This window comes from Micromonospora sp. NPDC048999, from assembly GCF_040649295.1.
Lineage (GTDB): Bacteria > Actinomycetota > Actinomycetes > Mycobacteriales > Micromonosporaceae > Micromonospora.
The window spans coordinates 1-54,136 of record NZ_JBEZFI010000041.1; the positions used below are offsets into that span (position 1 = coordinate 1).

Consider the following 54,136-nt stretch of genomic DNA (forward strand, 5'->3'; position numbering starts at 1 on the left):
GGATGTAACGACGGCCGGTGGCGGGTCATTCCGCCGGGGCCGGGGGACCGGCCGGCGGGCCGGTGGGCCTGCTCGACGGGTCCGGGGGATGTAACGACGGCCGGTGGCGGATCATTCCGCCGGGCCGAGCGGCCCATACTGGCGGGCCGGGTGACCGGCGCGGGGATGCGGCGCGGTCAGCCATGTACAACGCCCCCGACCCCGACCCGATTCCGGCTGGCTGGGACCGCTAATCGGACAGACGGGGCGACTCCAGACACCCGACGTGCAAGCCACCCTCCCAATCCGGATATTTGACCCACCGATCGGGCCGGGGTGTCGCCGCACCGGCCCGCGCATTCTCACAACTTCGCAATCGCGGCTGACCCGAAAGCCGCCTGGCGTGCCGATTTACTCCCCGCGCCCGTCGAGAGGTCGAGGCATGAATTTCGGAGTTAGTGCAATACGGGGCATGGACCACGGGGGAGGCGATCATGACGATGGCGCCGCAGCCCGGCACGCCGAGGCGGCGTAGCCGGTGACGGCCGCGGCCGGGGACGGCCGGACACACGCGGCGCCGGCCGACGAGTACGCGCCGCTGCGGAGCAGGTCGTACCTCGGGTTGCTGGCGCTGGCCGCGCTGCTCGGGGTGCCGATCGCGGCGGTGGCGTACTGGTTCCTCCAACTCATCGCCCTCATTCAGAAGTGGGTCTACACAGATCTGCCGCGCGGGCTCGGCCTGGGCCGGGAACCGCTGTGGTGGCCGCTGGTGCCGTTGCTGCTCGCCGGGCTCGTGGTGGGGCTGACCGTCCGGCACCTGCCCGGCCGAGGCGGGGAGTCGCCGGCGGAGGGCTTCCACGCGGGCGGGGTGACCCGGCCAGACGCGCTCCCCGGGGTGGCGCTCGCCGCGCTGACCGGCATCGGGCTCGGGGTGGTGATCGGGCCGGAAGCCCCGCTGATCGCGCTGGGCGGCGGGCTCGCATACCTGGTGGTGTGGCTGCGGCGGCGGGACGTGCCGGAGCGGACCGGCGCGGCGGTGGCCGCCACCGGCAGTTTCGCCGCGGTGAGCACCCTGCTGGGCTCGCCGCTGGCCGGCGCGTTCCTGCTGCTGGAGGCGTCCGGGCTGGGCGGGGCGACGGCGGCCGCGGTGCTGGTGCCCGGCCTGCTCGCCGCCGGCACCGGCAGCCTGATCTTCCTCGGCCTCGACTCGCTCACCGGGCATGGGACGTTCTCGTTGGCGATCCCGCACCTGCCGCCGGCACACCGGCCCACCGTCGCCCAGTTTCTGTGGGCGCTGGCGATCGGACTGGTGGCCGGCGTGCTGTGCTGGGCGCTGCGGCGGCTGGCACTGCTGTTACGGGCACAGGTGGAGCGGCAGGTGGTCGTGTTGACCACGCTGGCCGGGGCGGTGATCGCCGCACTCGCTATCGGGTACGCCGCGGTGACCGGCAAGAGCAGTTCGGACCTGCTCTTCTCCGGCCAGTTTTCCCTGCCCCAACTGCTCACCGACAGCGCCGCGTACTCCGTGCCGGCGCTGGTGCTGCTGGTCATCGGCAAGGGAATCGCCTACTGCCTGGCGTTGAGCGCGTTTCGGGGCGGCCCCACCTTCCCGGCGATGTTCATCGGGGCGGCTGGCGGGATCGCGCTGTCACATCTGCCGGGCCTGCCGCTGGTGTCCGCCGCCGGCATGGGGATCGGCGCGATGATTGCCGGGATGCTGAAGCTGCCGCTGTCGGCGGTGCTGCTGACCACGCTGTTCCTCGGTGCCGAGGGGTTGACCGTGCTGCCGCTGGTGATCGTGTCGGCGGTCGTGGCGTACGTGTTGTCGGTCCGACTGACCCCGCCCGCATCGGCTGCCCGCGGCAGCCATGCTCCGCCGCAGGAGGCGAAGCCCGCGACCTGACGAGCGGATCGCAGGCGTGCCACCATGTCGGCCATGGAGATGTGGCACAACCCGTCCTGCTCGAAGTGCGCCACCGCCCGGGCGACGCTCGACGAGGCGCGGGTGCCCTATCGGCTGCGGGCGTACCTGGCCGAGCCGCCGAGCGCGGTCGAGCTGACCGACGTGCTGCGCCGGCTGGGCGCCCGGGCGTGGGACATCTGCCGCACCGGCGAGCCGGTCGCGGCGGCCCTGGGCATCGCGGACTGGTCCCGCGACGACGACGCCGAGCCACGCTGGATCGCCGCGATGGTCGAGCACCCGGAGCTCGTCCAGCGCCCGATCCTGCTGCTGGACGACGGCGGCGCGCTGGTCGCTCGTACCCCCGATGCGCTGGGTGAGGCGGTGCGTCGCGCGGAGCGGTGAGCCGCGCGCGGGTCAGGACTGGCTGTCGGTGTCGGCGGCGCTCCCGGTCGCGCGGCCATGCCGCTCGCGCAGGCGCTCCCGGACCTCCTCCGGGGTGTACGTCCGCCGGCGTCGTTCCGCTCGGGCCACGACCACCCCGGTCGCCGCGACGCCGACGAGGCCGGCCAGGCCGAGCACTTTCCACCACCGCAACCGTCGCCGCATCGACCTAGGGTAGTCCACTGTGAGCTCGATCAACCTGGATGAGGCCGTGGAGCTGACCCGCACCGGAGACGTGTGGGTGTTCCGGGGGCGCAGCGTGCCCGACCGGGCTATCCAGCTCACCACCAACAGCCCGGTCAACCATGTCGGCATGGCGGTGGTGCTCGACGACCTGCCGCCGCTGATGTGGCATGCGGAGCTGGGCCGTTCGCTGCCGGACCGGTGGACCGGCAGCCACCAGCGCGGCGTGCAGCTGCACGACCTGCGGGACGCGGTCAGCGTCTGGGCCAACCGGTACGGCCAGCGGGCCTGGCTGCGTCAGCTCGAACCGCCGGCCGACGCCGCGATGGAGGAGGCGGTGCTGCGGGCCGTGGCGCGCCTCGACGGCACTCCGTTTCCGTCCACCGCCCAGCTCGCCTGGCGTTGGGCGCGGGGCCGGGTGCCCACCCGGCACCGTCGTCGGCCGTCCACACCCGAGGGCGGGGCCGTGCCGCTGGAGACCGCGTACTGCGCGGAGGTGGTGGCCGTGACCTACGAGGCGATGGGTCTGCTGCCGGCCGGACGCCGGCCCAACTGGTACGACCCGGGACGGTTCTGGAGCGGCGACGACCTTGCGCTCGCCGGGGGCGCCCAGTTGGGGACGGAGATCGAGGTACGCATCCCGCCACGCTGACCTGCGGCGGCGTGCCGGCCATCGCCGGGTGCTTTCCGGCGTGGCTCCCCGATCGCTACGCTCTGCGGCTGAGTCGACAGGGGGAGGGGTCATGTCCGGCACGCGTCGCGCACGTCCGTCACTGGGCGCCGCCGTCACCTCCTCACCCTGGATTGTCGTCTCGATCGGCGCGATCGTCATGGTGGTGCTGCTGGTCGTCGCGCTCGGTTCGGCGCGGGGTCGGCGGACGTACGCCGACGACGCACCGCCGGAGCCGGCGCTGCCGCTGCCGGGGCTGCCGGTTGTCACGACCTCGGCTCCGCCCAGCTCGGCCGCCGGGCCGGTGTCGCCCGGGCTGTCGCCCACGGCGACCGTGCCACCGAGCCGGCCGGCGCCGAGCCCGTCGGCCAGCGCCACCAGCGCGGCCAGCGCCAGCCGGCCGCCGAGCCCGGCGCCCGAGTCGCCGCCGGCACCGCTGATCGCGCCGCCCCCGTCGGCGCCGGTCACCGGGCGGTACGGGGTGGTGAACACCTTCCACGGTGGCTTCATCGGCGAGGTGCTGCTGGTCAACACGGGCGACACGCCCAGCGGTTGGACCGTGACGGTGAGCTTCGCGCGGGGGCGCCTCGTCTCGTCCTGGGTGGAGGGCGCGCAGCAGGGCACGGCGAGCTTCGTCGACGGGGTCTTCACGTACCGCAGCGGGTTCGACCTGGTGCCGAGGGCGTCGGTGCGGCTGCGGTTCCACTTCGAGAAGACCGACACCACCCGGCCGACCCGCTGCACGGTCGACGCTGCGGACTGCTCTGGCCTCTGACGGCTGCTCCGACCGGCGTCGCGGCGGCGTGGCTTCCCCACGTCAATTTGCGCAAGCCGGCTGCTTTGTTGCGACTCGGCTTGCAAACTATTGCAGAACGTTTCGGCAAGCACTAGCGTGCGGGCGAATCAGCGACCAGAGAGAGGCCGTCGATGAAACGCCCGCCGATATCTGCCAAGTCCCTGCTCGCCCTGATCTCCTCCGCCGTGCTCACCCTCGTCCTGGTCGCCGCACCCCAGTCGGGCGCCCAGGCCGACGACCGCACCGTGACCGGCGACGTCCTCGCGGCCACCGGCGCACCCCAGTGGAGCAAGGAGCCGTCCGCCGACGAGCTGCTCAAGGCGGGCAGCAACAACGCCCGGGCGGAACAGTTCTACTTCCTCCTGCCGGACCGCTTCGCCAACGGCGACAAGCGCAACGACACCGGCGGCCTGACCGGTGACCGGCTCACCACCGGCCTCGACCCGACGGACAAAGGCTTCTACCACGGCGGTGACCTCAAGGGCGTCATCGACAAGCTGGACTACATCCAGGGCCTCGGCACCACCGCCATCTGGCTGGCCCCGGTCTTCAAGAACCGGCCCGTGCAGGGCACCGGCGCGGATGTCTCCGCCGGCTACCACGGCTACTGGATCACCGACTTCACGCAGGTCGACCCGCACTTCGGCACCAACGAGGAGCTGAAGCGCCTGGTCACCCTCGCCCACCAGCGGGGCATCAAGGTCTATCTCGACATCATCGTCAACCACACCGCGGACGTCATCCGGTACGCCGAGAACCGGTACGGCTACGTCGACAAGAAGACCGCGCCGTATCGGGACGCGCAGGGCCGGCCCTTCGAGGACCGCAACTACGCCGACGGCACGCGGGCGTTCCCGCAGGTCAACGAGAAGTCGTTCCCGTACACCCCGACCTTCGCCAGTGCCGCCGACGCGAAGGTCAAGGTGCCCGCGTGGCTGAACGACCCCACCATGTACCACAATCGGGGCGACTCCACCTTCGCTGGTGAGAACAGCGAGTACGGCGACTTCTTCGGCCTCGACGACCTGTGGACCGAGCGCCCCGAGGTGGTCCGCGGCATGACCGACATCTACGCGCAGTGGATCGGCAGGGCCGGCGTCGACGGCTTCCGCCTCGACACGGTCAAGCACAGCAACCTCGAGTTCTGGCCGCAGTTCGTCAATGGCATCAACGCCGCCGCGGAGAAGGCCAAGAAGCCGGACTTCTTCATGTTCGGCGAGGTGTACAGCGCCGACCAGGAGATCGAGTCGACGTACGTGCGGCGCGGCGGCCTGCCCGCCACCCTGGACTTCTCCTTCCAGGAGGCCGCGCGCGGCTACGCCGCCGCCGGCGGGTCGGCCAGGGCGCTCGCCGACGTGTACGCCCGGGACGACCTCTACGCGGCCCGCGACACCGACGCCAACCGGCTGACCACCTTCCTCGGCAACCACGACATGGGCCGGATCGGCTCGTTCGTCGCCGCCGCCGGCGGTGACGACGCCACCCAACTGCGCCGCGACCAGCTCGCCCACCAGCTGATGTTCCTCACCCGCGGGCAGCCCGTCGTCTACTCCGGCGACGAGCAGGGCTTCACCGGCCCCGGCGGGGACAAGGACGCCCGACAGGACATGTTCGCCAGCCGGACGCCGGACTACCTGGCCGACCGCCTGATCGGCACGACCCGCACCCACGCCAGCGACCAGTACGACACCACCCACCCGCTGTACCGGACGATCGCCGAGCTGGGCCGGCTGCGGCAGGCCCACCCAGCGCTGCGGGACGGCATCCAGGTCACCCGGTACGCGGCTGACGGCCCGGGCGTCTTCGCCTTCTCCCGGGTCCTGCCCAAGGACCGGACCGAGTACGTGGTCGCGGTGAACAACGCCGGCACCGCGCAGACTGTCACCGTGGACACCTGGTCGGCCGGTGCCACGTTCACCGGCGTCTACGGCGGCGGCTCGGCGGCCTCGACGGCCGGCGCCGACGGCAGGCTGAGCCTCACCGTGCCGGCGATGTCGGCCGTGGTGCTTCGGGCCAACCGCGCGATCCCGCAGACCGGCGCGGCGCCGCGGATCACCGTCACGGAGCCGGGCGACGCCCCGGTCGCCACCAGGGCCGCCGTGACCGCGCAGGTCACCGGCGATCCCCTCGCGACCGTCACCTTCGCCGCTCGGGTGCCCGGCGGCAAGTGGACCCTGCTGGGCAGCGCGCACGAGGCGCCGTACACCGTCCACCACGACCTGGCCGGCCTGCCCGGCGGGACCAGGGTCGAGTACAAGGCCGTAGTCCGCGACGGCAAGGGCCGCGTCGCCAGCACCCGGGCCACCGGTGTGGTCGGCACCCCGGCTCAGAGCGCGTCGCGGGACTGGGTGGTGGTGCACTACCAGCGCCCGGCCGGCGGGTACGCCGACTGGGGCCTCTACACCTGGGGCGACATCGACCCGGCGTACCAGACCGAGTGGCCCAAGGGGCAGCCGTTCGCCGGTGAGGACTCCTTCGGCCGGTTCGCCTGGGTCAAGCTGAACCCGGGCGCCAAGTCGATCGGGTTCCTGGTGGTCGACCGGAACGGCACCAAGGACGTCGAGAGCGACCGCACGGTCGACGTGACGCAGACGGGCGAGGTCTGGGTCAAGCAGGGCGACCCGACGCTCTACCCGAGCCGGCAGGCCGCCACCGGCGAGCCCGATCCACCCGCCGACGCGAACACCGCGGTCATCCACTGGCGGCGGGCCGACAACACCTACGACGGCTGGGGCCTGCACCTGTGGGACGGCGCCGCCAACCCGACCGACTGGGGCAACCCGCTCAAGCCGGAGCGGGTCGACGCCTTCGGCGCGGTGTTACGGGTGCCTCTCGCGGCCGGGGCCACCGGATTGAGCTACATCGTGCACCGGGGCGACGAGAAGGACCATCCGGAGGACCAGCGGCTGGAATTCTCCGCCGCCGGGCGTGAGGTGTGGCTGCTGGCCGGGGTCACGGGTCGACTGCTGCCGGCGACCTCCTCCGGCACCGCCAAGGACCTCGACATCACCAAGCAGAAGGCGCAGTGGATCGACCGGGCCACCGTCACCTGGCGGACCGGGCCGACCGACGGCAAGCGGTACGACCTGGTCACCGCCCCGACCGGCGGGCTGGGCATCGTCGACGGGGAGCTGTCCGGGACGTACGCCACGCTGCCGTTGCGGGCGGAGCGCAACGGGCTCACCGAGGCCCAGCGCGCGGCCTGGCCGCACCTGTGGGAGTACCAGACCTTCACCCTCGACCGGGGTGACCTGGCCAAGGTGCCGGCGGCGCTGCGCGGGCAACTCGTGGTGACCGAGCGCGACGCGGAAGGGCACCTGCTCGGCGCGACCGGGGTGCAGATCCCGGGCGTGCTAGACGACGTCTACCGGGCCGCCACCAAGGCCGTGCTCGGCCCGACGTTCACCGGCAAGGTGCCGGCCCTGGCCGTCTGGGCGCCGACCGCCCGCACCGTGTCGCTCCAGCTCTTCGACTCGCCGACGGCCCAGCCGACCACGGTGTCGATGAGCCGCGACGACACCACCGGCGTCTGGTCGGTGCGCGGCACCAAGGCCTGGACCGGGAAGTACTACCGGTACCGGGTCGAGGCGTGGCAGCCGGCGGCGCAGCGGATGGTCACCGCGTCGGTGACCGACCCGTACGCGGTGGCCCTCGCGCCGGACTCGACACACAGCCAGATCGTCGACCTGGACGACCCGGCCCTCGCGCCGGCCGGCTGGGCCAAGCTGCGCAAGCCGGCGGCGGTGCCGTCGTCGCAGGCGCAGATCCAGGAGCTGTCGGTACGCGACTTCTCCATCGCCGACACCACCGTGCCGGCGCAGCGGCGGGGCACCTACCTAGCCTTCACCGACCCGAACACCGCCGGCATGAAACACCTCAAGGCGCTCGGCGACGCGGGGGTCAACTACCTGCACCTGCTGCCGGTGTTCGACTTCGCCACCATCCCCGAGCGGCGGGCCGACCAGCGGCAGCCCGCCTGCGACCTGGCCGCGCTGCCGGCGGACTCCGACGAGCAGCAGAAGTGCGTCGCGGCCGTGGCCGACACCGACGGCTACAACTGGGGGTACGACCCGCTGCACTACACCGTGCCGGAGGGCGGCTACGCCGTCGACCCGGCCGGGGCGACGCGGACCACCGAGTTCCGGCAGATGGTCGCCGGGGTCAACCAGGCGGGCCTGCGCGTGGTGATGGACGTCGTCTACAACCACACCTCTGCCGCGGGCACCGACCCGAAGTCGGTGCTCGACCAGGTGGTGCCGGGCTACTACCAGCGGCTGCTGGAGGACGGCACGGTCGCCAACTCGACCTGCTGCGCCAACACCGCCCCGGAGCACGCCATGATGGGCAAGCTCGTGGTCGACTCCCTGGTCACCTGGGCCCGGCAGTACAAGGTGGACGGCTTCCGGTTCGACCTGATGGGCCACCACCCGAAGGCGAACATCCTGGCCGTACGCGCCGCGCTGGACAGGTTGACCCTGGCGCGCGACGGCGTGGACGGTAAGAAGATCCTGCTCTACGGCGAGGGCTGGGACTTCGGCGAGGTCGCGGGCGACGCCCGGTTCGTGCAGGCCACTCAGACCAACATGGCGGGCACCGGGATCGGCACGTTCAACGACCGGCTCCGCGACGCGGTGCGCGGTGGCGGCCCGTTCGACGACAACCCGCGGGTCCAGGGCTTCGCGTCCGGCCTGTGGAGCGACCCGAACGGTGACGCGGTCAACGGGTCGGCGGCGCAGCAGAAGGCCCGGCTGCTGCACCAGCAGGACCTGATCAAGGTGGGGCTCGCCGGCAACCTGCGCGGCTACCGGTTCACCGACTCGTCCGGCCGGCAGGTCAACGGCGCCCAGGTCGACTACAACGGCTCGCCGGCCGGCTACACCGCCGCGCCGGGCGAGGCGGTCACGTACGTCGACGCGCACGACAACGAGATCCTGTACGACGCGCTGGCGTACAAGCTGCCGCAGGGAACCTCGGCGCAGGACCGGGCCCGGATGCAGGTGCTCGCCCTGAGCACGGTGGTGATGGGGCAGGGGACGGGTTTCGTGACGGCCGGCTCGGAGCGGCTGCGGTCCAAGTCACTGGACCGCAACTCGTACAACTCGGGGGACTGGTTCAACCAGATCCGTTGGAACTGCGCCCAGGGCAACGGCTTCGGCGTCGGTCTCCCCCCGGCGGCGGACAACCAGAGCAAGTGGCCGTACGCGAGGCCGCTGCTGGCCGACCCGAGGCTGGTGCCGGACTGCGCGGCGATCAACCTGGCCGACGCCCGGTACGCGGAGCTGCTGACGATCCGGCGGTCCTCGCCGGTCTTCGGGCTGACCACCGCGGACCAGGTGCAGCAGCGGGTCGCCTTCCCGCTCTCGGGTGAGCGGGAGACCCCGGGCGTGCTCACCATGACCCTGGACGCCCGTGGCCTCGGCGGATCGTGGAAGTCGGTCACGGTGGTCTTCAACGCCACGCCGGAGGCGGCGAAGCAGACGGTGACCGGCCTGCGCGGGTCGAACGTGGCGCTGCACCCGGTGCTGCGGAACTCCGCCGACCCGATGCTGCGTACGGCGTCGTTCGACAGTGCGACCGGCACGTTCACGGTGCCGGCGCGCAGCGTGGCGGTCTACGTGCAGAGCTGATCCGAGGACGAGCCGGCCCCCTGCCACTCTTGTGGCAGGGGGCCGGACTCTGTGCCGATCCGTTGCGTTGGCCGTAGGTCAGTTGAAGCACTGCTTGACGGTGCCGGCGCAGTTGGTGGGGTCGTTGTCGCTGATGGTGGTGGCTTCGTCGAAGCGGACTGTGCCGTGGTTGTTGAGGACGCCGCCGGCGACGCGGCGGGTCTTGGAGGCGTCGGTGGCGGTGTTCTTGCTGATGCGGGTGTTGGTCAGGTCGACTCGGCCTTCGTTGTTGAAGATGCCGCCGCCGTTGAGGGCGGTGTTGCCCTTGATGTCGGTGCAGCGGATGGTGAGGGTGGCGTTGTTGTCGTCCTTGCCTTCCTTGCCTTCGAAGTCCTCGAGGAAGCCGTCCTTGATCTTGGCGTTGGGTTCGCCGTTGAAGATGCCGCCGCCGAAGCGTCCGGCGCTGTTGTCGAGGATGGAGCTTTCGTTGATGGTGGCGGTGGCTCGTGGCTCGTTGTTCCGGTCCTTGCCGTCGCCGTACTTGCCGTCCTTGCCGTCCTTCTTCTTCTCGCCGCCGGTGTTGTAGATGCCGCCGCCGTCGCGGTCGGCGTGGTTCTTGACGACGTCGACCTTGTCGAGGTCGAGGTTGGTGTTGCGGGCGTAGATGCCGCCGCCGTTCTTGCAGGCGGTGTTCTGCTTGACGGTGGACAGGACGATCTTGACGAATCCGCCGGAGCTGAACACGCCGCCGCCGTTCTCGCCGGCTCGGTTGTTCTCGATGGAGGTCTTGAAGATCTCCACGCTGCCGGCGCGGTCGCGGCCTTCGAGCCAGACGGTCGAGTCGTCCTTGCCGTCCTTGCCGTCGTCGTGCTTGCCGTCCTTGCCGTCGCCGTACATGCCGTCGCCGTACTTGCCGTCCTTGCCTTCCTTGATTTCCTTGCCCTCGCCGTTGGCGATGCCGCCGCCGTTCTCGCCGGCGGTGTTGTTGGTGATGCAGGAGTTCTTGATGGTGAGGATGCCGACGTTGAAGATGCCGCCGCCGTTGCGTCGGGCGTGGTTGTTCTCGACGTTGCTGTCTTCGAGTTCGACGCGGCCGAAGTTGGCGATGGCGCCGCCGTTGCCCTCGGCGTTGTTGCCGATCAGGTTCACCGTGTCCAGGTGGGCGCTGCCGCCGCGGTCGACCAGCAGGGCGCCGCCGTCGGCGTCGCCTTCGTTCTTGTTCTGCTGCGGGAACGAGGACTCCTGGCCGTCCGGTGAGCTGAGGCCGTCCGGTGAGCTGAGGCCGTCCATCTGCTTCGGCGCTTCGCCGTACTTGAACTCGGCGGCGTTGCCGTCCTTGAGGGTGAGGTCCTTCAGGATCAGGTCACCGCCGTCGGCGACCCGGAACAGCCGGAAGTCGGCCTCGGAACGCCGCTTGATCGTGGCGTCGTTGCCCTTGATCACGATCTCCTGCCGGATCGTCGGCAGGGCCGTGCCGTTCTTCCGGTCGGCGAAGGACAGCTCGTAGGTGCAGTGCGGAGCCAGCCTCAATGTGCCGCCGCGGTCCCGGTTGGCCAGGTCGATGGCCTCGACCAGCTTCTCGTTCCTACACGGCACCTCGAACACCCGACCGAACTCTTTTTCCGATTCTTCCTTCTTACGGCCGATCTCTTCCCTCTTGTGGCCGCGCTCCTCCCGTTCCTTACCGTCCCGGCCGCGCTCGTCCGCCCGGTTCTGCTCACCGTGGTCGCCGTCCTTCGTGAGCTGCTGGGCGGTCGACCACTTCACGTCGGCGAGCCGGTGGGGGCCCAAGGCCCCGGTGGTCGCGTAGGCCACGCCCGCGAGGCTGACCGCTCCCGTCAGGCCCACGACGCCGGTGGCCAGCCACACCCGGCGACGCCGGATCGGGGAGGTCGTCTCACGGCTGGCGTCATCGTTATTGCGAAGGTAGTTGGACATCGGAGCTCTCTGCCCTCTCCTTGTACCCGACAAGGCCGCTTCGCCACGGCAAGGCGGCCTTCGCTACAAATCGGTTGTAGCTGCTGAAGACCACCGTACGAGAATCTTCTTCGCTTGACGGGCGTATGCGAAAAAACCCCGCATTAGGGGCGGGCGGCGCGGTCGGCGGCACGCCGGACCGCGATGCATGAGCGGTGTCATGAGGGTGAAGAGCGCCGTGCAGGGCGAAAAGCGGGGCGACCATCCCGGCGGGCCCGTGGCGACCCGCGACCGAACCGGTAGCGACGTGAGGTACGGGGAGTCCCTTTCCGCCGTCGTGCGGCGGAAAGGGACTCCCGCGGTTATGTGGTGGTTCAGTTGAAGCACCGCTTGACGGTGCCGGCGCAGTTGGTGGGGTCGTTGTCGCTGATGGTGGTGGCTTCGTCGAAGCGGACTGTGCCGTGGTTGTTGAGGACGCCGCCGGCGACGCGGCGGGTCTTGGAGGCGTCGGTGGCGGTGTTCTTGCTGATGCGGGTGTTGGTCAGGTCGACTCGGCCTTCGTTGTTGAAGATGCCGCCGCCGTTGAGGGCGGTGTTGCCCTTGATGTCGGTGCAGCGGATGGTGAGGGTGGCGTTGTTGTCGTCCTTGCCTTCCTTGCCTTCGAAGTCCTCGAGGAAGCCGTCCTTGATCTTGGCGTTGGGTTCGCCGTTGAAGATGCCGCCGCCGAAGCGTCCGGCGCTGTTGTCGAGGATGGAGCTTTCGTTGATGGTGGCGGTGGCTCGTGGCTCGTTGTTCCGGTCCTTGCCGTCGCCGTACTTGCCGTCCTTGCCGTCCTTCTTCTTCTCGCCGCCGGTGTTGTAGATGCCGCCGCCGTCGCGGTCGGCGTGGTTCTTGACGACGTCGACCTTGTCGAGGTCGAGGTTGGTGTTGCGGGCGTAGATGCCGCCGCCGTTCTTGCAGGCGGTGTTCTGCTTGACGGTGGACAGGACGATCTTGACGAATCCGCCGGAGCTGAACACGCCGCCGCCGTTCTCGCCGGCTCGGTTGTTCTCGATGGAGGTCTTGAAGATCTCCACGCTGCCGGCGCGGTCGCGGCCTTCGAGCCAGACGGTCGAGTCGTCCTTGCCGTCCTTGCCGTCGTCGTGCTTGCCGTCCTTGCCGTCGCCGTACATGCCGTCGCCGTACTTGCCGTCCTTGCCTTCCTTGATTTCCTTGCCCTCGCCGTTGGCGATGCCGCCGCCGTTCTCGCCGGCGGTGTTGTTGGTGATGCAGGAGTTCTTGATGGTGAGGATGCCGACGTTGAAGATGCCGCCGCCGTTGCGTCGGGCGTGGTTGTTCTCGACGTTGCTGTCTTCGAGTTCGACGCGGCCGAAGTTGGCGATGGCGCCGCCGTTGCCCTCGGCGTTGTTGCCGATCAGGTTCACCGTGTCCAGGTGGGCGCTGCCGCCGCGGTCGACCAGCAGGGCGCCGCCGTCGGCGTCGCCTTCGTTCTTGTTCTGCTGCGGGAACGAGGACTCCTGGCCGTCCGGTGAGCTGAGGCCGTCCGGTGAGCTGAGGCCGTCCATCTGCTTCGGCGCTTCGCCGTACTTGAACTCGGCGGCGTTGCCGTCCTTGAGGGTGAGGTCCTTCAGGATCAGGTCACCGCCGTCGGCGACCCGGAACAGCCGGAAGTCGGCCTCGGAACGCCGCTTGATCGTGGCGTCGTTGCCCTTGATCACGATCTCCTGCCGGATCGTCGGCAGGGCCGTGCCGTTCTTCCGGTCGGCGAAGGACAGCTCGTAGGTGCAGTGCGGAGCCAGCCTCAATGTGCCGCCGCGGTCCCGGTTGGCCAGGTCGATGGCCTCGACCAGCTTCTCGTTCCTACACGGCACCTCGAACACCCGACCGAACTCTTTTTCCGATTCTTCCTTCTTACGGCCGATCTCTTCCCTCTTGTGGCCGCGCTCCTCCCGTTCCTTACCGTCCCGGCCGCGCTCGTCCGCCCGGTTCTGCTCACCGTCGCGCTCGCCATTCTCGCCGTCCTTGCGGGCGTCGCTGGCGTTCTGCGGCGCAGCCGCGTGGTTCTCCGCGACGCGCTGCGCGTCGTCGGACTTGTCGTTTCGAGCGGCGAGGCCACCCAGCGCCGCCAAGCCGACGACGCCGGTCAGACCGGCCACGCCGGTGGCGACCCAGAGCGCCCGCCGCCTGTTCGTCGGCGGGGTCATCGGGGCCCCGCCGTCGGAAGTGGTTACGTCGTTGGACATCAGAGCCTTCCGCCCTTTCGGTTTACCAGAGGGGTCGCACCGCCCCAGGCGGGGCGACCAGCTACAAATCGGTTGTAGCCTCTGAACAACACCGTATGAGAAGGATCCTCACGAGGCGGACGTATCTGAAAAAACCCCACATTCGCCTCAAGGCAGGCGGCGGACGACCTTTGGCACGTGCCGGTGACGACGGGTGTCGAGCAGCGCAAACAGCGGCGGGCCCCACCACCGGCGTCACAACGACGAAAACGTCGCAGACACCGGCGGTGGGGCCCGCCCCTCGGGTCGTCCGGCCGGGGATCAGCCCGGCAGACGCGGACCGGCCTCGCGCTGCTCGGCCAGCCAGGTCTCCACCTCGTCCGAGCGGCGCGGCAGCCCGGCCGAAAGGTTCACCGACCCGTCGGCGGTGACCAGGATGTCGTCCTCGATCCGGACGCCGACGCCGCGCAGCTCCTCCGGGACCAGTTCGTCCTCCGGCTGGAAGTACAGCCCCGGCTCGACGGTGAGCACGTAGCCCTCGCCGAGCGGACCGTCCCGGTACGTCTCCTTGCGGGCGTTGGCGCAGTCGTGGACGTCGATGCCGAGCATGTGGCTGGTGCCGTGCAGCGTCCAGCGACGGTAGATGGTGGAGGAGGGGTCCATGGCCTCGTCCACGCTGACCGGCAGCAGGTCGAGGTCCTTGAGCGCCTCGGCGAGGACCCGCATGGCGGTCAGATGCACGTCCCGGAACGCCACGCCCGGCTTGATCACGTCGATACCGGCCTGCTGGGCGGCGTAGACGGCGTCGTACACCTGCCGCTGCAGCGGGGTGAACCGGCCGTTGACCGGCAGCACCCGGGTGACGTCCGCGGTGTAGAGGTTGCGGTTCTCCACGCCCATGTCCATCAACAGCAGCTCACCCGGGCGGGTGGCGCCGTGGTTGTGCACCCAGTGCAGGATCGTGGCGTGCTCGCCGGCACCGACGATCGAGCCGTACCCGACGTCGTTGCCGTCGTGCCGGGCGCGCAGCGCGAAGATCCCCTCCAGCAGGCGCTCCGAGACACCCCGGTCGGCCGGGAGCATCCGGGCCACGTCCTCGAAGCCGCGGACGGTGGCGTCGCACGCCTCCTGGAGCTGCGCGATCTCCCACTCGTCCTTGACCAGCTTCAGCTCCGAGATGGCGATCGCCAGCTCCCGGTCCCGGCCCGGCTGCCCGTCGACCCGGGCGCCGTTGTACGGCCGCACCGCCGCGTCGACCCGGGCGTCGAAACCGCGCAGCACCCGGGTACGCCCCGGGGCCAGGTCGGCCAGGGCCGCGTCCAGCTCGGTCAGGTCGGCGGTGGGCAGGCCCAGCTCGGTCGACCGTTCGTTCAGTGTGGGCCGCCGGCCCACCCAGAGCTCGCCGTTGCGGCTGCGGAAGAACTCGTCGGTCGCCCGCGACGACCGGGGCCGCATGAACAGGGTGGCGTCGCCGTTCGGGCGCAGCACCAGCACGCTGTCCGGCTCGAGGTCGCCGGTCAGGTACGCGAAGTCGCTGCCGGCCCGGAACGGGTGGTCGGTGTCGTTGGCGCGTACCTTCTCGTTGCCGGTCGGGATGACCAGCGTCTCCCCGGGGAACGCCGCGGTGAGCGCGGCCCGCCGCTTGGCGTGGTTGGGCACCTCGGGGCGGGGGCCGACCGGCAGTTCGGTGTCCCGCCAGCCCTGCCGCATGAACGTCAGGAACGCCTCCGGAAAGTCCGGGTCGTGCGATTCGGTGCCGTCCGCCGGCGTCCCCTGCTGCGTCCGCTCCTCGGCCATGATCCGCCCTCCCTGAGCCTCGTCGCTGGTGCAGACCGTACCGCGCGCACGCGAGCGGAGAGAGCCTGCGGTGCCGGGACGGCCGCTCCGGCCGCGTGGAAAGATGGCCATCATGTGCGGACTCCTGGCCTTTTTCAGCGCGCGCGGTGACGCCGCCGCCCACCGCGACCACATCGCCAACGCACTGGAGTGCCTGCACCACCGGGGCCCGGACGAGACCGGGGTCGAGGTGGTCGGCGACGCCACCGGGCAGTACGCGGACGGGGTGTTCGCCCACAAGCGGCTGGCGATCATCGACGTGGCGCTCAGCCACGAGCCGCTGCCCTACGCGAGCGGCCGCTACCTGCTCACCTTCAACGGCGAGATCTACAACTACATCGAGCTGCGGGACGAGCTGATCCGGGACTTCGGCGCCCAGTTCGCCACGAACGGTGACGGCGAGGTGATCGTCGCCGGATATCACTACTGGGGTGAGCAGGTGCTCACCAAGCTGCGCGGCATGTTCGCCTTCGTGATCTGGGACCGGCAGGAGCGGCGCGCCTTCGGTGCCCGGGACTACTTCGGCATCAAGCCGCTGCACTATCTCCAGACGCAGGACGGGCTCTACCTCGCCTCGGAGAAGAAGGCGCTGCTGCCGTTCGCGCAGTCGGCCTACCAGGGCGACGCCGGGATCGACACCGCCAACCTGAGTCACTACCTGACCCTGCAGTACGTTCCGGAGCCGGGCACCCTGCACAAGGGGATCAGCCGGATCGGGTCGGGGGAGTACCTGACCTGGACTCCGGGCGGCCGGATCGAGGTGCGCCGGTGGTACCGGCCGGTGTTCCGGCCGGCGCCGGTGGCCGACGAGCAGAAGCTCTACCACGAGATCCGGGAGACGCTGCGGGAGAGCGTCCGGATGCACATGCGCTCGGACGTGCCGGTCGGCTCCTTCCTGTCCAGCGGCATCGACTCCACCGCGGTGGTCGCCCTGGCCCGGGAGTTCAACCCGAACATCCTCACCTTCACCGTCGGCTACGACGTGCCCGGCTACTCCGAGATCGACGTCGCCCAGGACTCGGCCCGGCACCTCGACGTGACCACCATCCCGACGAAGATCGGGCCGGAGGACATGATGGAGGCGCTGCCGAGGATCGTCTGGCACCTGGACGACCCGGTCGCCGACCCGGCCCTCGTCCCGCTCTACTTCGTCGCGAAGAAGGCCGCCGAGCACGTCACCGTGGTGCTCTCCGGCGAGGGCGCGGACGAGTTCTTCGGCGGCTACACGATCTACCGGGAGCCGCTCTCGCTCAGCTCGGTGAATGGCCTGCCGGGCGGCGTGCAGAAGGGCCTGCGGGCGGTCTCCAAGGCCATCCCGCAGGGCGTCAAGGGCAAGAGCTTCCTGGAGCGCGGCACCACCCCGATCGAGCAGCGCTACTACGGCAACGCGCGGATGTTCACCGAGGAGGAGAAGCAGCACCTGCTGCGCCGCTACGACCCCTCGGTCCGCTATACCGACGTCACCGCGCCGATCTACGCCGAGTGCCCGGAGCTGGACGACGTCACCAAGATGCAGTACGTCGACCTGTACACCTGGCTGCGCGGCGACATCCTGGTCAAGGCCGACCGGATCTCGATGGCGCACTCGCTGGAGGTGCGGGTGCCGTTCCTGGACCGTGAGGTCTTCAACGTGGCGGCCGGGATCCCGGTCGACCTGAAGCTGCCGCCCCGCTCCGAGGCCACCAAGTACGCCATGCGCCAGGCGTTGCAGGGCGTCGTGCCACCGGCCATCGTCAACCGCAAGAAGCTCGGCTTCCCCACCCCGACCCGGGTCTGGCTGCGCGGCGAGATGTACGAGTGGGCCCGGCACGTGCTGGCCACCTCCGGCGCCGGTGACCTGATCGACCTGTCGTACGCGATGCGGCTGCTGGACGAGCACAAGCGGGAGGAGGCGGACCACTCCCGCAAGGTGTGGACCGTGCTGATCTTCTGCATCTGGCACGCCATCTTCGTGGCGAAGACCCTCGACCCGGGCATCCAGCGCAACCAGTCCGCCCTGCTCACCAAGCCGGTGGTCGGCAGCATGGTCCGCTGAGCCGTAAGAAGGGGCCCCCTGCGTTGTACAGGGGGCCCCTCTTAACACCTGTCGTGGATCACTGGCCGGTGCAGGTGACCGTCGGCAGGGTGTTGGTGCCGGGGACGTTGGCCAGGAAGCCGAACGTGGTGGTGCCGTTCGGCGCGATGGTGCCGTTGTAGGACTCGTTGGTGACGGTCACCGACGACCCGCTCGTGCTCAGCTTGCCGTTCCAGACCTGGGTGATGGTCTGACCGCTGGGCCAGGTCCACTTCGCCGTCCAGCTGCCCCACGTCCGGGAACTGTGGTTCATGATCAGCACCTCGCCCTGGAAGCCTCCCTGCCAGGCGTTGGTCACCGAGAAGACCGCCATGCAGTCGCCGCTGCTCGGGGGCGTGGTCGGCGAGGTGGTCGGCGGCTTGGTCGTGGGCGCAGCCGTGGTCGGGGGCGCGCTCGTGGGCGGAGCCGTGGTCGGCGGCGCCGTCGTCGGCGGCGCGGTCGTCGGCGGCGTGGTGCCGCCGGAACCGAGCCCGGTCACCTCACCGTTGCCGCCGTCGAAGGTCACGTCCGAGCAGCCGAAGAAGTTCTCCTGGCTGTCCGAGCGGACCCAGCGGGAGTAGATGATGTGCCGACCGCTCTTGTTCGACGGCAGGGTGCCGTTGAAGTAGTAGTGCCCGTCGTTGGTGCCCGGCCCGCCGATCGACGGCGGGTTGGTCACGGTCAGGAACGGCTGGTCCTCCAGGTCGCTCCAGGCCAGCGCCCGGGTCGGGCTCCAGGTGTTCTTGGTGACGTAGAAGTAGAACGTGCCCGGGTGGTGGGCCCAGTTGCTGTAGTCGAACTCCATCGTCCGCCCGGCCGTCAGGTGGGTGATCGGCCAGTCGTTGCGGGCCAGGTCGTAGCCGAGGTAGCCCGGGTTGCCGCCGCTGCACAGCTGGCCGTCGGGGATGAAGCCGGCGGTCCGGCCATTGGCGTCGGAGCGCAGCACGCTGAACCAGTTGTAGAGCGAGTTCGCTCCGCTCTGCGCGACCGCCGCCGCGCAGGCGGGATTGATGGGCTTGATCTCACCGGTCTGGGTGAGACCATCTTTCCAGCACAGGTAGGTCCGGGCGCCCGGCTTCATCGCCGCGCCGTGCGCGGCGGCCGGGCCGGAGGTGGTGACCAGGGCGGCAGCCCCGACAAGGAGCAGGGTGGCGGCCGCGGTGAGCAGCGCGGCCGTACGAGATCGGTGCACGAGGTTCTCCTGACTCGCGGGGCACGACGCGCATCGGTCTGCCCCGCTGCGACGAGCGGATGCGACGATCGCGGTGCGACGCCCGGCGGTCGGAGTGCGGCCGGGGCCGGCCTGGGCGCGCACCATCGGCGGTCCGTGCCCACGGACCGGTGTGCCCTCGCGTCGGCTCGACCCGGCAGCCGGTGGCGCGGCAGCCCCCGCGCCACTTTCGGCAAACACCATCCCACCATGTCGCGCCGAGCGCACGCAATAGCCGCATGTCAATGAAATTGGCCTCGTGGCATGGTGCCGGCGCCGTCCCCGCACGCCGCGCCCCCGCGATGCGTCAGGATCGGGGGTAACGGACGGAAGGAGCCAGGATGGGGTACGCGGTGGTGCTCGGCGAGGCGCTGGTCGACCTGCTCGACGCCGAGTACGACGGGCAGCCCGTCTACCGGCAGGCGATCGGCGGGGGGCCACTCAACGTGGCCGTGGCGGTGGCCCGGCTCGGCGGCGACGTCGAGTTCGTCGGGTCGCTCGGCGACGACGCGCTCGCGGAGCGGATCCGGGCCCTGCTGGCGGAGGCGGGCGTCGGGCTGGCCGGGGCGGTCACCGTGCCGGCCCCGACCGCGTTGGCGGTGGCCACCTTCACCGGCCCGGAACCGGACTTCCGCTTCTACGGCGAGCCCCGGTCGTACGGCCTGCTCACCGCCGACGACCTGAGCGTCCCCCTGATCGAGGGCGCGCAGGTGCTCTACTGCGGCTCGGTCGTGCTGCTGCACCCACCGGTGCTGGCCGCAGCCCGGCGGGCCTGGTCGATCGCCGGGGCGCTGCGGGTGTTCGACCCGAACGTCCGTACCCGGCTGCTGGACGGGTCCGGCGCCCTGGCCGCGCTGCGCGAGGTGGTCGCGGAGTTCGCCGCGAGCGCTCACCTGGTGAAGCTGAGCGCCGCCGACGCGGCCGTGCTCTATCCCCGCGAGCCGGTGGAGGGGGTCGCCGCGTACCTGCGGGAGTTGGGTGCCGGGACCGTGGTGGTCACCCTCGGCGCGGACGGCGCCCTGGTGGCCGCCGCCGACGACGTGGTACGCGTGCCGGCTCCGAAGGTCGGCGCGGTGGACGCCACCGGCGCGGGGGACTCGGTGATGGGCGCGCTCATCGCCGAGCTGCTCGCCGCCGGCGAGCCGGTGGATCCGGTCGGCTGGCGGGACCGGGTCGCCTTCGCCCTGCGTGTCGCCGCCCTGGTCTGCGAGTCTCCCGGCGGTGCCACCTCGATGCCCACCCGTGCCGCCGTCGCCGCCCGCTTCCCCTCCTGACGGCGCTCGGACGCGTCAGGCGGTCCCGTCGAGTTCGGCGTAGCCGCGGCGGGCGGCGATCAGGCCGGGGCGGGCGCCGAAGGGTGACTCGGCGGCCACCCGCTCCGGCGGCGCGCTGCCGGTGTGGCCGGCCCGGATCAGCCAGGCCTGTTGGGCCAGCTGGGCGTGCTGCGCCCGGACGAACTCCGCGTCGACCGGCGTGCCGTGCCCCGGCACCACCACCGTCGTGGGCGTGACGAGGCGCAGCAGTTCGGCCACCGCGTCCGGCCACTGGATCGGGTACGACTCCTCGAACGCCGGTGGCCCGCTCTGCTCCACCAGGTCGCCGGCGACCAACACGTCCGCGTCCGGCACGTGCACCACGAGGTCGGCGTCGGTGTGCCCGTGCCCGGGATGGCGCAGCACCACCCGTCGGCCGCCGATGTCGAGGACGGCCTCGGTGCGTACCGGGTGCGTCGGGGCCAGCAGCTCGGTCCCGGCCAGCTCGGCGGCCAGCGCCGGCTGCTCGGCGCGTATCTCCTCGTACGCCGCCCGGCGCAGCTCGTCGGGATGATCGCGGAGCACGGTGACGGCCAGTTGGTGGGCGTATACCGGGCGGGGCGGGTCGGCGGCCAGGGTGGCGTTGCCGAAGCAGTGGTCGAAATGGTGGTGGGTGTTGACGATGGTCCACGGGTGCGGGGTGACCACCCGGGCGGCCTCGGCCAGCTCCCGGGCCTGCCCGGCGGTGGAGAGGGTGTCCACCAGCAGGGCCGCGCCGTCGCCCACCACCAGGGTCACGTTGACGTGCAGCAGCGGCTCGCGCAGCACGTGGACGCGGTCGGCGATCTCGACGAACCGGGCGGTCATGAGACCCGCGACGCCAGCTCGACGAAACGCTGCCGGTCGACCAGCACGCGCTCGACCCGCCCATCGGCGACGACCTCGTCGCCGTCGGTGACGGTCACCTCGAACAGCAGCCGCCGGCCGTCGACCTTGGCGAGCCGCGCCCCGGCGATGACCGTCCGCCCGATCGGCGTGGCGGCCCGATGGTCCAACTCGACCCGGACGCCGACGGTCGTCGATCCGGGTGGCATCCGGATCGCGGTGGCCGCCACGGTCGCCGCCTCGGCCAGGGCGAGCACCCGGGGAGTGCCGAGCACCGGAACGTCACCGGAGCCCACCGCCTGCGCGGTGTCGGCGTCGGTGACGGTCAGCTCGACCCGGGCGGTCAGGCCCGCCGCGAAGGGCGGTTCCGGCTGCTCCTGCATGTCCCGAGCCTAGACGAGCCGGGGCCGGACCGCCCGCAGTGGCGGGCCGCGGGCACCCCGGCGGGTGGTCGGCGTCAGTCGATGCGTTCGCTGGACGGTGGGCACTGGCGAAGGCCGCTTCGCCCGCAGTTAACCTTGACCCGATGCCCGTCGTGACTGACCCCCAGCCCCCTGCCCAAACCGGTGCCCCTTCCGCGCCCGACGGCGGACGCCGTCGGGTGGTGGCGATGACGATCTGGGGGGTCGCCTTCGTGGCCGCCTGGCTCGTCATCGGCCTGCCGACCGACCCGGCGTACGCCTTCGTCTGGATCTGGGCGGCCACCATCGCCTGGCACTCCGCCCGGCCGTGGCGCAGCCACCTGCGGTTCGCCCGGGACTGGATCCCGGTGGTGGTGCTGCTGGCCGTCTACACCATCTCCCGGGGGTTCGCCGCCAACGGCGCGACGCCGCACGCCATGGAGATGATCGTCGTCGACCGGTTCCTGCTCGGCTGGGCCACCGGTGGCGAGGTGCCCACGGTCTGGCTGCAGGAGCACCTCTACCGGCCCGAGGTGCACTGGTGGGACGTGCTGGTCAGCTGGGTCTACTTCTCGCACTTCGTGGCGACGTTCGCCGCCGCGGCGGTGCTCTGGATGCGGGACCGCTCGCGCTGGGCGGCGTACATGCGCCGCTGGGGCTTCCTCTGCGCGGCCGGGCTGGCCACCTACTTCGCCTACCCGGCCGCCCCGCCGTGGTGGGCCGGGCAGAACGGCCTGCTCACCGAGGTCGCCCGGATCTCCACCCGGGGCTGGAAGGAGATGGGCATGCACGGCGCGGGCAACGTGCTCAACGCCGGGCAGATCGCCTCCAACCCGGTCGCCGCGATGCCCTCGCTGCACACCGCGTTCGCCCTCTTCGTCGTGCTCTACTTCCTGCCTTCCGTCCGCAAGCGCTGGTGGCCGCTGCTGCTGTCGTACCCGCTGGCGATGACCTTCACCCTGGTCTACAGCGGCGAGCACTACGTGATCGACGTGCTGGTCGGCTGGGTGTACGTCGGGCTGACCTTCCTGGTCGTCAACCTGGCCGAGCGCGGGTGGGCGGCCTGGCGGGCCCGGCGTACGCCGGAGGCCGCCACCGGGGAGCGCCAGTCGCCCGTTCCGGCGCAGGCCGGCCCGAGCCCGCAGGAGACCGTTCCGGCCGCGACCGACGCGGTGCCGGCCGAGCACTGACCGCGGGTCAGCCCCGCCGCCGGCGGCGGGCCTCGTGCGCCCGCGCGGTCAGCTCCGCCGCCAGCCGCCACGCCTCGGCCAGGTCGCGGTCGGGCGCGGCCGCGCCCGACCCGCCGGCGGTGTCGGCGTGCACCGTGGCCAGCCGCAGGCACCGCTGCACCGGGCCCTGGGTCACCCGCACGCTCTGGATCCGGGCGTACGGCACCAGCGTCATCCGGCGGGTCAGCAGCCCGGACCGGGCGACGAAGACCTGCTCGTCCAGGCCGGCGCCGACCGCGGTGCGGGTCAGCGGACGCAGCCAGCGCGCCCGCGGCGGCGGCGCTGTCGTGGGCAGCGCCCCCAGCCGTACGCCGGCCAGCACCTCCGCGACGACCAGTTCGGCGGCGTGCGCGTCGCCGACCGGCAGCAGCCGATCCGGCCGGTTCCGGTCGTCCGGCTCGCCGGCCGAGTAGCCGGCCACCTCCAGCCGCAGGCGCAGCCAGCCCTTCATCCGCCACAGCAGCGGCCAGGTGACGCCGACGGTCTGCACCCGGTGCAGCGGCACGGTCTGCGCCCTGGTCTCCAGCAGGCCGCGACGGACCCGCAGTGTGTCGTCGTCCCGGTCGAGCCGGAAGCTCCAGTCGTCCAGCACCCGACGAACCGGCTGCAGCAGCACGCCGGCCATCGCGGTCAGCGTGCTGGCGACCGCGATGAACGACCAGGACCGCTCGGTGAGGAACTGCATCACCACGAAGGCCACGCCGAGCGGAAGCAGGAACGCCTGCGGGGTGAGCAGCTGGCTGACCAGCAGGTTGTCGTTGCGTACGGTGTGCAGCCGGTGCCCTGCCGGCGCGGGCGCGGGCGGCTCGCCGACGGCGGGCGGGGCGGTGGTCTCACGCGCGCGGCCGGCCACCGCGAGCAGCCGCTGGCGCAGCGCGGTGGCCTCCGCCACGCTCAGGTACGCCAGCGGTGCCTCGGTCTTGCCCCCGCCGACCACCTCCAGCCGCAGCTCGGCCAGCCCGGTGAGCTGTGCCAGCAGCGGCCGGACCACCTCCACGGCCTGCAGCCGCTCCAGCGGAATCGCCCGGGTACGCCGCCAGATCAGCCCCTCGTGCACCCGCAGTTCGCGGCCCACCAGGTGGTAGCCGGTGTTCCACCAGCTGATCACGGACAGCACGGTGGCGCCGAGGGCGAAGAACGCGACCAGCAGGGCGAACCAGCCGAACCCGACCCGGGACAGCGTCGACCAGGAGAGGCCGGCGATCACCACGACCAGCGACTTGGCGCCGTGCAGCACAGGACTGAGTGGGTGCAGCCGCTGCCGTGGCTCCTCCCCGGCGGGCACGGGCGGGACCGGGTTCGTCGGCCAGCCGGGACCGGCCAGGCCCGGGCCGGGCGGCAGCTGGCCGTCCGCCGGCCAGCCGGGAGCGGTGTTGCCCGACACCGGCGGCCACGCGGCCGGGGGCCGGTCGTCGGCGCCCGGGTACGGCGGTGGGGCGCCGGGCCCCGGGTCGGCCGGGCCCTGCATCAAAGCCCCTCCGCCCGGTCCTCGCCCAGCGCGGTCAACCGGTCGCGCAGCCGGGACGCCTCGGCCGGGCGCAGGCCGGGCACCCGGGCGTCGCTCGCCGCCGCGGCCGTGTGCAACTGAACGGTGGCCAGGTCGAACGCGCGCTCCAGCGGCCCGGCGGTGACGTCGACGAACTGCATCCGCGCGTACGGCACGATGGACAGCCGCCGCACCAGCAGGCCGTGCCGAACCAGCAGGTCGTTCTCCCGTTCGGCGTAGCCCCAGGCGCGCACCGCCCGGACGATCGTGACGGTGCGCCAGGCCGCCAGCAGCAGCACCACGCCGAGGGCGGTGCCGAGCAGCCAGTGACCGGTGACGGCCCAGGCCACGGCGAGCACCACCAGCACCACGGCGAGGAGGATGCCGAGCCGGATCAGCTCGACCCAGATCAGGTCCCGGGAGATCGGTTGCCACCGGACGGTGTCCGGCCAGGGCTCAAGGGCGCTGGTCGGGCTCGGCGCCCGGCCGGCGAGGTCGTCACCGTACACCGGCGTGGTCCCTGCGCTCGCTCACCCCTCAGAGGGTAGGCGATTCCGGCACCGACACCACCTCGCGGAGGAAGCCACGCGCGTCGAGGAAGGCGCCGAGTGATTCCCGGTGCTCGGCGCAGGCCAGCCAGGTCTTGCGCCGGTCGGCGGCGTGCAGGCGGGGATTGTTCCAGCGCAACGCCCAGACGGCGGGGGCACGGCACCCCCGCGCGGAGCAGATCCGGGGCTCGTCGGCGGGGGCGGGAGTGGTCACCGGGGCGAGTGTAGGGGTCGCGGCCCGGGAGGTTGAGCGCCGGGCGACCACGGGGGGAGCCGCCCGGCGACGGGGTGAATCGTACACACGCCGGACCGGTGGTTGTCCACCCGTGTTCAGCGTTTTCCGCGCGGCGGGACGGCGTGGCGAAAATCGTCCCTCTCCCACCCTCGGCTCTCAGCTGAACATGACAGTCTTGATACGCACCACGCCGCGACGACGACCAAGCTGTGGAGGACCGGTGGCCCAGCCGACCACGCCCGACGCCCCGATTCCGACCGAGGCCGTGCCGGGCGCGCCGCCGCCGCCGAGCACCACCCCGGCCCAGGACGCCACCCTGCTGGAGCGGGCGCTGTTCGAGATCAAACGGGTGATCGTCGGTCAGGACCGGATGGTCGAGCGGATGTTCGTCGCCCTGCTCGCCCGGGGGCACTGCCTGCTGGAGGGGGTGCCCGGCGTGGCCAAGACCCTTGCCGTGGAGACCCTGGCGAAGGTGGTCGGCGGTTCGTTCGCCCGGGTGCAGTTCACCCCGGACCTGGTGCCGGCCGACATCATGGGCACCCGGATCTATCGGCAGTCCAGCGAGAAGTTCGACGTCGAGCTGGGTCCGGTCTTCGTGAATTTCCTGCTCGCCGACGAGATCAACCGGGCGCCGGCGAAGGTGCAGTCGGCGCTGCTGGAGGTGATGAGCGAGCACCAGGTGTCCATCGGCGGGGAGACCCACCGGGTGCCGGATCCGTTCCTGGTGATGGCCACGCAGAACCCGATCGAGCAGGAGGGGGTCTACCCGCTGCCGGAGGCGCAGCGGGACCGCTTCCTCATGAAGATCGTGGTGGGTTACCCGACCGACGTCGAGGAGCGGGAGATCGTCTACCGGATGGGTGTCGCGCCGCCCGAGCCGGCCCGGGTCTTCGACACCCCGGACCTGGTCGCCCTGCAGCGCAAGGCCGACCAGGTGTTCGTGCACAACGCGCTGGTCGACTACGCGGTCCGGCTGGTGCTGGCCACCCGCGCGCCCGCCGAGCACGGCATGCCGGACGTGGCGCAGCTCATCCAGTACGGCGCCAGCCCGCGCGCGTCGCTCGGCCTGGTCCGGGCCACCCGGGCGCTGGCGCTGCTGCGGGGCCGGGACTACGCGCTGCCGCAGGACGTGCAGGACATCGCCCCGGACATCCTGCGTCACCGGCTGGTGCTCAGCTACGACGCGCTTGCCGACGACGTGCCGGCCGACCACGTCGTGCACCGGGTGATGTCGACCATCCCGTTGCCGTCGGTCGCGCCCCGGCAGCAGGCCACCCCGTCACCGGCCGTCCCGCACGGGACCGGCTGGCCCGGTCAGCTGCCGTGACCCCACCCACTCGGCTGCCGGCCACCGGCGACCGGTCCGGGGCCGTCCTCGCCCGGTTGCAGCTGATGGTCACCCGCAAGCTCGACGGGCTGCTCCAAGGCGACTACGCCGGGCTGCTGCCCGGCCCGGGCAGCGAGGCGGGGGAGTCCCGGGAGTACCGCCCCGGCGACGACGTACGCCGGATGGACTGGCCGGTCACCGCGCGAACCATGATGCCGCACGTCCGGCGTACGGTGGCCGACCGGGAGTTGGAGACCTGGCTGGCGGTGGACCTGTCGGCGAGCCTGGACTTCGGCACCGGGCGGTGGCTCAAGCGGGACGTGGTGGTCGCCGCCGCGGCCGCCCTGGCGCACCTGACCGTCCGGGGCGGCAACCGGATCGGTGCGGTGGTCGGCACGGGCGGTCCCGGGCCCACGCGGACCGGCCGGTGGCGGGGCGAGGCGCCGGCCCCCAGGCCGGGGACGCTGCTGCGGCTGCCCGCCCGGGCCGGCCGCAAGGAGGCGCAGGGGCTGCTCCGGGCGATCGCCGGGACCGAGATCCGCCCCGGCCGCAGCGATCTCGGGGAACTGGTCGACATGCTCAACCGGCCGCCGCGTCGGCGTGGCGTGGCGGTGGTGATCTCCGACTTCCTCGCGCCGCCGCGGCAGTGGGGCCGGCCGGTCCGTAAGCTGCGGGTCCGGCACGACGTGCTGGCGATCGAGGTGGTTGACCCGCGCGAGCTGGAGCTGCCCGACGTGGGGGTGTTGCCGGTGGTGGACCCGGAGACGGGGGAGCTGCACGAGGTGCAGACCGCCGACCCGGGCCTGCGCCGCCGGTACGCCGAGGCGGCCACCGCCCAGCGCGCGGCCATCGCCGCCGAGCTGCGTGCCGCCGGCGCGGCCCACCTGCGGCTGCGCACCGACCGAGACTGGCTGCTGGACATGGTGCGGTTCGTCGCCGCCCAGCGGCACGCCCGGACCCGAGGGACGACCCGATGATCCGTTTTCTGCAACCGTGGTGGCTGCTGGCCGTGCTGCCGGTGCTCGCCCTGGCCGCCGCGTACGTCTGGCGGCAGCTGCACCGGCGGGCGTACGCGATGCGGTTCACCAACGTCGACCTGCTGCGTACCGTCGCGCCCAAGGGCCTGGGCTGGCGGCGGCACGCGGCGGCCACCGCCTTCCTGCTCTGCCTGCTGGTCCTGGCCACCGCGCTGGCCCGGCCGGCGGTGGACACCCGGGAGCCCCTCGAACGGGCCACCGTGATGCTCGCCATCGACGTGTCGCTGTCGATGCAGGCCGATGACGTCGCGCCGACCCGCCTCGAGGCGGCGCAGGAGGCGGCCAAGCAGTTCGTCGGGGAGCTGCCGGCGAGTTACAACGTCGGGCTGGTGTCCTTCGCCAAGTCGGCGAACGTGCTGGTTCCGCCCTCCAAGGATCGAGCGGCGGTGACCACCGCCATCGACGGACTCGTCCTGGCCGAGGCGACCGCCACCGGGGAGGCGGTCTTCACCTGCCTGGAGGCGATCCGCTCGGTGCCCGCGGACGGCGCGGCCGGCATCCCGCCGGCCCGGATCGTGCTGCTCTCCGACGGCTACCGCACGGCCGGTCGGTCGGTGGAGGAGGCGGCCGCCGCGGCGCAGGCGGCCAACGTGCCGGTCTCCACCATCGCGTTCGGCACCGACTCGGGCACGGTGGACATCGGCGGTCAGCTCCAGCGGGTGCCGGTGGACCGGACGGCGCTGTCGGAGCTGGCGGAGACCACCCGGGGCTACTTCTACGAGGCCGCCTCGGTGAGCGAGCTCAAGCGGGTCTACCAGGACATGGGCAGCTCGATCGGGTACCGGACCGAGCCGCGCGAGATCACCCAGTGGTACGCGGGGATCGCGCTGCTGTTCGCCCTCTGCGCCGGCGCGCTGAGCCTGCTCTGGTCGTCCCGCCTGCTCTGAGGCGGCCCGGCGCGGGGCCGGTTGCGCTGAGACGTCGAGTGCCGGCCATGCGGCCGTGCGCCCGTACCGGTGGGGTCAGTGACCGCCGGTCAGGACGAAGAGGACGGCCACCCAGACGGCGGCGAGGGTGAAGCCCAGCGGGGCGACGTAACGGCTCATGGGACTGCTCCGTGGCGACGGCGTTCCGGGATCGACGACCGGACCGCAGGGGGTGGATCAGGGCGTACGCACACGAGAGTCGTGACCGGGGTGCTCCTCCGCGGCAGCCGGATGGGCCGCACAGCACGATCGCCCCGGCCAATTGGCGGGGAGATGGGTGATGCGGAGGCGCGGGAAACTGGGTCAGCTCAGCGACTAAGCCGTGGCTCAGCGGGGCTGACGGCGGGCCCGGCCACGACTAGGAGGATCGCTATCTCGCACAGCGATCACCTCCTGCGGTCGGCGGAGCTCCGAAAGCGGGCGTGCTTCGGCCCGCAAGACAAGAACATCATACACACGCGTACCACCGCCCCGCACCCAGCCGACCGGCTGCCGCTGCCCCACCCAGGGGTCACCGGGCCTTGGTCCGACGGGCGGCGCCACCAGCGCGGCCCGCGGTGGGCGCCGGCGGTGCCGGCAGGGGTGGGACGGGCCGGGTCACTCGGCAGCGGGGCGTGCCGCGTCGAGGAGAAGCTTCGCCAGACGGCGGGCCGCCCGCGCGGGATGCGCATCGGGGCGGGTCAGCGCGTGGACGAGCACCCCGTCGATCAGCACGAGTAGTTGGTCGGCGGCGCCGGCGGGGTCGGGGTGGCCGTACCGGACCAGCTCGTCGACGAGCAGCCGGTGCAGCCCCTCCTTGTACGCCCGGACTTCGGCGTGCGCCGGGTGCGTCGGGTCGGGCAGCGCCAGCTCCGCTGAGGTGTAGCGGCAGCCCCGGAAGGTCGGGCGGGTGGTGACCGCCTCCAGTTCGTCGAAGACGGCCAGGATCCGGTCCCGAGGGTTGTCACCAGCGCGTCGCATCGCCTCCCGGTAGCGCTCCGGCACCCCGGACGTGCGCAGTGCCTCGGCAACCAGCCCGTCCTTGCCGCCGAAGTGCTGATAGAGGGAACGGCGGGCAACGTCGGCCTCCTTGAGGATGGCGTCCACGCCGACGTGCACCCCTTCCCGATAGGTGAGGTCGCGGGCGGCGGTGAGGAGGCGTTCCCGGGGGCCGGGTCGATCGGTCACGGCATCGATTCTGGCACGAGGCTTGACGGTAGAACAACCAGTCGATCTAATGTCCGGCATGAGTAGACCGACCGTTCTATCTACGCCGGCGGTGGCCGTCTCGTGGGCAACCTTGCCCACCGTGCTGACCGGCGTCTTCATGACGATTCTCGATTTCTTCATCGTCAACGTGGCCATCCCGGCCACACAGCGCGACCTGCACGCCACCGCTGCCCAGGTGGAGTGGGTGATCGCCGGCTACGGCCTGGCGTACGGCTCCGGCCTGATCCTCGGCGGGCGGCTCGGCGACCTGGCCGGCCGGCGGCGGGTCTTCACCATCGGGTTGGCCCTGTTCACCCTCGCCTCGGTCGCCTGCGGCCTCGCCCCGGACGCCGGCGCGCTGATCGCCGCCAGGGTCGTCCAGGGCGCCTCGGCGGCGCTGCTCGCCCCGCAGGTACTGGCCATCCTGCGCACCGCCTACCAGGGCGCCGCCCAGCTGCGGGCGATCAACGCCTACGCCCTGACGATGGGGCTGGCCGCGGTGTTCGGACAGCTCATCGGAGGGCTGCTCATCCACGCCGACCTGTTCGGTCTGGGCTGGCGGACCTGCTTTCTGATCAATGCCCCGATCGGGGTGGCGGCGTTGCTGCTGGCCCGGCGGGTGGTGCCGGAGAGCCGGGGGCCCGCGGGAGTGCGCCTCGACCTCGGCGGGGCCGTACTGGTGACCGCCGCGCTGGTGGGCATCCTGCTGCCGCTCATCGAGGGGCGCGAGCAGGGGTGGCCGTGGTGGACCTGGCTCTTCTTCGCCCTCGCCGGGCTACTCCTCGTGGCGTACGCGCGCCGTCGGCACGAGCAGCCGCTGATCGACCCGGCGCTGTTCCGGGAGCGAGCCTTCTCCGCCGGCCTGTTCACCCAGCTCGCCTTCACCATGGGTATGGCCGCGTACTTCCTGATTTTTGCCCTCTACGCGCAGCAGGGCCGCGGTTTGGACGCGCTCGGCGCCGGCCTCTTCTTCGTGCCGCTCGGTGTCGGCTACCTGGCCGCCTCGCTGGCCGCGCCCCGCCTCGTGGCCCGGTACGGCCGCCAGGTGATCGCGGCCGGTGGGCTGACCCGGGCCGTGGCGCTGGCCGTGCTGCTCGTCGCCGTGGCCGGGCAGCGGCCGATCGGCTGGCTGGTACCCGCGCTGCTGGTCGACGGGATCGGGATGGGCCTGGCGCTGGCGCCCATCATGGGCACCGTGCTGGCTCGGGTCGCGCCCCGACACGCCGGCGCGGCGGCGGGGGTGCTGACCACGGCGCAGCAGGTCGGGGCGGCCGTCGGGGTGGGAATCGTCGGGATCATCTACTACGGCAGCTTGCGAAACGGGACCACGTCCGCCTTCCAGCACGGCCTCGGGTACCTGATCGTCGTCACAGCGGCGGTCGCCGTGCTGGCGCAACTCCTGCCCCGAACCACCCCGGCCGGCGGGCGCGACCGGACCACGACGGTTACCCGATAGGCCGCCCTGCGGCGCCACCAGCGCGGCCAGGACCAGGGCGAACAGCGGCAGCCAGCAGATCCGGGCGGCCACCCAGCCGGGGCCGGCCGGGGCGGTGTGCAGCCCCGGCAGGGCCCGGCCGAGGTGCGCGGCGAGCGCCGTCACCGCGACCAGTACCGGCTGGTGCCACAGATAGATCCTCATCGCCTCCCGGTTGACCGCGGCCACCACCCGCGCCGGGCGGGGTCGGTCGAGCAGCCGGGCCAGCGCCGGCCGGGCCAACAACGCGAGGCCGACCTGCCCGACCCCCAGCGCGACGGCGAACAGCGACGGCGGGTTCAGGTTGGACACGCCCGCGCCGGGCACTCCCACGGCGCTGGTCGGGTAGCCGAGCGCGACCAGCCCGAGGAGCGTCACGCCGCCGGCCGCGGCGAGCCCGGCGGGGCGTGGGCCGGTCAGCCGTCCGTCGGCGTGCGCGACCCCGAGCAGCCAGGGCACCACCCAGGCGGCCAGCAGGGCGACCGGTAGCCGCCCAGGCGCCGCCGGCAGCAGCCGGGCGGCCAGGTCCGCCGCGGCCACCACGGTCACCGCCGGGGCGGCGCAGCGCAGCGGACCCCACCGGCGTACGGCCGCCCGCAGCGGCCCGGTCAGCGCGGAGAGCGCCACCAGCGGCAACAGGAACCACAGCGGACTGGCCGCCAGTGTGACCGCCACCGAGAGGGTGCCGTCCGGGGCGCCCAGGACGATCGCGGCCAGCAGCACCCCGGAGCCGACGCCGAGCAGCGCCAACGCCGGGCCGAGCAGCCGGCCCAGCCGGCGCGCCAGCCAGCGCCCGGCACCGTGCGGGTACCCGGCCAGCGACCTGGTGGCCGCGTACCCGGCGGTGAAGAAGAACAGTCCGAGGGTCTGCAGCAGCCAGGTGGCCGGGGCCAGGGCCGGCAGCGCGGTCAGCGGGCTGGCCGTGCGCAGGGCCCCGTCGGCGGTCAGCACCAGGGCGGTGACCAGCCAGTGCCCGAGCACCACCCCGCCGATCGCGTACGCCCGCAGCGCGTCGATCACCCGGTCCCGGGTCGCGGGCGGCGCTTCTGTTCGCGACTGCGGGGCTCGCAGGCCCGGCTCGCTCCTCGCGCTCACGGGGCCACCGCCCGATCGGCGGTGCCGGCGAGCACGACCGACGCCACCGCGCTCGTCGTGGCACTCCCGGGTGCCAGGTAGCCGTCGTGGCCGGTCACCCCCGTGGTGGGCAGCGGCCGGGCGCCGAAGGCCGGGTCGCCGGGGCGGACGCCGTGCCCCAGGCCGGGCAGCCGTACCTCCGGCACCCGGCGGATCCAGTCGGTCGGCGCCTCCGCCGCCCAGATCCGTACCCGGCCCAGGTCGCCGGCCCGGTCCACGCCGACGCCCACCCCGCCGAGCGTGACCACGTCGGTCACCCCGGCCGGCGACCGGCGGGCGGTGAGCCCGACGACCAGCGCCCCGTAGCTGTGCCCGACCAGCGTCACCGTGGCCTCCGGGCGACGGTCGGCGAGCACCCGCAGCTGGGCCAGGAGCGCGGCGGCTCCCCGGCGGGCCGGGGCCGGGCCGGCTGCGGCCGGCACCCCGTCGGGCGGGCGGTAGCCGAGCCAGACCAGCACCGCGACCCGGGCGTCGGGGTCGGTCGCGCGCAGCGCCTCGTACAATTCGGCCCCCTGCCGGGCCGGCGCCCGCCGCGCCACCCCGCCCAGCCCCCGGTCGAAGTCGCGCAGCGTGCTGCCCACCCCGGGGACCAGCACCGCGATCCGGTCGGCGGCGGCTAGGTCGCCGAGCACCTCCACGGCGAGGCCGTCGCGCGGATCGAAGACCAGGAACCGTCGGCCGGCCGAGGCCCAGCCGTCGTACGGCGGTCCGGCCGTTCTCAGCCGGGCCGCGACCAGCGGGTACGCCTCGACGTACGCGGCCGGTGCCATCGGGACGGGGCAGTCTGGCAGCAGCAGGCCGAGGCCGAGCAGCACGGTCAGCGTCGCCCGGGCGGGTCGGTTCCAGTGCATCGTCGTCTCCCTCCGGAAGTTCTCCGGCGGGAGCGTGCGACGCGGACAGGTCGAAGATCGTCACCCCGCGGGGTGGTTCCCGGCGTGCTACCCGGGAACTATTCGCCGGCGGCGACCAGACCGGTCTCGTACGCGACGACCACGGCCTGGGCGCGGTCGCGGAGCTGGAGCTTGGCCAGGATCCGCCCGACGTGGGTCTTGACCGTCTGCTCGGCGACCACCAGGTCGGTGGCGATCTCCGCGTTGGAGCGTCCCCGGGCGATCAGACGCAGCACGTCGGTCTCCCGAGGGGTCAGGCCGGCCAGGTCGGCCGGGCGGGGCCGGCGGTGCCCGGGCCGGGCGGCGAACTCGGCGATCAGCCGGCGGGTCACGGCCGGCGCGAGCAGCGCGTCCCCGGCCGCCACCACGCGGACGGCGTGCACCAGGTCGGCGGCGGGGGCGTCCTTGAGCAGGAAGCCGCTCGCCCCGGCGCGCAGCGCCTCGTAGACGTAGTCGTCGAGGTCGAAGGTGGTCAGGATGAGCACCCGGGGCCGGTCCACGCGGCGGTCGCCGAGCAGCTGACGGGTGGCGGCCAGCCCGTCCAGCACCGGCATCCGCACGTCCATCAGCACCACGTCCGGGTCCAGCCGGCGGGCCGCCTCGACCGCCGCCGCACCATCGGCCGCGTCGCCCACCACGAGCAGGTCCGGCTGGGCGGCCAGCAGCGCGCCGAAGCCCTGCCGGACCATCGCCTGGTCGTCGGCGATCAACACCCGGATCATGCCGGCCTTTCCTCCCCGTCGTACGGCAGCAGCGCGTCGACGGCGTACCCGCCGCCGTCGAGCGGCCCGGCGGCGAACGTACCGCCCAGCGCGAGGGCCCGTTCGCGCATCCCGGTCAGCCCGTGTCCGGCGCCCCGCTCCACGTTGGTCGGGGCGGCCGGACCGGCGGTGTTCTCGACCCGGACGGTCAGGGCGTGCGGCCCGGGGTGCACGCTGACCCGTACCGCCGCACCGGGCGCGTGTCGGGCGGCGTTCGCCAGCCCTTCCTGCACGATCCGGTACGCGGCCAGCCCGACCGGCGCGGGCGTTCCGGCGGCCGGCGTGGGGGCGTCCAGGGTGACGGCGAGGCCGGCGCGGTGGGCGGCCTCCACCATCGGCGCGATGTCGGCCAGGCCGGGCTGCGGCGCGGTCTGCGGACCGGCCGACTCGCTGCGCAGCACGCCGAGCAGGCGGCGCATGTCGGTCAACGCCTCCCGGGCCGAGCCGGCGATGGCGGCGAACTCGGCGCGCGCGCCGTCGGGCACGTCGGCCAGGCGGTACGGCGCGGTCTCCGCCTGCACGGCGATCATCGACATGTGGTGGGCGACCACGTCGTGCAGTTCCCGGGCGATGCGGGCGCGTTCCTCCAACACCGCCCGGCGTTCCTGCTCCCGCTCGCTGAGCTCGGTCTGCTCGGCCAACGCGCGGCGGGAGACCCGGTTGCCCCGCACCAGGTCGCCGAGCGTCAGCAGGGCCAGGACCAGGAGCGCGACGCCGGCCCGGTTGTTCGGGTGGACCAGCGTGAGCACCGGCACCATCGTGATCAGCCCCACCCAGACCAGCATCCGCCGGTTCACCCGGGCGGCCACCACCGCGAGCACGAGCAGCGACCCGAGCACCAGCACCGGGCTCCACGGCCAGGGCGCGCGGGGCGGGGCGTTGAACGTGCAGGTGGCCAGCGCGACGATGGTGAGTCGCCAGGCGAGCAGGGGGCGTCGGGGCAGGACGATCAGCGGGGCGATGGTCAGCGCCGTGAGCAGCACCGGCACGATCCCGGGCAGGTGCCGGTTGGTCTCCCAGGCGAGGGTGGCGGCGAAGAGGCCGGCCAGCGCGAAGAGGCCAGCGGGGCGCAGGAACCGGGCCAGCCGGGGCCAGCGCTCCAGCGGCGGCCGGACGGGTGGGACGTCCGGGCCGGCGATGACCCGTCGCAGCGCCGGCCACCAGGTTCCGACCCACGATTGCTCCACCAGCGGCAGCGTACGGGCCGGTGGCGTCGACGTCGTCCCACCACGGGGTGAGGCCCGGCGTCGTACCCCGGTGTGACCTGCTCGCGTTAGCGCTTACCTGCCGGTAACCCCTAGGCTCCGACCGGCGAGATCAGCTGAGCAGAGGGGGAACCGTGGCCCGCACCGTGCTGGTGACCGGCGGAAACCGGGGGATCGGCCTGGCCATCGCGCAGGCGTTCGCCAAGCAGGGCGACCGGGTGGCGGTCACCCATCGCAGCGGCGACGCCCCGGAGGGGCTGTTCGGCGTGAAGTGCGACGTGACCGACGCCGAGTCGCTCGACGCCGCGTTCACCGCGATCGAGGCCGAGCTGGGCCCGGTCGAGGTGCTGGTCGCCAACGCCGGCATCACCGACGACACGCTGCTGATGCGGATGTCCGAGGAGCAGTTCACCCGGGTGCTCGACACCAACCTGACCGGCACGTTCCGCTGCGCCAAGCGGGCCTCGACGAAGATGCTCCGCGCCCGGTGGGGGCGGATGATCTTCATCTCCTCGGTGGTCGGCCTCTACGGGGGTGTCGGCCAGGTGAACTACGCGGCCAGCAAGGCGGGCCTGGTGGGCGTGGCCCGCTCGATCACCCGCGAGCTGGGCAGCCGCAACATCACCGCCAACGTGGTCGCGCCCGGCTTCATCGACACCGACATGACCGCGGCGCTGCCCGAGGAGCGCCGCACCGAATACCGCAAGGCGATCCCGGCCGGCCGCTTCGCGCAGCCGGACGAGGTCGCCGGCGTGGTCACCTGGCTCGCCTCCGACGCGGCCGGGTACATCTCCGGCGCCGTCATCCCGGTGGACGGCGGCCTGGGCATGGGTCACTGAGAAACACGGAGGAATTGCGCAATGTCCGGACTTCTGGCCGGTAAGCGGCTGCTGGTCACCGGCGTCATCACCGACGCCTCGATCGCCTTCTCCGTGGCGAAGCTCGCCCAGGAGAACGGCGCCCAGGTCGTGCTCACCGGCTACGGCCGGCTCTCCCTGGTCGAGCGGATCGCCAAGCGGCTCCCCGAGCCGGCCCCGGTGATCGAGCTGGACGTGACGAACCCGGAACACCTCGCCGGGCTGGCCGACAAGGTGCGCGAGCACGTCGACGGCCTGGACGGGGTGGTGCACTCGATCGGCTTCGCCCCGCAGAGCTGCCTCGGCGGCGGCTTCCTCGACGCGCCGTGGGAGGACGTGGCCACCGCGGTCCACGTCTCGACCTACTCGTACAAGTCCCTGGCCATGGCGGCGCTGCCGCTGATGTCGGCGGGCGGCGCGGTGGTCGGCCTCACCTTCGACGCCACCAAGGCCTGGCCGGTGTACGACTGGATGGGCGTGGCCAAGGCCGGGCTGGAGTCCGCCTCCCGCTACCTGGCGCTGCACCTGGGCAAGCGGGGCATCCGCAGCAACCTCGTCGCCGCCGGGCCGCTGCGCACCATCGCCGCCAAGTCCATCCCCGGCTTCGAGCAGTTCGAGGACGCCTGGGCCGACCGGGCCCCGCTCGGCTGGAACCTCACCGACCAGGAGCCCGCCGCCCGAGCCTGCCTGGCGCTGCTGTCGGACTGGTTCCCCGCCACCACCGGCGAGATCGTCCACGTCGACGGCGGCTACCACGCCATCGGCGCCTGAGGTGTAAACAGGGGCCCCCTTTAGCGAAGGGGCCCCTGTTAACGCCCCGGCCCGGGGCCGTTGCCGGGCCGTCACGGCCGTCGGGGAAGAATGGGGCCATGGCGTACGACGCGTTGGTGCTGGTCTCCTTCGGCGGCCCGGAGCGGCCCGAGGACGTGCGGCCCTTCCTGCAGAACGTGACCCGGGGACGGGGCGTGCCGCCGGAACGGCTCGAAGAGGTGGTCCAGCACTACCTGCACTTCGGCGGGGTGTCCCCGATCAACCAGCAGTGCCGGGAGCTGCTCGCGGCGATCCGCGCGGACTTCGCCACCAACGGCGTCGACCTGCCGGTCTACTGGGGCAACCGGAACTGGGACCCGATGCTCGCCGACACCGTGGCGCGGATGCGCGACGACGGCGTCAAGCGGGCGCTCGCCTTCGTCACCAGCGCGTACGGCGGCTACTCCTCCTGTCGGCAATACCAGGAGGACATCGCCGCGGCACGGGCCGCGGTCGGCCCGGACGCCCCGGTGATCGAGAAGCTGCGCCAGTTCTGGGACCACCCGGGCTTCGTCCAGCCGCACGCCGACGCGGTGCGCACGGCGCTGGCCCAGCTCGACCCGGCCCGGCGGGACAGCACCCGGCTGGTGTTCACCGCCCACTCCATCCCGACCTCGATGGCCGCCACCGCCGGCCCGCACGGCGGCCGATACACCGCGCAGCTGGCGGAGACCGCCCGGCTGGTGCACGCCGCCGCCGCGCCGGACCTGCCGTACGACCTGGTCTGGCAGAGCCGCTCCGGGCCGCCGCAGGTGCCGTGGCTGGAGCCGGACATCAACGACCACCTGGCCACCCTCGCCGGGCAGGGCGTCACCGGTGTGGTGGTCAGCCCGATCGGGTTCGTCTCCGACCACCTCGAGGTGGTCTGGGACCTGGACACCGAGGCCCTGGAGACGGCCAAGCAGCTCGGCCTGGACTACGTCCGCGCCGGCACCCCCGGCACCGACCCGCGTTTTGTGGCGATGGTGCGCGAACTGGTCCTCGAACGCACCACCCCGGATACCGAGCGCCGCCGCCTCGGCGAGCTGCCGATGTGGGACACCTGCCCGACGGCGTGCTGCGTGCCCCCGGCCCGTCGTCCGTCAGCCTGACCGACCTCCCGACACCCCTGGGGGACCACAACATGCATGACCGCAAGCCGGTGCAGAGCTGGCTCACCGACATGGACGGCGTGCTGGTGCACGAGGGCCAGCCGGTGCCGGGCGCGCCCGAGTTCGTCAAGCGGCTGCGCGCCTCCGGCAAGCCCTTCCTGGTGCTGACCAACAACTCGATCTACACGCCGCGCGACCTGCAGGCCCGGCTCAACCGGATGGGCCTGGACGTGCCGGAGGAGGCCATCTGGTCCTCCGCCCTGGCCACCGCCCAGTTCCTGGCCGACCAGCGGCCGGGCGGCACCGCGTACGCGATCGGTGAGGCCGGCCTGACCACGGCCCTGCACGCGGTGGGGTACGTGCTCAGCGACTTCGCCCCGGACTACGTGGTGCTGGGGGAGACCCGCACCTACAGCTTCGAGGCGATCACCAAGGCGATCCGGTTGATCAACGACGGCGCTCGGTTCATCTGCACCAACCCCGACGCGACCGGCCCGTCGGTGGAGGGCGCGCTGCCGGCGGCCGGCTCGGTCGCCGCGATGATCTCCAAGGCGACCGGGGTGGAGCCGTACTTCGTTGGCAAACCCAACCCGATGATGATGCGCTCGGCGTTGAACACCATCGAGGCGCACTCGGAGAGCACCGCGATGATCGGCGACCGGATGGACACGGACATCCTGTGCGGCCTGGAGGCGGGGCTGGAGACGATCCTGGTGTTGACCGGCATCAGCACCCGGGCGGAGGCGGAACGCTACCCGTACCGGCCGTCCCGGATCGTCAACTCGGTCGCCGACCTGATCGACGAGATCTGAACGGCGCCGACGCCTGCGGGGCGCAGGCGTCGGCCACACGGCGATGCGATGCCCATTTCTGGCGGGTGGAGGACAGGGGGCTTCGACCTCACCGAGATCGACCAGCTCTGACCTCGCTGCGGCCGGCGCGCCCGGTGGCCCACCTGTTGCGAGAGCCGGCCTAGGCCGACAGTGGGGCGTTGCAGGCGGCCACCAGGGCCTGCCGACAGGCGGTGGTGAGTGGGCGCAGCGCCGCGTCCCGCTGCTGCGCCTCGTAGGTGTTCACCGCCCCGCCCGGGGCGCTCTCGCCGGCCAGGGCGAGCACCCGGTCGAGCACGGCCGCGCGGGCGAACAGCCGGCGGGCTCGCGGGTCGAAGCCCGGGGGCAGGTCGGTGGTGCCGTCGGGGCGGCGCAGCGCGGCGAGGGCCCCGGCCAGCTCGGGCCGCCACTGGGCCACATCGAGCCGGGTGAGCGCGGCGGTCGTTTCGGCGAGCGCGACGGCCAGCTCGGCTTCCGCCTCCGCCGCGCCGGGCACCGCGAGGGACGCCTTCGGTGCGTCGACCGGCAGCGGGTACACCCGCCAGAGCACGGTCTCCCAGGTCATGCCCGAGCCGGAGGTGTGGCTGCGTACCTCGGGGACGAGGCCGAGCCCGCTGGCCACCACCGCCTCGCCGGCGAGCAGCGCCGCGCCGGCGAAGTCGCCGGGGCCGGGCAGGCCGCGCGGGTCGCCCGGGGCTGGCAGCACGAGGCGGATCTCGTCCGGGGAGAGCTTCGCCAGGCTGGGCAGCGCCTCCCGCAGGGACACGTCGGTCCAGGCGCCGGGGGCGTCGGCGACCAGGTGCTCCTCGTCGCCGGCGATCTCGTCGGCGACTTCGTCGAAGGGCACCAGGCCGGCCCGCCAGGCGCGTACCCAGGCAACGAACCGGCTCGACCGGCGCGGAGCAAGCGTCGCCGCGCCCGCTGCGGGGGAGGACATGCCGAAAAGGGTACGTGCTCCCCACCGCCCCTGTCTCGACTGCCGCACCGGCGGCGCGACCTGCCCCCAACTACCCCCTTCGCCCGTTTCGTGGGGCGTGCTCCGGCCCGGCGAGTGGCCCGCCGGGCGGCGAGTCGCCGAGCGGCGTGCCGGACCGCTGACTACCGTGATCGACATGGCGGGGCGATACGACATGGACGTGCTGGCGGGGGACTGGCGGCGGCGGAAGGTCACCCCGGAGGTGGACGCCGAGCCGGACCTGGTCGTCGAGGACGCCGACTCCGGGTTCTGCGGTGCGGTCGTCGGCTTCGAGTCCGGCGCCGTGGTGCTGGAGGACCGGCACGGCCGGCGGCGCAACTTCCCGCTGCTGCCGGCCGCGTTCCTGCTCGACGGCCGGCCGGTCACCCTGCGCAAGCCGGTACGCGCCCCGGTGCCGGCCGCCCGACGGCGTACCGCCTCCGGCTCGATCGCGCTCGACAACGTCCGGGCCCAGGTCGCCAAGGCCAGCCGGATCTGGGTCGAGGGCATCCACGACGCGGCGCTCGTGGAGCGGATCTGGGGCGACGACCTGCGGATCGAGGGCGTGGTGGTGGAACCCCTGGACGGCATCGACGCCCTGGCCGCCGAGGTACGCGCGTTCGCCCCGGGCCCGGGCCGGCGGCTCGGCGTGCTCGTCGACCACCTGGTGCCGGGGTCGAAGGAGAGCCGGATCGTGGCGGCCGTGACCTCGCCGCACGTGCTGGTCACCGGCCACCCGTACGTCGACGTGTGGCAGGCGGTGAAGCCGAAGGCGCTGGGCATCCCGGCCTGGCCGGTGGTGCCGCCCGGGCGGCCCTGGAAGGAGGGGGTCTGCGCGGCCCTCGGGGTGGCCGAGCCGGCGGACATGTGGCGGCACATCCTGTCCCGGGTGAACAGCTTCGCCGACGTGGAGACGCCGCTGATCAACGCGATGGAGCGGTTGATCGACTTCGTCACCGAACCCGGCTGAGCTGTCAGGTTGAGGTGGGCGGCAGCGGTCCGTACGGGCGCGGCCCGTATGAGCGCCGCAGCCATTCGCGTCGGGCGCGGTCGAGCTCTACCGTCAACCGGCTGCGGGTGTAGGTCTCGGTTTCGCCCGCGCTGCGGATGTTGATGCTTTTGAGCGGGTACAGCCGGCTGAGCCAGAGCAGTCGTACCGCCTCTTCGATGATCGACGGCGGGACGGTGTCGGGATCGCTCTCGAACTTGATCGCGACGGTCACGTCGCTGACCTTTGGGGCGGACTTGTACACCGTGACATCACGGATGGACAGGTCGTGTCCCCTCAGGGCCGCCCCCACTTCATCGAGGGCCGCTTGCTGCCGCTTTTCGCCGCCTTCGGAGCCGCCGTCGACCATATCTTCGTAGATGAAGAGCAGGTAGATCAGCAGCAGAGTTCCAACGACCAGCAGCGCGGCGTGCCACGTCGTACCGAGGCAGCATGCCAGCAGCGCGGCTACGGTGAGGATCTTCCAGGCCGGTTTGGGGAACAGGCGCTGCCGCCAGTTGGTCGGTGCGGGCAGCAACGCGGAGCTGAACACGAACCTGTCGAAGACGCGGTCCAGGGGGCCGCGGCGGGCTGGTCGGGGCGGGTCGGTCAGGTCGGCGAAGAGCGGCGCGGTCTCGGCGATGCTGGCCGCCGCGTAGGCGGTTCGCAGGCGGGATTCGTATTCGGGCAGGTCGAGGCGGCCTTCGTCGAGGGCGCGTTTGAGTCGGCGGGCGACGTCGTCGCGTTCTGCCTGGGACAGTCGTCGGGCGGTGCCGTGCAGGTCTGCGGTGAGGTGGGCCAGGTCGGCGGCCGTGCCCGCCTCCTGTGCCCGGACGATGCGGCTGGCGTGTTCGGTGCCGTCGAGCCGGCCGTCGCGCTGGGCGGCGGCCAGCTCGGCTGCGGCGTCGTGGCGTTGCTGGTCGCTGGCGCGGGCGTCGAGGTCGGCCAGCAGGACGTTGAGGTCACGCAGGCGGCGGGCCTGGTTGATGTCGGCTTCCAGCCCGGGATGCTCAATCTGTGTCACTCGGCCGTCGACGACTGCTTCGGTCAGCCGGGCCTGGGCCGTCTCGCGGTCGGCGGTGCCGGCCAGGAGATCGTTGTCGTCCGCGCCCGGCCAGCCGGGCAGGCCCCGCAGCAGGGACCGCAGTTGCGCGTAGGTGCCGACACCAGGCAGGGCAGCCGACCGTCGTTCGAATTCGGCGGTCGTCAGCCGGCCCTGCGCTGATCCTTCCGCCAGCCAGTGGACCGCCCGTTCGCGGTCGTCGCCGCGTACCCGGGCCGGGTCGAACCACCAGTGTTCGCCGCGCCGGTCGGGCAGGTCGGCGGTGAGCGCCACCAGCTCGCCGCGGGTCTTCGCGGCCTGCACCGCGTCCACGCGCCGGGCGTGCTCGACATTGTCCAGCCGCCCCTCGTCCCGGGCGATGTCCAGAATCCGCACCACGGCCGCACGGTCGTCGTTCGTCGCACGCAGGCCATGCTGCCCGCCGTCGGACCACCCCAGGTTCACAGCAGAGGATCCTAGGCCCAAAGATCAACAGGTACGGGAGCCCGGCGGCCGAGCCGTCAGGTTACGGAGGGCGGCAGTGGCCCGTACGGGCGCGGCCCGTACCGGTGCCGCAGTCGTTGGCGCGTGGCACGATCGAGCCGTACCGTCCATGAGCCGCGTTCGTAGGGCTTGGTGTCGCACACGCTGTGGATTTCGATGCGTTTGAGCGGGTAGAGCCGGCTGAGCCAGAACAGTCGTACCGCCTCGTCGATGATCGGCGGTGGGACGGTGTCGCGGTCGTTTTCGAACCTGATCGCGACGGTCACCGTACGGTCGCCGTCCTCGATCTTGACCTGACGAATGGACGGGTCGTGTCGCCTCAGGGCCGACCGTAGATCAGCGATGACCACCTGCTCCCGGCCTCCGGCGATCTTGGAACAACCGCTGTCGAACATCACAGTGGAAAGGACGAACAGCCAGAACAGCGCAGGAATGCCAAACATGAACACCACAAGATTGCCCGCCACACCGCTGCAGACCCAGGCCAGCAGCGTGCCAACGACGAAAATCTTCCACGCCGGCTTGGAAAACAGGCGCTGCCGCCACCCGCGTGGTGCGGACAGCAACGCGGAGTTGAACACGATTTTGTCGAAGGCGCGGTCGAGCGGGCCGCGCCAGGCCGGTCGGGGTGGGTCGGCCAGGTCGGCGAGAAGCGGCGCCGTCTCGGCGACGGTGGCCGCCGCGTACGCGGTTTGCAGGCGGGACTCGTACTCGGTCAGGTCCAGGCGGCCCTCGTCGAGGGCGCGCTTGAGCCGGCCGGCGATGTCGTCCCGTTCCGCCTGGGACGGCCGCCGGGCGGTGCCGTGCAGGTCCCCGGTGAGCTGGGCCAGGTCGGCGGCGGTGACCGCCTCCTGCGTCTGGACGATGCGGCTGGCGTGTTCGGTGCGGTCGAGTCGGCCGTCGTGGTGAGCGACCGCCAACTCCGCCGCGGTGCCGTGGCGTTCCTGGTCGCTGATCCTCCTGGCCAGGTCGGCCAGCAGGGCTTCCAGGTCACGGACCCGGCGGGCCTGGCTGATGTCGGCTTCCAGGCCCGGACGTTCGGTCGGTTTGACCCGGCCGTCGACGACCGCTTCGGTCAGCCGGGCCAGGGCCGCGTCGCGGTCGGCGGTGCCGGCCAGGAGGTCCCTGCCGTCCGCGCCCGGCCAGCCGGGCAGCCCGCGTAGCAGGGACCGCAGTTCGGCGTACGTGCCGACAGTGGACAGGGCGGCGGACCGTTGTTCGACTTCGGTGGCCGTCAGCCGGCCCTGCGCCGCGCCCTCGGCCAGCCAGTGAACGGCCCGTTCGCGGTCGTCGCCGCGTACCCGTGCTGGGTCGAACCACCAGTGTTCGCCGCGCCGGTCGGGCAGGTCGGCGGTGAGTGCCACCAGCTCGCCGCGGGTCTTCGCGGCCTGCACCGCGTCGACGCGTCGGGCGTGCTCGACGCTGTCCAGCCGTCCCTCGTCCCGGGCGATGTCCAGAATCCGCACCACGGCCGCACGGTCACCGTTCGTCGCACGCAGGTCATCCTGCCCGCCGTCGGACCACCCAAGATTCACAGCAGGATCCTAGGTCCAAAGATCAACAACGCTGCGCGCCGCCCGGGTTCGCTCGTCGTACTCCTCAAGGGTGAGTTGGCCCTCGTTCAAGGCCTGCTGCAGGTCGGCGAGCCGCCGTTCGTGCTGCTCGGGGGTCAGCCGCCCCTCGGCCAGCGCGTCGGCGAGCCAACGGATCGCCAGATCCCGATCAGTGGCCCGGATCCGGAGGTTGCCGAGCCAGTCCCGGACGCCGAGCTCGCGGGGCAGGTCGGCCACGAGGGTGTCGAGTTCGTCGACGTACCGCGCGGCCGCTGCGGCCCGGGAGCGGCGGTCGAACTCCGCCGCGTCGAGCCGGCCCTCCCGCGACGCCAGCTGGAGCACGTCTGCCGCTTGGTGGCGGTCCGCGTTCGTCGCGCGAAGCTTCGCGGTCCGACCGGTCTGATGTTGATCACTGCGCGGCACGCCGAGATCGTAAGGGTTCAACGCACGAGCGCACGCCTCACGGGATCTCGTCGGGGTCGCGGGTGAAGATGAAGGTGGCCAGGTCCAGGGCGACCGGGCGACCGGCCTCGTCCCGCAGCACGGTGAGGATCTCGCCGTCCTGGGGGCCGGAGCGACCGCGCCAGCGGTCCGGGCCCTCCGGGGTGAACCGGAGGACGGGCCGCCCGACCGGGCCGGCCAGCAGGTCACCGGCCGGGTCCGGGCGCAGCTCGTACTCCAGGCCCATCCACCACCAGCGGCCGGTCAGCTCGGCGACGTCCGCCGTGGGCTCGGCGGCCGGCCGCCACGGGGTGGGCGGGGTCGGCTCGGCGTCCAGCGCCAGGGTGAGCACCTGCCGCGCCAGCTCGACGAGATGGTGACCCCCGCGCAGCCCGTAGGAGTTGGCGAAGTCCACTACGGCGGTACGGCTGGGCCGGTGCACCGCCAGGCCGGCGACGTACCCGGGCATCGAGCCGCCGTGGCCGACGTACACCCGGTCGCCGATCCGGTAGAGCTCCAGGCCGAGGCCGTGCCCGCCGGTCCACGAGTCCAGGTCGCTGATCACCACCGGCGCGCACATCTCGGTCAGCGTGGCCGGGGCGAGCACGTCCGGGGCCGGGTCGGCCAGGAACGCCGCCCAGCGGCCCAGGTCCGCGACGGTCGACCAGAGCTGGCCGGCGGGTGCCATCGCGCCGGTGTCGGTACGCGGCTCCTCACGCAGCGTGTCGTGCCAGGGGTGCACCACGTAACCCCGGGCGTACGGCTCGGTCGGGTGGTAGGTGGTGCGGCGCATGTTCAGGGGTTCGAGGAGGCGTTCCCGGAGCAGCTCGGCCCAAGGGGTCCCGGTGATCCGCTCCAGCACCCCGCCGAGCAGCCCGTACGCCAGGTTGGAGTAGTGGTAGACGCGGTGCGGCGGGTGGGCGATCTTCTCCGGCGTCAGCCCGGCGAGCAGGGTGGTCAGGTCGGTGCCCTCGCTCCGCTCCCACCACTGGCCGTCCGGCTCGCGCTGCAGGCCGCCGGCGTGCCCGAGCAGCTGGCGCAGGGTGAGCGCGCCGACGGGGGTGCCGGGCAGGTGCTTGTCCAGTGGGTCGTCCAGGGTCAGCCGGCCCGCGTCGCGCTGCTGCATCACCAGCACGGCGGTCATGGTCTTGCTGATCGAACCGATCCGATATTGCAGGTCGGCGTCGGGGGTGGGGTGGTCGCCGGCGAGCGCGAGGTGGGCGAGGCTGCCGTCGCGGATCACCCCGAGGGCGATCGAGGGGCCGCGTCCCTCGGCCTGGGCCCGGGCGACCAGCGCGTCGACCCGTCGGGCGGTCTCCGGAAGCAGCTCCATGAACATCCTCCTCGGCGAGGTCGGCGGCCGTCGCCGAGCTTACCGATCATGGCGGGTTCGTGGGATGTGCGTAGACGTGTCACGATCGTGGGGTGGACGCAGTGCTGTGGATCGTGTTGGGTGTGTTGCTGGCGGTCGCTGAGATCTTCACGACGACGCTTTTCCTGATCATGTTCGCGGCCGGGGCGTTCGCCGCCGCCGGGGCCTCGGCGCTCGGTGCGCCGATCGAGGTTCAGGCGCTGGCGTTCGCCGTGGTCTCGGTGCTCTGTGTGGCGGTGATCCGGCCGATCATCCGGCGGCACGGGCGGGCGGCGCGCGAAGGCGACGAACGGTTGTTCGGGGTCGAGGCGCTCGCGGGGACGTCGGCCCTGGTGATGGAGCCGGTCGACGTCGAGGAAGGCCTGATCAAGATCGACGGCGAGCTGTGGACCGCTCGGGCGTACGACGCGACGCGGTGCTACGCCGTGGGCGAGCGGGTGCAGGTGATGAAGGTCCAGGGCGCCACCGCCCTGGTTTGGCAGGAAGAGATTTCCACCCCGGGCGGACTGCCCGAGACGAAAAGGTGAGCGGTATGGAGTTTGCAGCGGTCCTGTTGATCGCCGTGGCGGTGATCGCCGTGGTGACACTGGCCAAGGCGGTGCGGATTGTGCCGCAGCAGCGGCAGGACGTGATGGAACGGCTGGGCCGGTACAAGCGGACCCTCAACCCGGGGTTGAACCTGCTCGTGCCGTACGTCGACTCGGTTCGCACCAAGGTCGACCTGCGGGAGCAGGTGGTCAGCTTCCCGCCGCAGCCGGTGATCACCTCGGACAACCTGGTCGTCTCGATCGACACGGTTCTCTACTACAAGGTGGTCGACTCGGTCCGCGCCACCTACGAGATCGCCAACTTCATCCAGGCGATCGAGCAGCTCACCGTGACCACGCTGCGTAACGTGATCGGCTCGCTGGACCTGGAGCGGGCGCTGACCAGCCGCGAGGAGATCAACCGGCACCTGTCCGGCGTGTTGGACGAGACCACCGGCCGGTGGGGCATCAAGGTCACCCGGGTCGAGATCAAGGCGATCGAGCCGCCGCCGAGCATTCGCGACTCGATGGAGAAGCAGATGCGCGCCGAGCGGGACCGCCGTGCCGCGATCCTGAACGCCGAGGGTCTCAAGCAGTCGCAGATCCTCACCGCCGAGGGTGAGAAGCAGGCCGCCGTGCTGCGCGCCGACGGTGACCGGCAGGCCCGGATCCTGCAGGCGGAGGGCCAGGCGAAGGCGATCCGTACCGTCTTCGACGCGATCCACCAGGCCAACCCGAGCCAGAAGGTGCTCGCCTACCAATACCTCCAGGCGCTGCCGCAGATCGCCAACGGCTCCGCGAACAAGGTCTGGATCGTCCCGGCCGAGCTGACCAAGGCCCTGGAGGGGATGGGCGGCGCGCTGGGCGGGCTGGCCAACATGGTCGGCGACGTGCCGTCGCCTTTGGCCAGCCAGAGCGCCGGCGACGTGGAGCGGGAGGCCGCCGAGGCGGCGCAGGCCGCCGCCACCGCCGCCCAGGCGGTCGACAACGAGGTACGCGTCGCCGAGGGGCAGACGAGCGGCGGCACCGTCCCGCAGCAGAGCCTGCCGGCGCCCGAGCCGGTCTCGCCGGAGAGCCTGGTCAACGACCCCTCGGACCAGCGCGAGCGGGGCTGAGCGGGGCCGCCCGACCCCGGGCGGCAAAAGCGAGAAAGTCTCATGCGGCGCCCCGGTGCCTGCCACCATCGGTCTCAAGGACGGGTGGTGACCAGGACCGGGGCGCCGAGCGCGTCCCGCACCGCCCGTAGGCGGAGCGAGGTGACGCATGAAGGAACCGGCGAAGAGCCTGTTCTCCAAGGAACTGTTCTCCCGGGAACCGGTCCCCGGCGCGCACGATCCCGCCGGACCGCTCGGCAGCCGGCGTACCGGGGGCGGGTTCGGGGTGCTGCCGTTCGTCTCCGATCCGGGATCACCCGCGCCGGCCACCAACGCGAGTTGGGCCTGGTCCGTACGCCGGTTCGCCCGCGCGGCGGTCTGGCTGCTACCCGCGTACGCGATTCTCTACGGCCTGGTGGCGATGGCCAGCAAGGGCGGGGTGGGCAACACTCCGTACCCGGCCGACGGCAGCCCGCTCTACCTGGTGGGCTGGGTGGCCGCGGTCTGGCTCGGGCTGCTCGCGCTGCTGGCCCTCACCGGCCTGCTCGCCGCCACCCGCTGCCGGCGGGTCGCCGCGACCGGGCTGCTGGCCGGCATCGCCGGCGTCGTGCTGATGCTGCCCTTCGCCGGGCTGGACGCGCAGGCGCCTGTCTTCGGCACCACCGCGCGCAGCATCGTCCTGGTCGGCACCACCTTCTACAGCATCGGGTGGCTATGCACCGGCTGGTCGGTGGCCCGGTCCGGGATGTTCTCCTACGGCGACGGGATCATGCTGATGATCGCCGCCCCGCTGCTCGGCCTCGGTGGTGCGCTGGTCGGCTCGTTGCAGACCTTCGGTGCGATCTTCGCGCTGGTCTCCGGGCTCGGCATCGGTTACCGCTCCGGTCGCCTGGTCCCCGCCGCCATCGCCCGCGACGCCCTAGCCGCCAGCGCCGAAGCCACCCCCACCCCACGCCCCACCCCACCCACCCCACCCACCCGCACCCCACCCCCCGGCCCCGCGGCCCCCTGAGCTCCTGTTGATCAAGGAGTTTGCGTGGGGCTCGGCCCCGAATCCGACGCAAACTCCTTGATCAACGGGAAGGACGGTGGCTGGGAGGGTGCCGTGAAGTGGCTGACAGTTGGCTTGGGGGGTGGTCGGTTGGTGACATTCGCGGCAATCTGGTGTCCATGCCGTCTCACCGGTCGCCACTGTCGCGGCTCCTCACCGTGCTGCTCGCCGGCGTTCTCGCCGGGCTCGTCCTCGCGGTCGTCGCGCTGCCCGGCAACCTGGTCGGCGGGTTCGTCGCCAAGGCGGCCCTCGGGGCGTACGCGCAGCTGCCCGACGCGCTGCGCACCCCCGCCCAGCCCCAGCGCTCCTACCTCTACGCCAACGACGGCAAAACCCTGATCACGACGTTCTACGACGTCAACCGCACCGACGTGCCCCTCGCCGAGATCGCCCCGGTGATGCGGCAGGCGATCGTGGCCGCCGAGGATCGTCGCTTCTACTCCCACGGCGGCGCCGACCTGCGCGGCCTCGTGCGCGCCCTGGTCGCCAACGTGACCGGCGGCGGCACCGAGCAGGGCGGGTCCACGCTGACCATGCAGTACGTCCGCAACGTGCTCAAGAACGACCCCAACAGCACCCCGGAGGAGCGGCAGGCCGCCACCGAGCAGACCGTCGGGCGCAAGCTCCAGGAGATCCGGTACGCGAACGCGCTGGAGAAGACTCTCAGCAAGGACGAGATCCTCAACCGCTACCTCAACATCGCGTACTTCGGTTCCGGGGCGTACGGCGTCGCCGCGGCCAGCCAGCGCTACTTCGGCAAGGCGCCCGGCGACCTGACCCTGGCCGAGGCGGCCCTGCTCGCCGGCCTGGTCCAGTCACCCGACGCGTACAGCCCGATCGACGGGGACAAGGACCAGGCCCTCGCCCGCCGGGCGTACGTGCTCGACTCGATGGCCGAGACCGGCGCGATCACCGCGCAGCAGGCCGCCGAGGCCAAGGCGGAGCCGCTCACCCTGCACCCGACCGCCCAGCCCAACGGCTGCACCGCGGTCGCCCAGGGGCACAACGACTGGGGCTACTTCTGCGACTACCTGCGCCAATGGTGGCTGGCCCAGCCGGCCTTCGGCGACACGCCGCAGGAGCGCGAGCAGGCGCTGCGCCGCGGCGGCTACACCGTCATCACCTCCCTGGACCCGAAGATCCAGCAGACCGCGCAGCAGCAGGCCACCGCCGTCTACGGGTACGACGACAAGCGTGCCCTGCCGATCGCCGCGGTCGAGCCGGGCACCGGCCGGGTGCTCGCCATGGCGGTCAACCGGCACTACAGCCTGGCCGACAACCCGGCCGGGCAGGCCAACCGCCCGAACACCGTCAACCCGCTGATCTCCGGCGGTGCCAGCGTCGCCGGCTACCAGGCCGGCTCCACGTTCAAAATGTTCACCATGCTCGCCGCGCTGGAGGCCGGCAAGCCGCTCGCCACCGGCTTCGACGCGCCGTCCCGGCTGCCCACCCGCTACGCCTCCGACGCCGACGGCAACTGCGGCGGCAAGTGGTGCCCGGCCAACGCCAACCCGCAGTGGATGGACGGCTACCGGATGATGTGGGACGGCTTCGGCCGCTCCGTCAACACGTACTTCGTCTGGCTGGCCGAGCAGGTCGGCGAGGACAAGGTGGTGGAGATGGCGCAGCGGCTCGGCATCACCTTCCGGGCCGGGTCGGACGCCGCGTTCGCCGAGAACAACGCAGACAACTGGGGCTCGTTCACCCTGGGCGTCGCCGCCACCACCCCGCTCGACCTGGCCAACGCGTACGCGACCGTGGCGGCCGAGGGGACGTACTGCACGCCGCTGCCGGTGATCTCGGTGACCGCCGCCAACGGCGACAAGGTCGACGTCGGCCAGCCGTCCTGCAAGCAGGTCCTGGACCCCGACGTGGCCCGGGCCGCCACCGACGCGGCCCGCTGCCCGGTCGGCCAGCAGTCGGCGTACGGGCAGTGCAACGGCGGCACGGCCACCGGGGTCAACCAGATCGTCGGCCGGCCGGTCGCCGGCAAGACCGGCAGCTCCGAGCAGAACGCCACCGAGACCTTCGTCGCCTTCACCCCGCAGGTGGCCGTCGCCGGCATCGCCGCCGACCCCGACGACCCGACCGACCTGGTCGGCTCGGCGGTCCAGTCCAAGGTGATCGACGCCGTCGCCCGGGTGATCCGGAAGGCCGTGGACGGCAAGCCGGTGCAGGACTTCACCGCGCCAAGCCAGGAGCTGGCCGGCGACCCGCAGCGCTCCCGACCGCAGCCCACCCCGCCGTGGCAACAGCAGCAGGACCAGAACCAGGCCCAGAACCTCCCCCGCTGGCTCCGCGGCTAGACGCGGAGCAGGGGCGACACCACCTCGTCCAGCGCCGCGGCCACCTCGTCCGGGTCGCCGTCGCCGTCGACCACCACGAACGACGCGTACTCGGGCAGGGCCCGGTAGGCGGCGTCCAGCGCCCGCAGGTGAGACAACTCCTCGGTGTCGATGCCACGGGCCAGGACCCGCCGCCGGGCGACCTCCGGCGAGGTCGCCAGGAAACAGACCACGGTGGGGCGCGGGAAGATCGCGTACGCCGCCCCGACCGCCCGCCGCCCCAGGTCGCCACGGGCTGTCATGATCACGTACTGGCACCAGGTCCACCGGTCCAGCACCGCCGTGCGCCCGGTCAGCCGGCTGACCAGCACCGTGCGGGTCATCGCCACCGCGCGGACCGCGGCCTCCAGGATCGGATAGCAGGTACGCCCGAACAGGGCCACCCCGTCCGCCCGGCCGAACACCCGGGCGAGCCGGTTCCACACCGGCCGCCCGCCCGCGTTCTCGAAGTACGTCGCCGGCGTGCCGTCAGCGGTCAGCCGGCGGGCGAGGGCCCGGGCCTGGGTACTCTTGCCGGATCCGTCGACACCGATCAGCGCGATCATGATGGGCTGGGCCACGGGTCGGAACGGTAGCCGCCGCCGGCAACCCGGTGGAAAGATCCGTGTCGGATCCCGCCCGGCGGCTCCGACCCACCGGTGAGCGCGCCCGTCGGGGCGTCACCGAGCAGGAGGACACCATGCGCAAACTCGTCTACTGGGTGCACCAGTCCGTCGACGGGTTCATCGAGGGCCCGAACGGAGAGTTCGACTGGCCGGTCATGGGACCGGAGCTGTCGGCGTACTCCTTCGAGCTGTGCGACCGGGCCGACGCCTTCCTCTACGGCCGCGTGGTGTGGGAGTTCATGTCCTCCTACTGGCCGCGTGTCGAGGAGCTGTCCCAGGACCCGCACGACCTGAGGTTCGCCCCGGTCTGGCGGCGTACCCCGAAGGTTGTCATCTCGCGGACGCTGGAGCACCCCGAGTACGGCGCCCGGGTGATCGGCCGCGACCTGGCCGCCGAGGTCGCCGAGCTGAAGGCCCAGCCCGGCAAGGAACTGCTGCTCACCGGCGGCTCCGGGGCTGCGGCGGCGCTGACCGACCTGGGCCTGATCGACGAGTACCAGGTGGTCGTGCACCCGGTGGTGCTCGGCAGTGGCAGGCCGGTCTTCCCCGGCAAGGACCGCCTAGCCCTGCGGCTAATGGAGACCCGCCACTTCGACGGCCGCTCGGTGCTGCTGCGCTACGCGCGAGCCTGATCGGGTGGTGCGTCAGCCCCGAGCCCGGGCCCAGCTGAGGAACCGGTCGGTCAGGTCCGGTGCCGGGCGCGAGTGGAGCTGGCCGAGCTGGTCCCGCGCCTCGGCCATGAGGATGCCGAGGTAGACCAACAGGGCGGTACGGTCGTGCCGATACTCGACCAGCAGGCCGAGGCGGGCCGGCTGGCACGGCCACTCCGCCGCACAGTTGCGGCACCGCCACAGCGGGCGCATGGCCACATGGGGTACGGGCGGCCTGGTCATCGCAGCCGCAGGGCCACGGCGCGGGCCTCGTCGTCGGTCAGCGGCAGGAACCAGAGGAACCGCCGTACGATCTCCGGCGGGGTCGGGCCCTGCGGCCGACCCCGCAGGTCGGGGATCGCGGACCGCAGCAGAACGGACATCGTCGGGATCAGCGCCGCGCGGGGGAGCCGCCAATCGGCGTACGCGCGGAAGGGCGCGCAGGGCCACGGGTCCGCGCAGGTCTCGCAGACCCAGGACGGGCGGTGGCCGGCGTGGCCGCCGGTGACCCGCGGGTCGGTCAGGTCCAGCGCCGTCAACGCTGCCCTCGGTACGTTCATCGATTCCGGATGTGGGTCACGCATGTCGACCTCCACGGCGAGCCTGTCTGACGGGATCCGCATGGGTGACAGTCTGGTGAGGACGTCGCTACGCTCGGAAGGCATCGAGCCTGGTCGTGCTGATGGTCTGGTGCCCCGGTGCCGTGCACGATGACGCTTGGTGATCATGCTGAATCGCTGGAGGAGCCTTGGAAGGTGAGCTGACTGTCGACCGGATTCGCATCCAGCTCCGGCGGGTACGGGCGTTGGCCGGCCTGAACCAGGAGGAGTTCGGTCGGCGTACGAACTTCTCGGCGTCCACCGTGTCGGCGGTCGAGACGGGAACCCGTCCGATCGACCTGCCGTACGTCAAGCGGGTGGACGAGGTGTTGGATACCGGCGGGCTATTCGAGTCGCTGCTGCGCACGGTCCAGCGCGACGGCCAGCCGTCGTGGTTCAAGCCCTGGCTGGAGGCGGAACGGGCGGCCAACCAGCTCCGCTACTTCAACCCCACGCTCGTCCCTGGCCTGTTCCAGACCGCGAACTACGCCGGCGCGGTGCTCCGCTTCGATGACACTCGGCCGGAGGACGAGGTAGAGCAGCAGGTGACCGTCAGGCTGGAGCGCCAGGAAATACTCAGCAGAAAGCACCCGCCGCAGGTCATCGCCGTTATCGACGAGGCGGCCCTCCGCCGCACGGATGCGATCATGGCAGAGCAGCTCGCCCACCTGCTGCGGATGGCCGAACGGCCGCACGTGCACATCCACGTCATCCCCGCGAACACTGGGCTGCACGTCGGGCTGTCCGGGCCACTGGCTTTGGCGAGATTGGCCGACGGAGGCTGGGTGGGACACCTGGAGAACCAGCTTGACGGCGTCATCACCGACGCTGAGGATCAAATGGCTACGCTTCTAACCAGGTGGGAGAGCGTGAGGGGCGTCGCCCTCCCGGAGGCGCTGTCGGTTGCCCTCTTGAAGGAAGTCGAGAGCCAGCATGGACCTCAGTAACGCGCAGTGGAAGAAGTCCACCCGCAGCGGCACGAGCGGCGGCGACTGCGTCGAGGTGGCCGACAACCTGCCAGCCTTTGTCGCGGTCCGGGACAGTAAGGATCCGTCCGGGCCGGTGCTGGCCTTCGACCCGTCCGCTTGGAGGACGTTCGTGGCGTCGGCCAAGCAGTAGTCCTGACGCAAACCTGACGAGGCCCTTCAGCGCGATGCTGAGGGGCCTCGCTCGCACCCGCATTCAAGATTGCTCGCCGTTTCGTGTAATGCGTCGACCGGTTCAAGCGTCTGTATAAGAGACGGTCCACGGGGGACCGTCTCCGGAACGGGGAGGCGCATGCGATCCAGCAGAGGGACAAGAGCGGTACTGGCCGGGGGGATCGTCGTCGGGTTGCTGACGGGTGCGCCCGGTCCCGCGGTTGCCAGGCCGGCGCCCGCACCGCAGGCGGTCAGGCCGGCGGTCGTGACCGGCGAGGCCCAGACGGTGACGCTGATCACCGGTGACCGGGTGACGGTGTTCGGCGATGGCCGAGTCAGCGTTGTGCCGCGTAAGGGCGTTACGTTCCACAGTTACCGGACCGGTGGGCACCAGTACGTGTTCCCGTCGGATGCGGTGCCGTTGCTGCGGGCGGACCGGCTCGACCAGCGGTTGTTCGATTTGACCGAGTTGCTGGCGGTGCGGGCCGCGCGCCCGTCGTCGTTGCCGTTGATCGTTTCCGGTGCCACCGCCGCGCCGGGCCTGTCCGCGCAGCGGCGGCTGCCCGCGGTGCGGGGTTTCGCCGCCGAGACGCCCACCGGGTCGCTGGCAGCCCGTTGGCAGGCGACTCGCGCGAAGTTGACTGCGGGCAAGATCTGGCTCGACGCGGTACGTGAGCCGGCGTTGGATCAGAGTGTTCCGCTGATCGGTGCGCCCGCTGCCTGGTCGGCTGGTTTCGACGGCATGGGGGTGCGGGTAGCGGTGCTTGACTCGGGTATCGACGCCACGCATCCTGATCTGGCCGGGAAGGTCTCGGCGCGGCGGAACTTCACCGAGGGCGTGGAGGACGACCGCGACCTGGTCGGCCACGGCACGCACGTCGCGTCGAC

The 54,136-nt window shown here is 72.1% G+C and carries 47 protein-coding genes and 1 pseudogene; 25 read left to right on the top strand and 23 right to left on the bottom strand.

What is annotated here, in order from left to right; translation table 11 throughout:
* Positions 1 to 517: 517 nt before the first annotated feature.
* Both AB0C02_RS27610 and AB0C02_RS27615 read left to right on the top strand, forming a co-directional pair.
* A complete protein-coding gene (locus AB0C02_RS27610) occupies positions 518 to 1,882 on the top strand; it encodes a chloride channel protein (protein WP_357551867.1) in 1,365 nt (454 codons plus the stop codon).
* A 33-nt stretch (positions 1,883 to 1,915) separates the two neighbouring features.
* Positions 1,916 to 2,284, top strand: a complete 369-nt coding sequence (locus AB0C02_RS27615; RefSeq protein ID WP_357551868.1) for an ArsC/Spx/MgsR family protein — start codon at positions 1,916 to 1,918, stop codon at positions 2,282 to 2,284.
* Positions 2,285 to 2,296: 12 nt separating this feature from the next.
* Here the strand turns inward: AB0C02_RS27615 and AB0C02_RS27620 are convergent, their stop codons facing one another.
* On the bottom strand, positions 2,297 to 2,488 hold the full coding sequence (locus AB0C02_RS27620; RefSeq protein ID WP_357551869.1) for a hypothetical protein: 192 nt from the start codon (positions 2,486 to 2,488) through the stop codon (positions 2,297 to 2,299).
* Positions 2,489 to 2,507: 19 nt separating this feature from the next.
* On the opposite strand from AB0C02_RS27620, the gene AB0C02_RS27625 reads away from it, so the two are divergent.
* The 3 genes from AB0C02_RS27625 (at position 2,508) to pulA (ending at position 9,599) form a co-directional block, all read left to right on the top strand.
* Positions 2,508 to 3,158 carry a hypothetical protein gene (locus tag AB0C02_RS27625; protein ID WP_357551870.1) on the top strand — a complete coding sequence of 217 codons (651 nt, stop codon included), beginning with the start codon at positions 2,508 to 2,510 and terminating at the stop codon, positions 3,156 to 3,158.
* A gap of 91 nt (positions 3,159 to 3,249) precedes the next feature.
* A complete protein-coding gene (locus tag AB0C02_RS27630) occupies positions 3,250 to 3,951 on the top strand; it encodes a cellulose binding domain-containing protein (protein WP_357551871.1) in 702 nt (233 codons plus the stop codon).
* A gap of 152 nt (positions 3,952 to 4,103) precedes the next feature.
* A complete protein-coding gene (gene pulA / locus AB0C02_RS27635; RefSeq protein WP_357551872.1) occupies positions 4,104 to 9,599 on the top strand; it encodes a pullulanase-type alpha-1,6-glucosidase in 5,496 nt (1,831 codons plus the stop codon).
* 78 nt (positions 9,600 to 9,677) lie between these two features.
* Here the strand turns inward: pulA and AB0C02_RS27640 are convergent, their stop codons facing one another.
* From AB0C02_RS27640 to AB0C02_RS27650, 3 genes are all read right to left on the bottom strand, one after another.
* Positions 9,678 to 11,516, bottom strand: coding sequence for a hypothetical protein (locus AB0C02_RS27640; RefSeq protein ID WP_357551873.1), 1,839 nt, complete (start codon positions 11,514 to 11,516; stop codon positions 9,678 to 9,680).
* A 353-nt stretch (positions 11,517 to 11,869) separates the two neighbouring features.
* The gene (locus AB0C02_RS27645; RefSeq protein ID WP_357551874.1) at positions 11,870 to 13,738 is read right to left on the bottom strand and encodes a hypothetical protein; all 1,869 of its coding nucleotides are present in this window, start codon (positions 13,736 to 13,738) and stop codon (positions 11,870 to 11,872) included.
* 300 nt (positions 13,739 to 14,038) lie between these two features.
* Positions 14,039 to 15,514 (bottom strand): aminopeptidase P family protein, encoded by a 1,476-nt coding sequence (locus tag AB0C02_RS27650; protein WP_357551875.1) that lies wholly within the window; start codon positions 15,512 to 15,514, stop codon positions 14,039 to 14,041.
* Between the two features lie 112 nt (positions 15,515 to 15,626).
* On the opposite strand from AB0C02_RS27650, the gene asnB reads away from it, so the two are divergent.
* The gene (gene asnB, locus AB0C02_RS27655) at positions 15,627 to 17,588 is read left to right on the top strand and encodes an asparagine synthase (glutamine-hydrolyzing) (protein WP_357551876.1); all 1,962 of its coding nucleotides are present in this window, start codon (positions 15,627 to 15,629) and stop codon (positions 17,586 to 17,588) included.
* 58 nt (positions 17,589 to 17,646) lie between these two features.
* On the opposite strand, the gene AB0C02_RS27660 is transcribed toward asnB, so the two are convergent.
* A complete protein-coding gene (locus AB0C02_RS27660) occupies positions 17,647 to 18,798 on the bottom strand; it encodes a lytic polysaccharide monooxygenase (protein WP_357551877.1) in 1,152 nt (383 codons plus the stop codon).
* 359 nt (positions 18,799 to 19,157) lie between these two features.
* On the opposite strand from AB0C02_RS27660, the gene AB0C02_RS27665 reads away from it, so the two are divergent.
* Complete coding sequence (locus tag AB0C02_RS27665) at positions 19,158 to 20,090, top strand: carbohydrate kinase (protein WP_357551878.1); 933 nt, start codon at positions 19,158 to 19,160, stop codon at positions 20,088 to 20,090.
* A 15-nt stretch (positions 20,091 to 20,105) separates the two neighbouring features.
* On the opposite strand, the gene AB0C02_RS27670 is transcribed toward AB0C02_RS27665, so the two are convergent.
* Entirely contained in the window at positions 20,106 to 20,936 is an 831-nt protein-coding gene (locus AB0C02_RS27670) for an MBL fold metallo-hydrolase (RefSeq protein WP_357551879.1), read from the bottom strand.
* Complete coding sequence (locus AB0C02_RS27675; protein WP_357551880.1) at positions 20,933 to 21,337, bottom strand: hotdog domain-containing protein; 405 nt, start codon at positions 21,335 to 21,337, stop codon at positions 20,933 to 20,935. Before AB0C02_RS27675 ends, AB0C02_RS27670 begins: the two co-directional genes overlap by 4 nt.
* A 143-nt stretch (positions 21,338 to 21,480) precedes the next feature.
* Here AB0C02_RS27675 and AB0C02_RS27680 point away from each other — a divergent pair, with 143 nt between their 5' ends.
* Positions 21,481 to 22,545 carry a phosphatase PAP2 family protein gene (locus AB0C02_RS27680; protein WP_357551881.1) on the top strand — a complete coding sequence of 355 codons (1,065 nt, stop codon included), beginning with the start codon at positions 21,481 to 21,483 and terminating at the stop codon, positions 22,543 to 22,545.
* 7 nt (positions 22,546 to 22,552) lie between these two features.
* On the opposite strand, the gene AB0C02_RS27685 is transcribed toward AB0C02_RS27680, so the two are convergent.
* The 3 genes from AB0C02_RS27685 to AB0C02_RS27695 are packed head-to-tail and all read right to left on the bottom strand — an operon-like array spanning position 22,553 to position 24,832.
* Positions 22,553 to 24,052, bottom strand: a complete 1,500-nt coding sequence (locus AB0C02_RS27685) for a PH domain-containing protein (RefSeq protein WP_357551882.1) — start codon at positions 24,050 to 24,052, stop codon at positions 22,553 to 22,555.
* On the bottom strand, positions 24,052 to 24,579 hold the full coding sequence (locus AB0C02_RS27690; RefSeq protein ID WP_357551883.1) for a PH domain-containing protein: 528 nt from the start codon (positions 24,577 to 24,579) through the stop codon (positions 24,052 to 24,054). The genes AB0C02_RS27685 and AB0C02_RS27690 overlap by 1 nt, the downstream gene beginning before the upstream one ends.
* A gap of 28 nt (positions 24,580 to 24,607) precedes the next feature.
* Positions 24,608 to 24,832, bottom strand: a complete 225-nt coding sequence (locus AB0C02_RS27695; RefSeq protein ID WP_357551884.1) for a hypothetical protein — start codon at positions 24,830 to 24,832, stop codon at positions 24,608 to 24,610.
* Between the two features lie 241 nt (positions 24,833 to 25,073).
* On the opposite strand from AB0C02_RS27695, the gene AB0C02_RS27700 reads away from it, so the two are divergent.
* Genes AB0C02_RS27700 through AB0C02_RS27710 form a run of 3 tightly spaced genes read left to right on the top strand, consistent with a single transcriptional unit; the run spans position 25,074 to position 28,104 of the window.
* On the top strand, positions 25,074 to 26,180 hold the full coding sequence (locus AB0C02_RS27700; protein WP_357551885.1) for a MoxR family ATPase: 1,107 nt from the start codon (positions 25,074 to 25,076) through the stop codon (positions 26,178 to 26,180).
* Complete coding sequence (locus AB0C02_RS27705; RefSeq protein ID WP_357551913.1) at positions 26,159 to 27,157, top strand: DUF58 domain-containing protein; 999 nt, start codon at positions 26,159 to 26,161, stop codon at positions 27,155 to 27,157. The genes AB0C02_RS27700 and AB0C02_RS27705 overlap by 22 nt, the downstream gene beginning before the upstream one ends.
* Positions 27,154 to 28,104 (top strand): VWA domain-containing protein, encoded by a 951-nt coding sequence (locus AB0C02_RS27710; RefSeq protein WP_357551886.1) that lies wholly within the window; start codon positions 27,154 to 27,156, stop codon positions 28,102 to 28,104. The genes AB0C02_RS27705 and AB0C02_RS27710 overlap by 4 nt, the downstream gene beginning before the upstream one ends.
* A 636-nt stretch (positions 28,105 to 28,740) precedes the next feature.
* On the opposite strand, the gene AB0C02_RS27715 is transcribed toward AB0C02_RS27710, so the two are convergent.
* Positions 28,741 to 29,310 carry a TetR family transcriptional regulator gene (locus AB0C02_RS27715; protein ID WP_357551887.1) on the bottom strand — a complete coding sequence of 190 codons (570 nt, stop codon included), beginning with the start codon at positions 29,308 to 29,310 and terminating at the stop codon, positions 28,741 to 28,743.
* A gap of 58 nt (positions 29,311 to 29,368) precedes the next feature.
* Here AB0C02_RS27715 and AB0C02_RS27720 point away from each other — a divergent pair, with 58 nt between their 5' ends.
* Positions 29,369 to 30,787 carry an MFS transporter gene (locus AB0C02_RS27720; RefSeq protein WP_357551888.1) on the top strand — a complete coding sequence of 473 codons (1,419 nt, stop codon included), beginning with the start codon at positions 29,369 to 29,371 and terminating at the stop codon, positions 30,785 to 30,787.
* Between the two features lie 81 nt (positions 30,788 to 30,868).
* Here the strand turns inward: AB0C02_RS27720 and AB0C02_RS27725 are convergent.
* From AB0C02_RS27725 to AB0C02_RS27740, 4 genes and pseudogenes are all read right to left on the bottom strand, one after another.
* Positions 30,869 to 31,900: pseudogene (locus tag AB0C02_RS27725) on the bottom strand (acyltransferase); the annotation flags it as partial.
* Entirely contained in the window at positions 31,897 to 32,790 is an 894-nt protein-coding gene (locus tag AB0C02_RS27730) for an alpha/beta hydrolase (RefSeq protein WP_357551889.1), read from the bottom strand. The pseudogene AB0C02_RS27725 and the gene AB0C02_RS27730, both read right to left, overlap by 4 nt.
* Before the next feature lie 98 nt (positions 32,791 to 32,888).
* Entirely contained in the window at positions 32,889 to 33,551 is a 663-nt protein-coding gene (locus AB0C02_RS27735; protein WP_357551890.1) for a response regulator transcription factor, read from the bottom strand.
* On the bottom strand, positions 33,548 to 34,777 hold the full coding sequence (locus AB0C02_RS27740) for a histidine kinase (protein ID WP_357551891.1): 1,230 nt from the start codon (positions 34,775 to 34,777) through the stop codon (positions 33,548 to 33,550). The genes AB0C02_RS27735 and AB0C02_RS27740 overlap by 4 nt, the downstream gene beginning before the upstream one ends.
* A 152-nt stretch (positions 34,778 to 34,929) precedes the next feature.
* Here AB0C02_RS27740 and AB0C02_RS27745 point away from each other — a divergent pair, with 152 nt between their 5' ends.
* The 4 genes from AB0C02_RS27745 to AB0C02_RS27760 all read left to right on the top strand — a co-directional run bounded on the left by AB0C02_RS27745 (position 34,930) and on the right by AB0C02_RS27760 (position 38,365).
* Entirely contained in the window at positions 34,930 to 35,634 is a 705-nt protein-coding gene (locus AB0C02_RS27745; RefSeq protein ID WP_357551892.1) for a beta-ketoacyl-ACP reductase, read from the top strand.
* Positions 35,635 to 35,655: 21 nt separating this feature from the next.
* The gene (gene fabI, locus AB0C02_RS27750; protein ID WP_357551893.1) at positions 35,656 to 36,423 is read left to right on the top strand and encodes an enoyl-ACP reductase FabI; all 768 of its coding nucleotides are present in this window, start codon (positions 35,656 to 35,658) and stop codon (positions 36,421 to 36,423) included.
* 98 nt (positions 36,424 to 36,521) lie between these two features.
* Positions 36,522 to 37,553: a ferrochelatase gene (locus AB0C02_RS27755; protein WP_357551894.1), complete on the top strand. Its 1,032-nt coding sequence runs from the start codon at positions 36,522 to 36,524 to the stop codon at positions 37,551 to 37,553.
* A complete protein-coding gene (locus AB0C02_RS27760) occupies positions 37,496 to 38,365 on the top strand; it encodes an HAD-IIA family hydrolase (protein WP_357551895.1) in 870 nt (289 codons plus the stop codon). The genes AB0C02_RS27755 and AB0C02_RS27760 overlap by 58 nt, the downstream gene beginning before the upstream one ends.
* 160 nt (positions 38,366 to 38,525) lie before the next feature.
* Here the strand turns inward: AB0C02_RS27760 and AB0C02_RS27765 are convergent, their stop codons facing one another.
* A complete protein-coding gene (locus AB0C02_RS27765; protein WP_357551896.1) occupies positions 38,526 to 39,320 on the bottom strand; it encodes a hypothetical protein in 795 nt (264 codons plus the stop codon).
* Between the two features lie 175 nt (positions 39,321 to 39,495).
* Between AB0C02_RS27765 and AB0C02_RS27770 the strand changes: the two genes are divergently transcribed.
* Positions 39,496 to 40,308 carry a DUF3097 domain-containing protein gene (locus AB0C02_RS27770; protein ID WP_357551897.1) on the top strand — a complete coding sequence of 271 codons (813 nt, stop codon included), beginning with the start codon at positions 39,496 to 39,498 and terminating at the stop codon, positions 40,306 to 40,308.
* 4 nt (positions 40,309 to 40,312) lie between these two features.
* Here the strand turns inward: AB0C02_RS27770 and AB0C02_RS27775 are convergent, their stop codons facing one another.
* From AB0C02_RS27775 to AB0C02_RS27790, 4 genes are read right to left on the bottom strand one after another with little or no spacing between them, the layout of a single operon-like run.
* Positions 40,313 to 41,833, bottom strand: a complete 1,521-nt coding sequence (locus tag AB0C02_RS27775; RefSeq protein ID WP_357551898.1) for a DUF1707 domain-containing protein — start codon at positions 41,831 to 41,833, stop codon at positions 40,313 to 40,315.
* A gap of 56 nt (positions 41,834 to 41,889) precedes the next feature.
* Positions 41,890 to 43,407 (bottom strand): DUF1707 domain-containing protein, encoded by a 1,518-nt coding sequence (locus tag AB0C02_RS27780; protein ID WP_357551899.1) that lies wholly within the window; start codon positions 43,405 to 43,407, stop codon positions 41,890 to 41,892.
* Between the two features lie 9 nt (positions 43,408 to 43,416).
* Complete coding sequence (locus tag AB0C02_RS27785) at positions 43,417 to 43,848, bottom strand: DUF1707 domain-containing protein (RefSeq protein ID WP_357551900.1); 432 nt, start codon at positions 43,846 to 43,848, stop codon at positions 43,417 to 43,419.
* A gap of 37 nt (positions 43,849 to 43,885) precedes the next feature.
* A complete protein-coding gene (locus AB0C02_RS27790) occupies positions 43,886 to 45,199 on the bottom strand; it encodes a serine hydrolase domain-containing protein (RefSeq protein WP_357551901.1) in 1,314 nt (437 codons plus the stop codon).
* A gap of 92 nt (positions 45,200 to 45,291) precedes the next feature.
* On the opposite strand from AB0C02_RS27790, the gene AB0C02_RS27795 reads away from it, so the two are divergent.
* The 4 genes from AB0C02_RS27795 (at position 45,292) to AB0C02_RS27810 (ending at position 50,216) form a co-directional block, all read left to right on the top strand.
* Positions 45,292 to 45,765: an NfeD family protein gene (locus tag AB0C02_RS27795; protein ID WP_357551902.1), complete on the top strand. Its 474-nt coding sequence runs from the start codon at positions 45,292 to 45,294 to the stop codon at positions 45,763 to 45,765.
* 5 nt (positions 45,766 to 45,770) lie between these two features.
* A complete protein-coding gene (locus tag AB0C02_RS27800; RefSeq protein ID WP_357551903.1) occupies positions 45,771 to 46,880 on the top strand; it encodes an SPFH domain-containing protein in 1,110 nt (369 codons plus the stop codon).
* Between the two features lie 148 nt (positions 46,881 to 47,028).
* A complete protein-coding gene (locus AB0C02_RS27805; protein ID WP_357551904.1) occupies positions 47,029 to 47,871 on the top strand; it encodes a hypothetical protein in 843 nt (280 codons plus the stop codon).
* Between the two features lie 158 nt (positions 47,872 to 48,029).
* A complete protein-coding gene (locus AB0C02_RS27810) occupies positions 48,030 to 50,216 on the top strand; it encodes a transglycosylase domain-containing protein (RefSeq protein WP_357551905.1) in 2,187 nt (728 codons plus the stop codon).
* On the opposite strand, the gene AB0C02_RS27815 is transcribed toward AB0C02_RS27810, so the two are convergent.
* Positions 50,213 to 50,815 carry a dTMP kinase gene (locus AB0C02_RS27815; RefSeq protein WP_357551906.1) on the bottom strand — a complete coding sequence of 201 codons (603 nt, stop codon included), beginning with the start codon at positions 50,813 to 50,815 and terminating at the stop codon, positions 50,213 to 50,215. The genes AB0C02_RS27810 and AB0C02_RS27815 overlap by 4 nt on opposite strands.
* Positions 50,816 to 50,859: 44 nt before the next feature.
* Here AB0C02_RS27815 and AB0C02_RS27820 point away from each other — a divergent pair, with 44 nt between their 5' ends.
* The gene (locus tag AB0C02_RS27820) at positions 50,860 to 51,492 is read left to right on the top strand and encodes a dihydrofolate reductase family protein (RefSeq protein WP_357551907.1); all 633 of its coding nucleotides are present in this window, start codon (positions 50,860 to 50,862) and stop codon (positions 51,490 to 51,492) included.
* A gap of 12 nt (positions 51,493 to 51,504) precedes the next feature.
* On the opposite strand, the gene AB0C02_RS27825 is transcribed toward AB0C02_RS27820, so the two are convergent.
* Both AB0C02_RS27825 and AB0C02_RS27830 read right to left on the bottom strand, forming a co-directional pair.
* Entirely contained in the window at positions 51,505 to 51,723 is a 219-nt protein-coding gene (locus AB0C02_RS27825) for a flavin reductase (protein WP_357551908.1), read from the bottom strand.
* A gap of 26 nt (positions 51,724 to 51,749) precedes the next feature.
* On the bottom strand, positions 51,750 to 52,094 hold the full coding sequence (locus tag AB0C02_RS27830) for a hypothetical protein (protein WP_357551909.1): 345 nt from the start codon (positions 52,092 to 52,094) through the stop codon (positions 51,750 to 51,752).
* 164 nt (positions 52,095 to 52,258) lie between these two features.
* Here AB0C02_RS27830 and AB0C02_RS27835 point away from each other — a divergent pair, with 164 nt between their 5' ends.
* From AB0C02_RS27835 to AB0C02_RS27845, 3 genes are all read left to right on the top strand, one after another.
* Complete coding sequence (locus tag AB0C02_RS27835) at positions 52,259 to 53,056, top strand: helix-turn-helix transcriptional regulator (protein ID WP_357551910.1); 798 nt, start codon at positions 52,259 to 52,261, stop codon at positions 53,054 to 53,056.
* Positions 53,043 to 53,228 (top strand): DUF397 domain-containing protein, encoded by a 186-nt coding sequence (locus AB0C02_RS27840; protein WP_357551911.1) that lies wholly within the window; start codon positions 53,043 to 53,045, stop codon positions 53,226 to 53,228. Before AB0C02_RS27835 ends, AB0C02_RS27840 begins: the two co-directional genes overlap by 14 nt.
* Positions 53,229 to 53,513: 285 nt before the next feature.
* On the top strand, positions 53,514 to 54,136 hold a 623-nt coding region (locus AB0C02_RS27845), incomplete at its 3' end, for a S8 family serine peptidase (RefSeq protein ID WP_357551912.1).

Excerpts from the sequence above, each read along its gene's own strand:
- AB0C02_RS27615 (WP_357551868.1), top strand. The coding sequence starts at position 1,916 with ATGGAGATGTGGCACAACCCGTCCTGCTCGAAGTGCGCCACCGCCCGG.
- AB0C02_RS27620 (WP_357551869.1), bottom strand. The coding sequence starts at position 2,488 with ATGCGGCGACGGTTGCGGTGGTGGAAAGTGCTCGGCCTGGCCGGCCTC.
- AB0C02_RS27630 (WP_357551871.1), top strand. The coding sequence starts at position 3,250 with ATGTCCGGCACGCGTCGCGCACGTCCGTCACTGGGCGCCGCCGTCACC.
- pulA (WP_357551872.1), top strand. The coding sequence starts at position 4,104 with ATGAAACGCCCGCCGATATCTGCCAAGTCCCTGCTCGCCCTGATCTCC.
- AB0C02_RS27640 (WP_357551873.1), bottom strand. The coding sequence starts at position 11,516 with ATGTCCAACTACCTTCGCAATAACGATGACGCCAGCCGTGAGACGACC.
- AB0C02_RS27645 (WP_357551874.1), bottom strand. The coding sequence starts at position 13,738 with ATGTCCAACGACGTAACCACTTCCGACGGCGGGGCCCCGATGACCCCG.
- AB0C02_RS27650 (WP_357551875.1), bottom strand. The coding sequence starts at position 15,514 with ATGGCCGAGGAGCGGACGCAGCAGGGGACGCCGGCGGACGGCACCGAA.
- asnB (WP_357551876.1), top strand. The coding sequence starts at position 15,627 with ATGTGCGGACTCCTGGCCTTTTTCAGCGCGCGCGGTGACGCCGCCGCC.
- AB0C02_RS27665 (WP_357551878.1), top strand. The coding sequence starts at position 19,158 with ATGGGGTACGCGGTGGTGCTCGGCGAGGCGCTGGTCGACCTGCTCGAC.
- AB0C02_RS27670 (WP_357551879.1), bottom strand. The coding sequence starts at position 20,936 with ATGACCGCCCGGTTCGTCGAGATCGCCGACCGCGTCCACGTGCTGCGC.
- AB0C02_RS27675 (WP_357551880.1), bottom strand. The coding sequence starts at position 21,337 with ATGCAGGAGCAGCCGGAACCGCCCTTCGCGGCGGGCCTGACCGCCCGG.
- AB0C02_RS27680 (WP_357551881.1), top strand. The coding sequence starts at position 21,481 with ATGCCCGTCGTGACTGACCCCCAGCCCCCTGCCCAAACCGGTGCCCCT.
- AB0C02_RS27685 (WP_357551882.1), bottom strand. The coding sequence starts at position 24,052 with ATGCAGGGCCCGGCCGACCCGGGGCCCGGCGCCCCACCGCCGTACCCG.
- AB0C02_RS27710 (WP_357551886.1), top strand. The coding sequence starts at position 27,154 with ATGATCCGTTTTCTGCAACCGTGGTGGCTGCTGGCCGTGCTGCCGGTG.
- AB0C02_RS27720 (WP_357551888.1), top strand. The coding sequence starts at position 29,369 with ATGAGTAGACCGACCGTTCTATCTACGCCGGCGGTGGCCGTCTCGTGG.
- AB0C02_RS27730 (WP_357551889.1), bottom strand. The coding sequence starts at position 32,790 with ATGCACTGGAACCGACCCGCCCGGGCGACGCTGACCGTGCTGCTCGGC.
- AB0C02_RS27735 (WP_357551890.1), bottom strand. The coding sequence starts at position 33,551 with ATGATCCGGGTGTTGATCGCCGACGACCAGGCGATGGTCCGGCAGGGC.
- fabI (WP_357551893.1), top strand. The coding sequence starts at position 35,656 with ATGTCCGGACTTCTGGCCGGTAAGCGGCTGCTGGTCACCGGCGTCATC.
- AB0C02_RS27755 (WP_357551894.1), top strand. The coding sequence starts at position 36,522 with ATGGCGTACGACGCGTTGGTGCTGGTCTCCTTCGGCGGCCCGGAGCGG.
- AB0C02_RS27765 (WP_357551896.1), bottom strand. The coding sequence starts at position 39,320 with ATGTCCTCCCCCGCAGCGGGCGCGGCGACGCTTGCTCCGCGCCGGTCG.
- AB0C02_RS27770 (WP_357551897.1), top strand. The coding sequence starts at position 39,496 with ATGGCGGGGCGATACGACATGGACGTGCTGGCGGGGGACTGGCGGCGG.
- AB0C02_RS27790 (WP_357551901.1), bottom strand. The coding sequence starts at position 45,199 with ATGGAGCTGCTTCCGGAGACCGCCCGACGGGTCGACGCGCTGGTCGCC.
- AB0C02_RS27800 (WP_357551903.1), top strand. The coding sequence starts at position 45,771 with ATGGAGTTTGCAGCGGTCCTGTTGATCGCCGTGGCGGTGATCGCCGTG.
- AB0C02_RS27805 (WP_357551904.1), top strand. The coding sequence starts at position 47,029 with ATGAAGGAACCGGCGAAGAGCCTGTTCTCCAAGGAACTGTTCTCCCGG.
- AB0C02_RS27810 (WP_357551905.1), top strand. The coding sequence starts at position 48,030 with ATGCCGTCTCACCGGTCGCCACTGTCGCGGCTCCTCACCGTGCTGCTC.
- AB0C02_RS27825 (WP_357551908.1), bottom strand. The coding sequence starts at position 51,723 with ATGCGCCCGCTGTGGCGGTGCCGCAACTGTGCGGCGGAGTGGCCGTGC.
- AB0C02_RS27830 (WP_357551909.1), bottom strand. The coding sequence starts at position 52,094 with ATGCGTGACCCACATCCGGAATCGATGAACGTACCGAGGGCAGCGTTG.
- AB0C02_RS27840 (WP_357551911.1), top strand. The coding sequence starts at position 53,043 with ATGGACCTCAGTAACGCGCAGTGGAAGAAGTCCACCCGCAGCGGCACG.